The sequence below is a fragment of the Pseudomonas sp. P179 genome, assembly GCF_000478485.2.
Taxonomy (GTDB): Bacteria; Pseudomonadota; Gammaproteobacteria; order Pseudomonadales; family Pseudomonadaceae; genus Pseudomonas; species Pseudomonas aeruginosa.
On the sequence record NZ_KI517354.1, the window covers coordinates 4,436,487 to 4,492,241 of the forward strand.

The following is a 55,755-nucleotide window of genomic DNA, read 5'->3' on the forward strand; positions in this document are numbered from 1 at the left end:
TCTGGCTCTGCACGACGCTGATGCCACTCGCGCCTGAACCGATATTTGCGCCATTCTGGCTTTGCACAACGGTGATGCCACTTGCGCCAGAACCGATATTGGCACCGTTCTGGCTCTGCACGACAGTCACGCCATTGACGCCCGAGCCGATATTGGGGCTGTTCTGGCTCTGCACGACGCTGATGCCACTCGCGCCGGCGCCGATATTGGCGCCATTCTGGCTTTGCACGACGCTGATGCCATTGGCGCCCGAGCCGATATTGGGGCTGTTCTGGCTTTGCACGACGCTGATGCCACTGGCGCCCGAGCCGATGTTGGCGCCGCTCTGGCTCTGCACTGCGGAGGTACCGTTGGCGCCGGCGGCGAGGTCGACGGCCGGCTGCTGCTGAACGATGGTCACGCCGTTGCTATCGGACGCATTGGCCCCGGCTGGGCCCTGCGCTACATGGACCTGGCCGGAACCATCACCGGCAGCGTTTGCCTGGCCGACAGCGGCTACGCTGACCTCGTGCGAGAGAATCCTCCAGGTGCCGGTTGCGCCCTGGTCGGCATGGGTGTCCACCTGCGCGGTTCGCTGTATCTCGACGTTCGCGCCCTGGTTCAGCACCAGGCCGCCATTGCCTCCGCCGATGGCGCTGGCGTCCTGCTTGCCGGCCACCCGCACGGTACCCTGTTCGCCGCCGTCGAGGACGATGCGTCCTTCCGCGCTGCGTAGCGTCCTGGCCTCGAGAGTGCCCTGGTTGTTGACGACGGTCTTGAGCAGGCTGTCGGCGCTGCGGGCGCTCATCAGCACCTGGCCGCCATCGGCGCGGATGAGGCCGCCGTTGTGTGCGAGAGCGTCGACCGAGCCCTTGTCCACCTGCAGGTTGAGCAGGCCGTCGCCGTCGAAATTGAGGTTGATGCCCTGGCCTGCGCCCAGGGCCACGTCGCCGAGTTGCGCCTGGATCACGCCGTCGTTGCTGACCCGGGCGCCCAGCAGGGCGATGCTGCCGCCTTCGCTGGCTTGCAGGCTGCCGGCATTGCTTACGGTTGCGCCGGAGTCGCCGGAGAACTGGTAGTTGCCGGCGAGGAAGTCCCTGTCGGCCAGGTCCAGGGTGGAAGCCACCAGGCCGCCTACGTTGACCTGGGCGGACTTGCCGAAGACCACGCCGTTGGGATTGACCAGGAAGACCTTGCCGTTGGCATCTATCCGCCCCTGGATATCGCTGCCGTTGCGGCCGATCACCCGGTTCAGGGCGACGGCGTCCTGGCCCGGCTGGTGGAAGCTGACCCGCTCATCGGCACGGACGCTGAACTCGTTCCAATTGGTGATCAGCTTGTGGCTCTGCTGGTCGATGACCATATGCCGGCCATCGGTGGATGTCTGGAATCCGGCATCGCCTGAAACGACCGTGGCGCCGCTGGGCAGGGCGAAGGCGGGGGCCTGGCAGAACAGGCCGAGCAGTGACGCTCCGGCGACTACGAGCGCCTTGCCGCGTCCGCTCTTGCTGCGCCGACGGGCACCTTCGCTTGCGACGTTCCAACAGCCTGTGGCCTGGTTCCAGACCAGCGTATAGCTCTTGTTCATGGCTTTTCCTTTCAGTGGGGCCCGCCGGCATGGCGGGCGGGAGCTTGCTCAGAAGTAGCGGGTCGCTTGCAACCACAGCCGGGGAGTGCGCTCGGGCTCGATGTTGTTTTCCTGGCTCAGGGGCCAGGCGGCGGTCAGGCTGACCTGGTGATCCGTTCCGTACCAGGTTGCGCCGCTGCCGACGGCGGCCATGCGGTTGCGATTGCCTTCCGTGGTGTTGGGGTGCTTGAGGAATTTCACCGCGCCCTGGTCGACGAACGAACTCAGCTGCCAGCCCGGAGCCAGGCTGTAGCGCAGCTCCGCACTGGCTTGCCAGCCTTCGTCGCCGTAGCCCTTGTAGCTGCCCAGGGGGAACGCCCGAACGCCGTAGGGGCCGCCCATGTCGAACTGTTCCGCGCTGTCGAGGTTGCCGCCGCTCCACTGGGCGTTGAGTTGGGCGAACAACTGCAGGCGGTCGCCCAGGTGCTGCAGGCGTACGGCGTTGAGCATGATCTTGTCGAAGCTGCCGGCGGTACCGATGGTGTAGCGGTCCAGCAGCCGCTCTTCGCCGGAGTCGATGGCGAGCTGGCCGTGGGCATAGGCCAGCGAGAAGCCGCTCTGTCCACCGCCGAACAAGCGGTCCTGGGCGTTTCCGCTGATGCTGGCGGTCCACAGGCGGATCTCCTTGCGGCTATGCCTCCCGGTACGCTCCTGGTCATCGCGAAGTCGCTTGTTTTCATATTGCAACTGGGTGGACAGGCTTAAGCTGCGGCTACGCAGCAGGGGCTGGCTGACGAACAGACTGTCGGTAATGGCCCGGCCATGGGCGTCCAGGCGCGAGAAATCGCGTACCAGTCGATAGGTCGTCTCGGCGTGGGCCAGTCCGATGCGCGTGCCTCGGGAACCAAGGGGCAGTTGATAGGCTGCACGGTAGTAGCGTTGGTGCCGGTCGCTGCCCAGCAGGCTCAGTCTCGCCTGGTCGCCCAGTCGCAGCGGGCTGTTGAAGTCGAGGGTGGTTCCCAGGCGATATTCCCCCATGTAGCGGCCGCCATAGTTGTCTGCCTCCAGCCTGCCGCCGACCAGCGGGCCGGGGCGGGCCTCGACGCGCAAGTCCGTGGTTCCCTGCGCCTGGCCCGGCAGCAGGGTGCCTTTGGCCTGGAGGCCGGGAATGTCGCTCAGGAGCAGAAGCGCACGCTCCAGCTCCGAGCCCTGGACCGCGGTATCTCGTTCGAGTGCGCTCAAGGGGCGGAGTAGAACGCGGTCCAGCGTTCGGGACGTGTTGTGCAGTTCGATCCTGCCGTAGCGTCCCTCGAGCACTTCGATGCGTACCGTTCCATCCTGGATTTCCTGTGCCGGGAGGAAGGCGCGCGCCAGCACATATCCCTTTTCCTGATAGAAATCGCCGATGCGGGCGGCGGCGGCGTGCAATTGGCTCAGATTGAGTTCCTGGCCCGGCAGGTCGTGCAGGAGCGCCAGCAGGCGTCGATCGTCGAACTGCCTGTTGCCGCTGAGTTGGAAGCGCTTGATCAGCACCGTCGGGCCGCCCTCTTCGGCAGCCCGTGATACGCCGTCCTCGGGGCTGGGGCGCTCGGCGTCCAGTTCCACCGGCGCGGGCAGGTTCAGGCGTCGGCTTTCCACGTCACGCAGCGCCTGCCCCGCATCCGGGGCGGCATTGGCAAGGCAGGACGACAACATGGCCATTCCCATGAGGCCCGTACGGAGCAGCGGTCCGGCCCTGAGGGATGGAACGATCGAAGTGGAACTGCCGGAAGGTTTTGGAGAGGGAGGTGGGAAAGAAAGGCTAGCCTGGTTACGCGGAAAAGCTGGATGCATGGTCAATCGGCCCGGAGCGCGGTTCTTGCAGGGAAAAGAAGCCGATATCCGCAGGCATGTGCAGAACGATCGGTTTCAAGGCGGAGAATCGAGTGGGCGATAGCCTGGGGCGAGGCTGAAACGGCGACAATCGTAGTTTTCTGGCGTTGGCCGGTAGAACTTCTTGGTTTTCGTAGGGGACTGGGAGGACTGCTGTAGGAAAAAACTCCGGTGATAATGGGCTCGGCAGCGGAAGCGGCGGAAACAGTGGGGCGGAAGTAGCGGCTGAGCGCGATTCCGTATCGCGACCGTGGCGGTCATGATCAAAGGGCCTGTCCGACTATCGCCCGCCGTTCGGTCTGGCGGCTGGAGCATGGGCAGGACGCAGCGCTAGAATGCCGTTCTCGGTTTAAGGGCCCTCTCAGGCTGAGCATCAACGGAGTGTGTCTTTCGGTTCTTTTTCGTGGCGTTCACCCATGACCGGCACCAAGCCCACAACGCCCGTAGCCCGCTATTTCCACCAAGAGGCGCAACGGCGCGGCTATGTGCTGGACGCAGCCCAGGGCAATGCCATTCTTCATCTCGATCGATTGGCGGAGCGCTTGCGTCGAGGTCCGTCGCTATTCCGGCAAGCGCCGCGCAGCCTCTACCTGTGGGGGCCGGTCGGGCGCGGCAAGAGCTGGCTGATGGATGGCTTCTTTCGCAGCGCCGATTTGCAGGGCCTGCGCCGGACGCATTTCCATGCGTTCTTTCGCCAGCTTCATGACGGCATGTTCCGCCGCCAGGGGCGGCCCGATGCCCTGGGCGGTGCGCTCGACGAACTGCTAGGAGATTGCCGGCTGCTTTGCTTCGACGAATTCCATGTCCACGACATCGGCGACGCGATGCTGATAACACGCCTGTTCAGGGAGCTGTTCCGCAGGAAGATCACCCTGGTCTGCACCTCCAACTACGCGCCGCGGCAACTGCTGCCCAATCCGCTCTACCACGAACGCTTCCTGCCGGCGATCCGGTTGATCGAGACGCGCATGGAAGTGCTGGAAGTAGCCGGCGCCCGGGACTACCGGACGATTTCGCCGCGGCAGGAGATCGCTTCCGGTTATGCCAGCGGCGGGTATTGCTGGCCAGCCTCATGCGCTTGCCTGGACGAGCTGGGCTTGTCCGCGCCCGAGCCCTCGCAACGCGTGACCCTGCAAAGCGGCGCGAGGACGTTGCAGGCGCGCGCGGTGTGCGGCGACCTGGTGTGGTTCGCCTTCGCCGACCTTTGCGAGGCGCCAACCGCGGTGATGGACTACCTTGCCCTCGGCGAACGCTTCTCTACCTGGGTGCTGGAGGGCGTACCGCCGATGGCGCGCTGTTCGGTCGCCGCCCAGCAGCGCTTCATCAATCTCGTCGACGTCCTTTACGACAATGACCGGCGTTTTTTCCTGAGTGCCGAAAAGGCGCTGCCGGACCTGGTCGAGGGCAGCGACCTGCCTGCGGACATGCAGCGTACCGCCAGTCGGCTGGCGCAGTTGCGCCAGCTTCGCTGTTGAAGGAACGCCCCGCGCCGACGGCAAACGGGGCGTAATGGCTCAGTGCAGCTTGAGGCGTGGCTCGGTGCTGCGCAGGCGGCCGCTAAGCATCAGCATCGCGGTGCGCAGCGGACCGTACAACGCCATCTGGTGCATGCGGTATAGCGATACGTAGAACATCCGCGCCAGCCAGCCTTCGAGCATGACGCTACCCATCAGATTGCCCATCAGGTTGCCGACCGCGCTGAAGCGCGACAGCGAGATCAGCGAACCGTAGTCGCGGTAGTGATATTCGCCCAGCGGCTTGCCTTCGAGACGGGCACGCAGCGATTTCACCAGCAGCGAGGCCTGCTGGTGCGCGGCCTGGGCGCGTGGCGGCACGTTGCGCGGTTGCTCTCCCGGTTGCGCCGGCTGGGGACAGGCGGCGCAGTCGCCGAAGGCGAAGATGTCGTCGTCGCGGGTGGTCTGCAGGGTCGGGCGGACCACCAGTTGGTTGATACGGTTGCTTTCCAGGCCGTCGAGTTCCTTGAGGAAGGCCGGAGCCCGGATGCCCGCCGCCCACACCTTGAGCGTCGCCGGGACGAATTCGCCGTCGCCGGTCCAGAGGCCGTCCGCATCTACCTTGCTCACCGCGGAGCCGGTCATCACCCGTACGCCGAGCTTGCTCAGGGTCTGGTGTACCGGCTGGCTGATACGCTCGGGCAGCGCCGGCAGCACCCGCGGGCCGGCTTCGACCAGGCTGATGTGCAGGTCTTCCGGGCGGATCCGGTCGAGCCCGTAGGCGGCCAGCATCTGCGCGGCGTGGTGCAGTTCCGCAGCCAATTCGACGCCGGTGGCGCCGGCGCCGATGATGGCGATACTCACTGCGTTGTTGTTCGCGTCGTGCCCGGTATGCGCACGCAGGTACTGGCCGAGCAGCTGGCGGTGGAAGCGCTCGGCCTGGGCGCGGGTATCGAGGAAAATGCAGTGTTCCGCAGCGCCCTCGGTGCCGAAGTCGTTGGTGGTGCTGCCGACGGCGATCACCAGGGTGTCGTAGGCGATGTCGCGCTCGGGAACCAGTTCAACGCCATTCTCGTCCACCAGTGCGGCCAGGCGGACCCGCTTGCAGGCGCGATCCAGGCCCTGCATGCGGCCGAGCTGGAATTCGAAGTGGTTCCACTTCGCCTGGGCGACGTAGTTCAGCTCGTCCTCGGAGGAGTTGAGCGAGCCGGCAGCGACTTCGTGCAGCAGGGGTTTCCAGATGTGGGTGAGGTTGGCGTCGACCAGGGTGACCTGGGCCTTGCCGCGTTTACCCAGGGTGCGGCCGAGACGGGTGGCGAGCTCCAGCCCGCCGGCGCCGCCGCCGACGATCACGATGCGATGGGACATGTGGATATCTCATAGTGGGAATTCCGTGAGGCGGTCGTCGGGAGCGTGGCTCGACCGGACGACTCAGGCCAGGTAGCTGAGGAGGCGGCTGAGCAGGCCCAGGCCGATGACCACGGCGAGCAGGACGAACATCAGGAACCACGGGCGGAACGGCGCACGCTCGACCTGGTGCAGCGGCGAGGCGAGGTACTGCTCGACCTTCTGCTGGTCTTCGGGGCTCAGTCGGCTGGACATGGCAGGCCTCCGTTTTCGATGTCGGTCATTCTAGACAGACAGGGGGCTCGATCACCAGCGGATCGTCGAGGCGGATCACTCCGCTGCCGATCACCCGCGCGGTGATGCCGCCCTGTTCGCGCACGCTTTTCAGCGTGCGGTGGTCGATGTGCTTTTCCAGGCGTCCGCAGGGTTGGTACCAGCCAGTGGTTTCCAGCAGCGCGCCGCCGAGGCGGAAGCGACGGTCCTTCAGGCTGAGCAGGTTGATGCCGGCGACGGCGATGTTGCGGCGCATCTCGTTGGGCAACAGCGGCCTGCCCAGCAGGGTACCGAGGGCCTCGATGTGTTCCCACTGCACTAGGGTGACCTGGCGCGGCGGGTGCGGGTGATCGCCCGTCAGTCCCAGGCCGCGCCGTGCCTCCACCGCCTCCAGTTCCTGGATCGGCGCGCGGCTGCCGGAGCGCACGCCGATCCACTTCACCCGCCCTTCGCTCACAGGCCTACCCCGGCGTCGAACAGGATGCTGCGGCCGAGGTTGGCGCGCAGGAATTCGGGGGCGCCGGAGTGAGCGAAGAGCACCCGGGCAAAGGTCGGACCGACCATCGACAGCGAGCGCCAGCCTTGGCGCAGGTATTCGGTGGGCGGCGGGAAGGGCGTATTGAAATCGGGCACCGCGCGCTTCAGGTTGACGAAGGCCAGCAGGTCCAGTTCGCCGTGGTCGATGCCGCGCTCGCTATAGTTGTGCGCCTTCTTGCGCAGGGTTGGCGCCAGCCGTGCCTGCAGCTCGGCGGCGGCGATCCGTTGTGGCCGCTCTTCGCGGCGGATCAGTTGGCGCAGGCTGACGGCCTGGCGGCGACGGGTCAGTTCCTCGCGCCACTCCTCGTTCAGCCGGCGACCTTCATCGAGGACGAAGAACACCTCGAAGCCGGCACCCTTGAACAGGACGTCCGGCGGCTGCTCCCCGGGGGCGGCGAAATCCTCCTGGCGATAGGGCACGTTGAGGGCTTCGAGGAAGCGCTGGCAGACCCAGCGCTCGCGGTCCCATTTACGTGCGTTGGAGAGGAAGTCGTTGGCTTGTTCGGCCTGACGGGTGAGCAGGCGCAGATAATCCGCTTCGTTCATGGGCTCAGCTTAGTCTGCCGGCGGGCCCGCTTTCCAGCCCGCAGGCAGCTCCGGCTGCGACAATCCGTCCCGGAGCGCGCCAGCGGCGAGGCTCGGTGTACACTGCCGTTCCCCTTGGGCCGGAGCCGTTCCGATGCAACTTCGCAGCGTCATCGCCGCCGATCACCCGGCACTCTTCGCGCTGTGGTCGCGAACGCCAGGTATCCGCCTCCGTGCGGAGGACGCCTATCCCTTCTTCCTCGCCTACCTTCAACGCAACCCCGGGCTGAGCCTGCTGGTCGAAACCGAAGGGGAGGTGATCGCCTGCCTGATGGCCGGGCATGACGGTCGCCGTGGTTACCTCCAGCACCTGGTGGTCGATCCCGGTTATCGAGGGCTGGGGCTGGCGCGGCGGATGCTCGACGAAGTGCTGGCGCGTCTGGCGAGGGAGGGGATCGGCAAATCCCATGTCTTCGTCCTGGATGCCGCCGAGGAGGCACAGGCATTCTGGCGAGCCCAGTCGGACTGGGAGCGGCGCAAGGACATCCAGGTATTTTCCACTCGGGAGGGACACGCGTGAAACGATTGCATTGGGTTCTGCTGGGCATGCTGCTGCCCGGCCTGGCGCTGGCCGTGGAGAAGGGCTCCACCCTGGAGCCCTGGACGTTGCAGGACCAGTTCGAAAAGGCGCACTCGCTGGACTACTCCACCCGGGTCCTGCTGGTGGCGCGGGACATGGACGGCTCGAAGCTGGTCAAGGCGGCGCTGGCGGAGCGCCCAAAGGGCTACCTGGAGGCGCGCCACGCGCTGTTCCTGGCGGACATCAGCCGCATGCCGGCGCTGATTTCCCGGCTTTTCGCGGTGCCGGCCATGCGTGACTACAGTTATCCGGTGCTGCTCGATCGCGACGCGGCCATCGCTTCTCGCTATGCCTCGGACGAGGGCAAGGTGCTCTGGGTCAGGCTGGAGCAGCGCCGCGTGTTGGAAATCCGCCAGTTGGATTCGCCGGTGGCCCTGCGCATCGCCCTGGAACAACTGCAGCCGTGATCGCGGCCGAGTTGCTGTCGGCGGAAAGCCTGGAACTGGGCTGGGCCATCTATGCGCCGCTGCTGCTGCTCGCCGCCTGGCGCGCGCCCTGGGTCGAGCTGGTCAGCGATACCCGCCGCCAGCACCTGGTGTTCGGCACCATGCTCGGGCTGTTCCTGCTCTGGCTGGTGCGCCGGGACTTCGAGTCGGGACTGTCCTTCCATTTCATCGGCATGACCGCCGTCACCTTGCTGCTCGACTGGCCGCTGGCGATCGTGGTGGGGCTGGTGGCGCAACTGGGCTTGTGCCTGCTCGGCCGCCAGGATTGGCTGGCGATCGGCGTCAACGGCGTGCTGCTGGTGGCGATCCCCGCGCTGATCGCGGAGCTGGCGGCGTTGTTCGTGGAAAAGCGCCAGCCGCGCAACCTGTTCGTCTACATCTTCTGCTGCGGTTTCTTCCCGGCGGCCCTCACCGCGGTGGTGGTCCTGCTGCTCGGCCTTGGCGTGGTCTGGATCGACGGCCTTTTCCCGATGCCGCCCTGGCTGGAGGACTTCGCTGGTTACCTGTGGCTGATTATGTTCCCCGAGGCCTTCATCAACGGCACGGTGATCACCGGCCTGGTGGTCTACTACCCGGAGTGGCTGGAAACCTTCAATCGCACGCGCTACCTGCAGGCGCCCTGGAAGGACGAAGAGCGCAAGCCCTGATGACCAGTCATTCGCCGGGTCCATGGCGGGCGGCGGCTGACTTGCGTCAGTGTTTCGGACGAAGCTGGCCGCGATCCTGCCGTTTTCCCAGGTGAGGAGCGGAACATGGGTGTCCATGAATGGGCCCGAGAGGGCCTGCGAGAGTTGCTGTCGAAGAGCGACGAGGCGGACCGGGCAATGCGCCTGCGCGCGTTGCTCAGCGCAATCGTCGAACTGAACCGGGCGGAGCGCGATGCTGGCGACCTGGCCAGCGAACTGCAATTTCTTGCGGAGAATCTCGACGACCAGCGCGACTACGCTTTCATGCGTCCCTGAAGGAACGGGCCAGCCGGATTGGCTGGCCCGTTGCGTTCAATGCTCGCGAGGCGGCAGGTCGGCGGAGAAGATGTCGTCTTCCAGGGTGTCGCCGGGGATCGCATGTTCCTCGGCGGCCCAGGCGCCGAGATCGATCAGCTTGCAGCGGTCGGAGCAGAAGGGGCGGTACTTGTTGTCGCTTTTCCATTCGACGGGCGCGCCGCAGGTCGGGCACTCCACGGTCAGGGGCTGGCTCATGCTCGGCCTCCTCGCAAGGTCAGGTAGAAGGCGTGCAGTCGTTCGACTTCACGCTGCAGGTGGGACAGGTCGCCGTCGTTGACCAGCACGTCGTCGGCGTGCTTCAAGCGCTCGTCGCGCCGGGCCTGGGCCTGGAGGATCGAGCGCACCTGCTCCTCGGAGACCTTGTCGCGAAGCATGGTGCGCTGTAGTTGCAGATGTTCCGGGGTATCCACCACCAGCACGCGGTGGGCCATCTGGCGCTGGCCGGACTCCACCAGCAGCGGCGAGACCAGGATGGCATAGGGCGATTCGGCCCTGGCCAGGTACTGGACGATCTCCGCGCCGATCAGCGGGTGCAGCAATTGCTCCAGCCAGCGCCGTTCCTCCGGCGCCTGGAAGATCCGCTCGCGCAAGGCGGCGCGGTCGAGCTGGCCATCGGGCAGGAGGATGCCGTCGCCGAAGCGTTCGACGATCTTCGCCAGGGCCGGACGCCCCGGCTCCACCACCCAGCGGGCGGCATGGTCGGCGTCCACCAGGTGGACGCCGAGGGAAATGAAATGCTCGGCGGCTGCGCTCTTGCCGCTGCCGATACCGCCCGTGAGGCCTAGTATCCAGGGTTGGGTCATTTGAATCCGGCGAATTGCAGATAGGTCCGGGTTATTTGATCACCCCAGAGCAAAGCAATCCACCCGGCAATCGCCAGATAGGGACCGAAAGGGATCGGCGTGCCGCTTTCGGCGTTGCGCAGGCGCAGCATGATCACCCCGAGGATCGCCCCGACCAGCGACGACAGCAGGATGGTCAGCGGCAGGATCTGCCAGCCGCCCCAGGCACCGAGCATGGCCAGCAGCTTGAAGTCGCCGTAGCCCATGCCCTCCTTGCCGGTCACCAGCTTGAACAGCCAGAACACCGACCACAGGCTCAGGTAGCCGAACACCGCGCCGAACAGCGCATCGTCGAGGCTGGCGAAGAGGCCGAAATGGTTGGCGATCAGGCCCAGCCAGAGCAGCGGTAGCACCAGCACGTCCGGCAGCAGTTGGTGATCGGCATCGATCAGGCTCATCGCCAGCAGACCCCAGGTCAGCAGGAGCATCGCGCCCGCCTGCCAGGTGAAGCCGAAATGCCAGGCGACGTAGCCGGAAAGCAGCGCGGTGGCCAGTTCCACCAGGGGGTAGCGTTTGCCGATGGCGGCCTTGCAGGACGAGCACTTGCCGCCCAGCGCCAGGTAGCTGACCAGCGGGATGTTTTCCCAGGGGCGGATCTCGTGGCCGCAGCGCGGGCACGCCGAATTCGGCAGCACCAGGTTGTAGGTCGCCTGCTTGGGTTCCGGCTCCAGCCCGAGCGCTTCGCGGGCCTCGGCCTTCCAGTTGCGCTCCATCATCTTCGGCAGGCGATGCACGACGACGTTGAGGAAGCTGCCGACCAGCAGGCCGAGGAGTATGGCGCACAAGACAAAGGCCAGCGGATGGCTGGCCAGGTAGTCGAGGAGGGGCATCAGTTATCCGACGACGTTGCCGAGTTGGAAGATCGGAAGGTACATGGCCACGATCAGACCGCCAACCAGTACGCCGAGAACGGCCATGATCATCGGTTCCATGAGCGTGGTGAGGTTGTCCACGGCGTTGTCGACTTCCTCTTCGTAGTAGCTGGCGACTTTGCTCAGCATCTCATCGAGCGAACCGGACTCCTCGCCGATGGCGGTCATCTGGATCGCCATGTTGGGAAAGACGCTGGTGGTGCGCATGGAGAAGTTGAGCTGCATGCCGGTGGAAACGTCTTGCTTGATCTTGCTGACCGCGTTCTTGAACACGATATTGCCGGTCGCTCCGGAGACGGAGTCGAGCGCATCGACCAGGGGAACACCTGCGGCGAAGGTCGTGGACAAGGTCCGTGCATAACGGGCGACCGCGGATTTGTAGACGATGCCTCCGAAAATGGGAAGTTTGAGGATCGTTCTGTCGAGTGCGTCGCGGAATTTTTTCGAACGTTTATGCAGTTCCTTGAAGGTAAAGCCAATCGCCCCCACACCAACGATGACGGCAAGCCACCACTCCTGTAGGAACTCGGATAAATTTACGACCATTTGAGTGAATGCAGGCAGCTCTGCGCCAAAACCTTGGAATACGGATTGGAACTGCGGAACGACCTTGATCAGAAGAATGGCGGAGACGATCAAGGCAACGATGATGACGGCGATAGGATAAGTCATCGCCTTCCTGATCTTTGCTTTTAACGATTCCGTTTTTTCCTTGTAGGTCGCGACTCTATCCAGCAAGTTTTCCAAGGCGCCCGATTGCTCGCCGGCATCGACCAGGTTGCAATAGAGTTCGTCGAAGTACTGTGGTTTCTTTCTCAGTGAGTTGGCCAGGCTGTTGCCCGAGGACACTTCCTGCTTGATCTCATCCACCAACTTGCGCATGTTGGGATTGTCGAAGCCTTCGCCGATGATGTCGAACGATTGCAGGAGGGGAACGCCAGCGCCCATCATGGTCGCCATCTGCCGGGTGAACAGGGCGATGTCCATGGGTTTGACTTTCTTGCCTGCGCCCAGCAGGGAGATACCTTTCTTGCGTACCTTGAGCGGATTGATGCCTTGCTTGCGCAGATGGGCCTTCACCAGCATGGGATTCTGCCCGGTCAGTTCGCCCTTGACCTTGGCGCCTTTCTTGTCGGTGCCCTCCCAGATGAAAACGCTGGTTTTTAACGCTTTGTCCGCCATGGATTAATCCTTGGTCACGCGGTTGACTTCCTCCAGGCTGGTGATCCCCTGCATGGCTTTCAGCAGGCCTGAGGTGCGCAGATCGTTGAAGCCTTCTTTGCGGGCTTGCTCGGCGATCTCGATGGAGTTGCCTTCCTCCATGATAATCCGCTGCAGGGCCGGGGTGTTTTTAACTACTTCATAAATACCGACACGGCCCTTGTAACCGTTCTTGCAATGGTCGCAGCCCACCGGCGAATAAAGCTTGAAGGTGCCGATCTTGTCTTCCGGGAAGCCCTCGTGAAGCAGGGTTTCCCTCGGCACCTCGTGTTCTTTCTTGCAGTGCGAACAGAGTTTTCGCGCAAGGCGCTGGGCGATGATCAGGTTCACCGAGGTCGCCAGGTTGAACGCCGGCACGCCCATGTTCAGCAACCGGGTCAGGGTCTCGGCGGCGCTGTTGGTGTGCAGGGTGGACATCACCATATGCCCGGTCTGCGCCGCCTTGATGGCGATCTCGGCGGTCTCCAGGTCGCGGATCTCGCCGACCATGATCACATCCGGGTCCTGGCGCAGGAAGGCGCGCAGCGCCTGGGAGAAGTCCATGCCCTGGCGCGGATTGACGTTGACCTGGTTGATGCCTTCCAGGTTGATCTCCACCGGGTCTTCGGCGGTGGAAATGTTGATGTCGGTGGTATTCAGGATGTTCAGGCCGGTGTATAGCGATACCGTCTTGCCCGAGCCGGTGGGGCCGGTGACCAGGATCATGCCCTGCGGCTGCTTGAGTGCGGCCAGGTAGAGTTCCTTCTGGTCCTCCTCGTAGCCGAGGGCGTCGATGCCCATCTGTGCGCTGGAGGAGTCGAGGATCCGCATCACGATCTTCTCGCCCCACAGGGTCGGCAGGGTGTTGACGCGAAAGTCGATGGACTTGGTCTTCGACACGCGCATCTTGATCCGTCCGTCCTGCGGTTTGCGTCGTTCGGAGATATCCAGGCCGGCCATTACCTTGAGACGAGCAGAGATACGACTGGCCAACTGGATCGGCGGCTTGGCCACTTCGTGGAGCATGCCGTCGGTACGGAAGCGCACCCGGTAGATCTTCTCGTAGGGCTCGAAGTGCAGGTCGGAAGAGCCGCCCTTGATGGCATCCAGCAGCATCTTGTTGACGAAACGTACTACAGGTGCGTCGTCCGCTTCTGCGCTGGCATCCTCTTGGGTGGACTTGTCCGCGCTACCGATATCCAGTCCCTCGAGGTCGACATCGTCGAGGCCTGCGAGACCGTCGGTAGCGCTTTCGAACAGCTTGTCGATGGCCAGGCCAAGCTTGTCGTCTTCGACCAGAATCGCTTCGGTCGTCAGGCCGGTGCTGAACTGGACATCATTGATGGCCTGGTGGTTGGCGGGGTCGGAGATGCCTACGAAGAGCTTGTTGCCGCGCCGCCACAGAGGGATGACCCGGTGTTGGCGGACCAGCTTCTCGCTGATAGCGTCCCGCGGAAAGCTTTCCTTGTCCAGGCTGTTCAGGTCGCAATAAGCGATGCCGAACTGCTCGGCGGACAATTCGGCCAGGGCCAGGCCGCTTACCAGCTTGTTCTGCACCAGGTGTGTCACCAGCGACAGCTTGTTGCGCTGCGCCTGCGCCTGGGCCTGCACGGCGGTCTTTTCGTCGAGTAGATTGGCTTGGACGAGCTGTCGGGACAGGCCGCTCAGTTGGATGCTGTTGTTCATGGGGAAGGAATCGCAGAAGGGCTATTGAGGTGCCTTATAACGCAGATAATAGGCGCTGCCAAATCGAGGAAATCCAGCTGTCAAAAAATGTCACATCCTGTCCGTTTTAAGTTTGACTCTCATCGAGAAAGGAGCCCAGTTTCCTTGATCGTGGCGCGGTTTGATATTTGGCATGGTAAGTGCTTGTTGAGGTTCAGGCGTTAGCCCGGATTTCTCATGAGGCCGGCAGGCGTGGCCGGTGAAGCCTCGGTGTATCAACAACCTGCCTTCCACCGCTAAAAATTGATCGTTTTTTATTCAATTCCCGCGTATGGGGCGCACTGCCCCCTTTCCCCCATTGAGCCGGGCCGGGGGCGCCCGCCTGTTCAGGTCGGCTTGAGGCGGGCAACCAGCCCCGCAAAGAGTTCCTGATGCGGATAGGCCTCGCTGATCAGCACGCGGATGCGCCGGCTGTTGCGAATGATCACCGCACCGATCTTGAGCAGTTTCAAGCGCAGGTTATGGATGCTCATGCGCGCCAATGCGGTGCCCTGGAGATGATCGCGTAGCCGTTCGAACAGCACATAGGCAAAGGCCGACAGCATCAGCCGCCACTGGTTGGTCCACCAGCGTGGGCTGGAGGTGCGGTCGGCGAACAGATCCAACTGTTGGTCCTTGATCCGATTCTCCATGTCGCCACGGCCGCAGTAGTCTTCGTAGTACTGCTGGGCAGCATCCTCGGCAAAGCGGGACACGACGATGAAGCGTGGATTGGCACCCTGCTCGCCATGTTCCAGGCGCGACACGACCAGGCGGCGCCTACGCCAACTACCGGCCTGATAGAGGAAGCGATACACGCCGGACATCTTCTGCCCGGTTTCTTGGTAGGCCTCGGCGACAGCTTGCATGGCCGGCGCCGCCATCCGCTGCAGGCGGGTGTTGCGGGCCAGACCCACCACATAATCCACCTGCTTGCGGTCACACCAGTCGAGCATGCGATGTCGGCAAAAACCGCCGTCACCGCGGAACACGATGCGGGTCTCTGGCCAGAAGCGGCGAATGAACTTGACCAGCAGTGCCAGGATGGCCCAACTGTGTCGGGCGCCATCGATGTTGCTCGGGCGCAAATAGCTCACCAGCAGATGGCGACCACAGAACACATAGAGCGGCAGGAAGCAGTAATGGTCGTAATAGCCATGGAAGAAGCGCCCTTCCTGATCACCATGCACCGGCACATCGGTCGCATCGAAGTCGAGCACGATCTCAGCCGGCGCCTGGTCATGCTGGGCGATGAAGTGCTCCCACAGCAGGCGATGGGCTTGCACCACCGTTTCGCGATCGGCTTGCTGTTCCAGGCGCCCCAGAGTGGATTTGCCGGCCAGCGGTTGCAGGCGGTTGACCGCAGTCTGCAGCGCGTAGTCATGGCGCAGGCCGTCATGATCGTTGAGATCCTCGTAGCCGGCGGCCAGTGCATAGATACGCTGGGCGAGCAGTGTCTGCAGTCCATGCTGGACACGCCCAGGATCACGCCGATCGGGAACGATTTTGGCCAGGCGGCGGGTCAAGCCATGTTGCCGGTCGACCTCGCGCAGCAGCAACAAGCCCGCATCCGAGGTGATGTGACCACCGGTGAAAGAGGCCTCGACGAGGCGGCGAGAGAGGGGTGAAAAGTGGAGTTTTTCTGGTAGCATTTTGTGCGCGGCTGAAGACTTATGGGGCTTTGTTTGGCGACAAGAATCATAAGGCTTTCAGCCGTTTTTGTTTATGCGGTCATGAGAAATCCGGGTTAGGCCTATACATAATCAACGGAGAGATTCATGAAAGCTCAAAAAGGCTTTACCTTGATCGAACTGATGATCGTGGTTGCGATCATCGGTATCCTGGCGGCGATTGCCATTCCCCAGTACCAGAACTATGTGGCGCGTTCGGAAGGTGCTTCGGCGCTGGCGACGATCAACCCACTGAAGACCACTGTTGAAGAGTCGCTGTCGCGTGGAATCGCTGGGGAAAATATTAAAATTGGTTCCCAAGCATCTACTGCAGATACTACCTATGTAGGTGTTGATGCTACCGCAAATAAGCTTGGCACTATTGCTGTGACAATTGGGAACAATGGCGCAGGTACCGTGACTTTCACTTTTGCAGCCGGCAATTCCAGTCCGAAAAACTCCGGTAAAATTATCACCCTGACCCGGACTGATGCAGGGTCGTGGGCTTGTACTTCTACCCAGGACGAAATGTTCATCCCTAAAGGTTGCAAAGCGCCTTAATAATAGGGTGTTGATATCTGCTGGGTTGAGTGATACCTTGCCGCCGCCGCCGGATTAGCTCAGTCGGTAGAGCAGCTCATTCGTAATGAGAAGGTCGGGGGTTCGATTCCTCTATCCGGCACCAGTCGCAATAAAAAGCCCCGCTTCGGCGGGGCTTTTTATTGCCTGCGATTCGTTCAGAGGGTGAGGCGCATGGACAGGTCGACGGCCCTGACGTCCTTGGTCAGGGTGCCGATGGAGATGTAGTCGACGCCGGTCTCGGCGATGTTGCGCAGGGTGCTTTCGTTGATCCCGCCGGAAGCTTCCAGCTTGGCGCGGCCGGCGGTGAGGGCGACGGCGGTGCGCATGTCGTCCAGGCTGAGTTCGTCGAGCATGACGATATCGGCGCCGGCCTCCAGCGCCTGGCGCAGTTCATCGAGGTTCTCCACTTCCACTTCCACCGGCTTGCCGGGTGCTATGCGCCGGGCCTGGGCGATTGCCCGATCGATACCGCCGCAGGCGGCGATGTGGTTTTCCTTGATCAGGAAGGCATCGTAGAGGCCGATGCGATGGTTGTGGCAACCGCCGCAGGTGACCGCGTACTTCTGCGCCAGGCGCAGGCCGGGCAGGGTCTTGCGCGTGTCGAGGAGCTTCACCGCGGTGCCGGCGACCAGGTCGGCGTAGTGCTGGCTGCGGGTGGCGGTACCGGAAAGCAGCTGGAGGAAGTTCAGCGCGCTGCGCTCGCCGGTGAGCAGGGCGCGGGCCGGACCTTTTAGCTGGAACAGCATCTGGTTCGGCTCGACTCGCTGGCCGTCCTCCACCTGCCAGGTCACCAGCACTCGGGGATCGACCTGGCGGAAGACCTCGTCGACCCAGGCGCGGCCCGCGATCGTCGCGTGCTCGCGGGTAATCACCCGGGCCTCGGCCTCGCGCTGTGGATCGATCAACTGAGCGGTAAGGTCGCCGCCGCCGACGTCTTCCGCCAGGGCGGTGCGGACGTTGGCCTGGATTTCGCCTTGGAGGTCGGCAAGGGTGAGGTTAGGCATGGCGGGCTCCTGTACGAGATCGGGCGATTATACGGAGCGCAGCGGACGGCGTCTGTGCCTGCCTGGGCGCCGGTCGGGACGGCCGCCATTCATCGGCCTTCGCTTGTGTGAAGAGAGTCATGTCTATAGGAAAACCCTCTATCTAGATTTGAAAGTATCTCTATAATGAATGTAGATACTTGTTTTTGACGCCTGGAAATTGACGTTACGGACGACGCCAATCGATCCTCTGTGCCCGATTTTTGCCATTCCATGCGCGGCCGCGAGGGTGGCAGGAGAGTCCCGATGCAGAACGATGCCAATGTGGTGCACCTGACCAGGGTCGCTTCCGAGCCGTCGCCGAACGCCGGAGCGGGGCGCCTGCCGGTCATCCTCGTGCAGGTGCGCGACAAGGCGGCGTTGCAGCTGAAACAGGCGTTGCAGGCGTTGTTCGACAACGCCGACGACACCCTCTTCGAAATGGCCGACCGAGCCACCAGCAACCTCGAACAGAACGCTTTCTTCGAAGCCATGCGCGACCTGCGCCTCAAGCGCAAGAGTATCGAGCGGGTCTACCTGCAGAAGGTCTTCGAGGAGTTCTCGGCGCTCAACCAGGTACAGTCCGGCAAATCCGTGCCGACCCTGGATACCGTGTCCTTCGACAGCCTCAGCCTGGTACAGAACGAGGAACTGGAGGAGTCCGTCGCGGTGGACGCGATGGTGGCGCGGGTGATGAGCCGCGATGCCACCGCGCTGGCCCACCTGAGCACCCGCCTGAACACCCTGGTCGGCCGGAAGGTCGACGAGAAGAGCAATCCCCTCGCTCCGCGTCCGCTGACCGCGGCTTTCCTCGATGCCTGCCAGGGGCTCGGCGTCGAGATCAAGGTCAAGCTGATCATTCTCAAGCTGTTCGAGAAGTACGTCCTGGCCCATTGCGACCAGTTGTACGCCGAGGCCAACCAGATCCTGGTCGCTGCGGGCGTGCTGCCGGAACTCAAATCCGCGCTGCCGCGGCGTCAGCCCGCTGTCCGTCCCGAAGCGGTACGCGATGCCGGGACCCTGCAGGCACAGGCTGCGCTGCTCGACGGCGGTCAGCAGGAAGTCTTCGGCGCGCTGCAGGAACTGCTGGCGCAGGTCCGCGACAATCCTTCCTTCTACCGTCGCGAAACGCCTGAGAATGCCGCGCCGATTTCCAGCAACGACCTGATGCGCCTGCTTTCCCACCTGCAACAGCACTTGCCGGGCCCTGGCGCCGCGGAGTTCGACGTCCGCGACGGGGTCGACCAACTGCTCCAGCGGGTCAGCCACAAGAGCGGCCGTTCTCGGGTGGTCGGCCAGGTGGACGATGACGTCATCAACCTGGTGTCGATGCTGTTCGAATTCATTCTCGATGACCGCACCCTGCCTGATTCGCTGAAGGCCCTGATCGGTCGGATGCAGATCCCGATGCTCAAGGTGGCCCTGCTCGACAAGACCTTCTTCAGCCGCGGTAGCCATCCGGCGCGTCGCCTGCTCAACGAGATCGCATCCGCGTCGCTGGGCTGGGCCGAACACAATGATGCCCGGCGCGACAGCCTGTACCAGAAGATCGAACAGGTCGTGATGCGGCTGTTGAACGACTTCGTCGACGACCCGGCGATCTTCGCCGAGTTGCTGGAGGACTTCATTGCCTTCACCGGCGACGAGCGCCGCCGCAGCGAGCTCCTCGAGCAGCGCACCCGCGACGCCGAGGAAGGCCGCGCCAAGGCCGAACTGGCTCGGCAGGACGTGGAGCAGGTGCTGAACCAGCGACTGCTCGGCAAGGTCCTGCCGGAGGTGGTGGTGCGCCTGCTGCGGGATGCCTGGAGCAAGGTGATGCTGCTGATCTGCCTCAAGCATGGCAAGGCTTCGGCCGAGTGGCGGGAGGCCCTGGATACCATGGACGAGTTGATCTGGAGCGTCGGCCCGCATGACGATCCGCTGTCCCGCCAACAGTTGCTGGAGCGTGTGCCTGGCCTGCTCAAGGCGCTGCGTGAGGGATTGGCCAGCGCAGCCTTCGATCCGTTTTCCACCGGAGAATTCTTCAGCCAGCTGGAAACCCTGCATGTCCAGGGTCTGCAGCGCGACAAGCGCGGCGAGGCGGCTGTCGCGGACAGCCCCCTGCTCGACGAAGCGAGCCCGGGCACGGCCGCGGAAAAGCCCCGGGCGCCGGTCATGCTGCGGGTGGTCGAGGAAATCGTCCTGACCTCGCCGGACGCCGCCCCGGCGCCTGTCGAGAGCGAAGTGCGCCTGCCGGACAACGACGAGGCACTGCTGCGGGTCGATGCGCTGCGTGTCGGCAGTTGGGTGGAGATCCAGGAGGACGCCGAGCACAAGCTGCGCTGCAAGCTGGCGGCAGTGATCCGGCCCACCGGTCGCTACATCTTCGTCAATCGCACCGGGATGAAGGTCCTGGAAAAGACCCGCATGGGCCTGGCGGTGGAGTTTCGCCGGCAGGCGGTACGCCTGCTGGACGATGCCTTGCTGTTCGACCGGGCCCTGGAGTCGGTGATCGGCAACCTGCGGCGCCTCAAGGGCGCCTAGCCGCTTCTCGAGGACCCGGCGGATGCCGGACCTTTTCTTTCTTGCGGGTAATACCTTTCCTCGACGCATGTCGAAGCGGCCGATCCAGAGCCCGCCTGATCGTCATTCCGGCGCCGCTGGATTAGAGTGGGGGCTCGTTCAGGAGCCCGTATGCATTTCGATTCCGTTACCGGCTGGGTCCTTGGCGTCCGCCACTGCCCTTCACCGAATTTCAACCTGCGTCCGCAAGGGGACGCGGTGTCGCTGCTGGTCATCCACAATATCAGCCTGCCGCCGGGACAGTTCGGCACCGGCAAGGTCCAGGCGTTCTTCCAGAATCGCCTGGACCCGAACGAACATCCCTATTTCGAGGAGATCCGCCACCTGACGGTTTCCGCGCATTTCCTCATCGAACGCGACGGCGCCATCACCCAGTTCGTCTCCTGTCACGACCGCGCCTGGCATGCCGGGGTTTCCTGCTTCGACGGTCGCGAGGCGTGCAACGACTTCTCCCTTGGCATCGAACTGGAGGGGACCGACACGGAACCGTACACGGACGCGCAGTACACTGCCCTGGCCGGGCTGACGCGGCTGTTGCGCGCGGCCTTCCCGGCGATCACCCCGGAACGCATCCAGGGCCACTGCGATATCGCCCCGGAGCGCAAGACCGATCCCGGCGAGGCTTTCGACTGGTCGCGCTACCGCGCCGGATTGACCTATTCCAAGGAGGAAACATGACGTTCCTGGTGTTGCTGCTGGCCCTTGCGCTGGAGAAGTTCTCCGGCTGGCGCCGGCGTATCCAGCGCGATGGCGCCTGGCTCGCCTGGCTGGGCCTGGTCGAGGACCTGCCCTCGGTGTCCCGCCGCTCCTGGCTGGGGCTGCTGCTCGCGGTAGTCCTGCCGTTGCTGCCGCTGGCCCTGTTGCTGACATTGCTGCAGCCGTTGGCCTATGGCTGGCTGAGCCTTCCGCTGCATCTTCTGGTGGTGGTCTACAGTCTCGGCCGCGGCGACGTCATGGCCGACCTCGGGCCGTTCCGCGACGCCTGGCGGCGCGAGGAGGCCCAGGCTGCCTTCCATGTCGCCGAACGCGATCTGGGGATCCTGGGCGGCAGCGAGAGCGAACTGATCGGCCGGGTGCACGGCCATCTGCTCTGGCAGGGCTACCAGAGCTTCTTCGCGGTGATCTTCTGGTATGCCTTGCTCGGCCCGGTGGCGGCCCTGGCCTATCGCCTGCTGGCACTGGCGCTGGAGCACGCCCGCCAGCCGGCGTTGCGCGAACAGGCGGCGCGCGTCCGGCATATCCTCGACTGGTTGCCGGTGCGTGCGCTGGTGCTGAGCTTCGCCCTGGTCGGCAACTTCCTCGCGGTTATCCGCGTGTTGCTGCACTGGCTGCTGGCCTGGGACATCTCGGCGGCCGCGCTGCTGGGCAAGGCCGGACGGGTCGCCAGCGATGTCGAAGCGGTCGAACTGGGTGCCGCCGGCGTCGCCAGCCTGGATGCGCTCTGGCAATTGCTGGTGCGCGCGGCCGTGCTCTGGTATGCCGTGTTCGCCTTCTGCGCGCTGTTCCTCTGAGCGTAGCGACGGGGAATCCGCCTGCGATTCCCCGTTAACCTTAAGTTACAGAACACCAGGCCGATATCGGGTACACAGGTGAACGTGTCCGCATGATTTCGAAAGGCCATTACCGAGCGGACTCCGTGCGTCAATGTCGTCACGCGGCGGCATCTCTCAGAACGATAAGAACAATCAGGAGACGTCTGGGTGAAGACCGTACTCTATCCCGCCATCGCGCTGATGAACCGGCTCAGCTTCGGCATGAAGTTCGGCCTGATCAGCGTGCTGTTCTTCCTGCCGCTGCTGATCACCAGCTTCTATCTGGTGCGCGATGCCTATCGCCAGTTCAGTGACACCCGGATCGAACTGCAGAGCTTGACGCTGCTGGGTAGCGGACTTCAGATCCGGCGTGGCCTGGAGTCCCTCAACGATCTGTTGCAGATCAATGCGGTCATCGGCCAGTCCGGCAAGGCCGGCGATCTGGAAGCGCGCATCGCGGACGTCCAGAAGGGGCTGCGCGGGCGGCTCGAGGCGCTGGCGCCGCTCAGCGAGGATGGTGCGGCGGTAGCCGAATTCGAGGCCCAGCGCGACCGGTTGCTCAACGGCTTGCAGGCCGTGGAGGCCGAAGGGTCCCTGCAGGGCAAGGGCGCACGGGCGGAGAAGCTGCTCGGTAGCGCACAGGTATTCATCAAGTTGCTCATCGCCCAGGCCGGGCTCAGCCAGGACAGCCAGCGCCAGGTGCGCCAGCTCAGCGAGCTGGTCGGCTCGATAACGCCGGAGGTGACGGCGGCCATCAGCAAGGGGCGCGCCATCGGCGCCTACTCCCTGGGCCAGGGTTTCCTCAATTCGTCCTCCAGCGCGCGGCTCGACGAACTGCTGCTGGAGTTCGAGAAACTGCATGGCGAGTATGGCCTGAAGCTGCAGGAGTCCCTGGCCGGCAGCCCACAGCTGCTCGAGGAGGCCGCCCAGGCCAGTCGCGAGACCCTGAAGAGCCTGGGGCAGTTGTTCGAGGACCGGGTGATCGTGGCCGAGACGCTGGATACCCCGTGGACGCAGTTCTACGATCAGGTCAGCGCGGCGATGGACAAGACCTACCAGCTCGACGACGCCGTTCTCGGCTATCTCGATACCCAGTTGCAAAAGCGCCTGCAACAGGTGCGCACGCAGATGCTGTTGCTAGTCGCCGCGCTGGCCGTGGTTTTCGCCGCGATCCTATACCTCTACGGCGGTTTCTACGTTTCCACCCGCGCCACCCTGAAGGATCTCGGGCGAATGATGGAGCGCGTCGCCGGCGGCGACATGACGGTCAGCTTCCAGGCCCGCAGCCGTGACGAGCTGGGCGAGCTGGGACAATCGTTCAACGAATCGGTGGCGAAGATCCACGACCTGATCGAGCGGGTCAGCCAGACCGTCGGCGAGGTCGAGCGGCAGACCCTGCGCGTCGAGTCGGTGTCGGCCGAAAGCAACCAGGCGGTAGCCGGGCAACGCAGCCAGATCGAGCAGGTGGCCACGGCGATGAACCAGATGGCCGCTACCGCCCAGGAAGTGGCGCGCAGCGCGGCGATGGCGGTGAGCAGCGCGAACAGCGTGAACCAGGAAACCCTCAGCGGGCGCAGCCTGGTCGAGTCGCAGGTGGGTAGCATCCAGCGCCTGGCCGGCGAGATCGACCAGTCGGTGGCGGCGATCAATCGCCTGGCCAGTGACAGCGCCTCGATCAGCCAGGTGCTGGATGTGATCAAGGGCATCGCCGAACAGACCAACCTGCTGGCGCTCAATGCGGCGATCGAGGCCGCTCGTGCCGGGGAGCAGGGGCGCGGTTTCGCGGTGGTGGCCGACGAGGTGCGCACGCTGGCCAAGCGCACCCAGCAGTCCACCGCCGAGATCGAACAGATGATCCTGCGCCTGCAGGGCGGCGTCGATGCGGCGGTGAAGGCGATGGCCAGCAGCCACCATACCGCCGATGGCACGGTCAACGAGTCGGCGCAGGTGCAGCAGGCACTGGAGAATATCCTCGGCGCGGTGGGCATGATCGTCGACCAGAACCAGCAGATCGCCGCCGCCGCCGAGCAACAGACCGCCGTGGCCCACGATATCGACCAGAACATCGTCGAGATCAACCAGGCCGGCGAGCGCACCGCGGAAGGCGCCAGCCAGACCGAACGGGCCAGCCGCGAACTGGGCGCCCAGGTGACCCAGCTGAAACGCCTGATCGGCGCGTTCCGGGTGTAGGCGCAAGGCCTGCGCGGGACGTTTTTCATCCATCCGATTGAACGCTGGGCGGACGGGGACATTCCACTGTCATGCACATGGGGTAAAGGCTGAGCAGGTCAATCCGGCGGTGCGACAGGCGGAGGCGAAATCGCGGCATTTTTTTATTGATCTCGCGTCCCCTTGGTCCTAAAGTTCGCGCCCGAACGTCCATGCTGGAAACGATCCATCCGGCTCAAGTACTGACGACGAGAGATCGCCTTGTGGCAAGGCGACGTCCGCTGCTCAAGCGGCCAGGTCGTCGCGCGGGACACGCGCGCGACCTACCAGGATGAACAGGCGGTGGCTGCCGGCAGGCAGGTGATACTCGGCGACATGCCTTGGGAAGTAGGCGAACCAAAGTGGGGAAACGGATTAGACGTTCAGCTTCACCCCTACGAATCCATGTGTTTTGCCATTGGGAGTCCCAACCATGTCCATCAAGGTCGAGGATTATTTCGCCCCTGAAACCTTCCAGCGCATGAAGGCCTTCGCCGACAAGCAGGAAACCCCCTTTGTAGTCATCGACAAGCAGACCATCGCCGATGCCTACGACCAACTGACCGACTGCTTCCCCTTCGCCAGGATCTACTACGCGGTGAAGGCCAATCCCGCTACCGAAATCACCGAGCTGCTGCGCGACAAGGGTTCGAACTTCGATATCGCCTCGATCTACGAACTGGACAAGGTGATGAAGACCGGCGTCGGTCCGGAGCGCATCAGCTACGGCAACACCATCAAGAAATCCAAGGACATCCGCTACTTCTACGAGAAGGGCGTGCGCCTGTTCGCCACCGACTCCGAAGCCGACCTGCGCAACATCGCCAAGGCCGCTCCCGGCGCCAAGGTCTACGTGCGTATCCTCACCGAGGGCTCGACTACCGCAGACTGGCCGTTGTCGCGCAAGTTCGGCTGCCAGACCGACATGGCCATGGACCTGCTGATCCTGGCCCGCCAGCTGGGCCTGGAGCCCTACGGCATTTCCTTCCACGTCGGTTCGCAGCAGCGCGACATCTCGGTGTGGGACGCGGCGATCGCCAAGGTCAAGGTGATCTTCGAGCGCCTGAAGGAAGAAGACGGCATCGTCCTGAAGATGATCAACATGGGCGGCGGCTTCCCGGCCAACTACATCACCAAGACCAACGACCTGGAAACCTATGCGGAGGAGATCATCCGCTTCCTCAAGGAGGACTTCGGCGACGACCTGCCGGAAATCATCCTCGAGCCGGGCCGTTCGCTGATCGCCAATGCCGGCATCCTGGTCAGCGAAGTGGTGCTGGTCGCCCGCAAGTCGCGGACCGCCGTGGAGCGCTGGGTCTATGCCGACGTCGGCAAGTTCTCCGGACTGATCGAAACCATGGACGAGTCGATCAAGTTCCCGATCTGGACCGAGAAGCAGGGCGAGATGGAAGAGGTGGTGATCGCCGGCCCGACCTGCGACAGCGCCGACATCATGTACGAGCACTACAAGTATGGCCTGCCGCTGAACCTGGCGAGCGGCGACCGCCTTTACTGGCTGTCTACCGGCGCCTACACCACCAGCTACAGTGCGGTGGAGTTCAACGGCTTCCCGCCGCTGAAGGCGTTCTACCTCTAGCGCAGTCGCCTCTGCTACGAAGAGCCCCGCCTCGGCGGGGCCTTTTCATGTCGCTCTGGAAGCCTCGCGGCGCTCGTGTCAGCCTTGTTCGACAACCCATGACAAGGACGCCGACATGACAGGCAATGGTGTTTCCCTGGTGACCCTCGGGGTCGCCGATCTGGCCCGCTCCTCTCTCTACTACCAGGCGCTGGGCTGGCAGCCCTCTTCGGACGGCAACGAGCAGGTGGTATTTCTCAAGGGCCGCAACCTGGTCCTCGGCCTCTACGGACGCAGCGCCCTCGCCGAGGATGCGCAGGTGGAAGATCGTCCGACCGGCTTCGCGGCTATCACCCTGGCCTGCAACTGCGCCTCGCGGGATGAGGTGGACCGTCTGTTCTCCGCAGCTACGGCGGCCGGCGGGCAGGCGACCAAGATGCCGCAGGAAGTGTTCTGGGGTGGCTACTCCGGATATGTCGCCGACCCGGATGGACACCTTTGGGAAATTGCCTACAACCCGTTCTGGCCGTTCGACGAGCAGGGCAACCTGGTCTTGCCCTGAGGGCGCTACGGATGGAAAAACGCCCCGTTCGGCGGGGCGCATTCCTTGGTGGCGGTCAGCCTTCGTCCGGCTGACGGGACGGTGCGCGCGGCGTCGTTGGCGCGGGTCGTCCGGCCTGGGCTACCTGCTGCCCGGCGTCGGCCTTGTCCAGCGGCAGCTTGTCGAAGTCGCGCAAGCCATTGTGGGCATAGGGGTTGCCGATCCAGCGGACTTCATGCTGGAAGTCGTTGCTCACCAGGCTCTTGGTCGGATCGAAGAGGTCATAGTTGAGGCCGGCGAGGTCGGACCAGGTATGGATCAGGTCTTCGCTGCTGTAGCGTCGGTCGACCAGGGCCTGCAGGTCGCGCGGATGGGTCTGCTGCCAGCTGGGCGAAGTCCAGACCAGGAAGGGCACGGTGTACATGCCGCGGGTCGGGTCGCCTTCGTTGCGGCCGAGACGGTCGTGCGGGGCTTCGTCGAAGACTTCCTCGCCATGGTCCGAGAGGTAGACCAGGAAACCGTTCGGATCGCTGTTGGCGAAGCCCTTGATCAGGCTGGAGACCACGTAGTCGTTGTACAGCACGGCGTTGTCGTAGCTGTTGTAGACCTCCACCTGGTCATCGCTGAGGGCCGCCGGGGCGCCCTGGCGGTCGACGAAGCGAGCGTAGTCGGCGGGATAGCGGTACTTGTAGTTCATGTGGGTGCCGAGCAGATGGACCACGATGAATTTCTTCGGCGCCGGGTCGTCCAGCACCTTGGCGAAGGGCGCCAGCACCGCGCCGTCCAGCTGGCTGGCGTTCTGGCTGCGCTGGTTGTTCAGGTAGAACTGCGCATCGGTCTGCTGGGCGAAGGTCGTCAGCATGGTGTTGCGCTTGGTCATGGTCTGCTGGTTGGTGATCCAGAAGGTTTTGTAGCCGGCCTGCTTCATCAGGTTCATCAGCGACGGATCGGTGAGGAAGCGGTCGGGATGCTCCTGGTCAGCGAACGTCAGCACCTGCTGCAGCACCTCGATGGTGTATGGCCGCGACGCCACCACGTTGTTGAATACCGTGAGGTTCCGGTTCGCGGCCTTCAGTGCGTCCAACTGCGGGGTCGTTTCGCGTGGATAGCCGTAGAGGCTCATGTGCTTGCGCGACGTGGATTCGCCGATCACCAGGACCAGCGTGCGCGGCGTATCGCCATTGGCATCGACGAGGTTCTTCAGCGGCGGTAGGGCCGCGTTCTTTTGCAAGAGCGCCTGCATGCTGCCCAGTTGCTGGCGGTATTGCTGGTAGCCGATCAGCAATTGCCAGGGCACCGCCGGTTCCATGCGCGCCTGGACCTTGTCCAGGGCTTCGTCGAAGGGCCGGCCCTGGCTGACCAGTTGCTTGTAGAACGGATAACCGATGGTCGCGACGATCAGCAGCACCGCCACCGGCAGGGCGCTGAAGCGCGGCAGGTAGACCGGGCGCAGGCGGCGCCAGAGGAGGATGGCGACCAGGCTGTAGAGCACCAGGCCGAGGGTCATCCAGGGGTTGAAGTACTGGCTGAAATATTCGCTGGCCTCGGCGGTGTTCGACTCGAACATCACGAAGATCACGCTTTGCGAGAATTCCTGGTGATAGATGCCGAAATAGCTCAGGCCGACCAGCGAGGCGGCCCACAGCACCAGCCCGATGACGGCGGCCAGCGGCTTGGTCCAGCGCGGGAACAGCAACACCGGCGCAAGCCAGATGGTGCTCAGCACCATGGCGTTGCGGAAACCGGAGAAACCGCTGTTGCCGGAGGTCAGCAGGAGCAGTTGGGTGATGCCGGAGAAGAACCAGAAGAACAGGAACAGCCAGCCCAGGCCGGCCCAGTCGATGCGATTGCGCGTAACGCTTGGTGGAGTGGGGGACACGATAGCCTCGTACGATGGACCGGAGGCGCGATCGTCGCTCGCCTCGATGAAGCGGCGAGGGTAGGGAAAGGCTTGTCAAAAAAGTGTTATGTGGGTGTGAACAAAGGGTTGGGCGTTGTTCGTCAGACGGGCAGTCGTGCGTACCCGTGACGTTCGAGCGCCTGTTCCAGAGCCTCTCGATCGGTGTCGTCGCCCAACTGCGCCGCGCGTCGGTAGTAGGCCAGCGCCAGGCTGCGGAACGGCGGGTGGGCCGACTGCTCCAGGCCATGGCGGGCACTGCGCAGGAAGTTCAGGTTGCCGCCTTCGAGGGCACGCCGGAGCCAGGTTTCGGCTTCGGCATGGCGGCCCGAGGCGCTGAGCATCGCGGCGTGGCTGAACTGGCCGCGAAAATCGCCGCCCTCGGCGGAACGTCGATACCAGTGCGCAGCTTGCGCCAGGTCGCGAGCGACCACCAGGCCTTCTTCGTGGTAGCGCCCCACCAGGTTCATCGATTTCGCGTGGCCCTGCTCGGCCGCTTGCCGATACAGCGCATAGGCGCGCGGCTGGTCCTGGGACACGCCGCGGCCGGTGGCGTGGAGATTGGCCAGGTTGTAGCGGGCCCAGTCAAGGCCGGCCTGGGCGGCGATCCGATAGTGGACGGCTGCCGCGGCTGGATCCGCCGGGCCGCCCCAGCCATGTTCAAGACAGCGAGCGAGCATATTGCGCGCCATTGCGTGGCCGCGTTCGGCGGCGATCGTGAACCAGGTCCGCGCCAGGGTCGGGTCGCGCTGGATGCCTTGGCCGTCCAGAAGGATCTGTCCGAGGAGGGCCTGGGCTTCCGTCAGGCCCTCGCGCGCAGCGCCAAGGATGGCCTGGGCAACCTCGCCCGGGGTACCGGCCAGTTGTGCGGCGAAACCTTCGGCGTCCAGCGCGTCGTGACGAAGCAGCAGGTGGCGCATGTTCAGAGTTCCGACCAGCGCCGCAGGAGATTGTGGTAGGTACCGGTGAGGCGGATCAGCGAGGGATGGTCGGGGACGTCGCGGGTGAGTCGCTGGATCGACTGGTCCATTTCGAATAGCAGGGTGCGCTGGCTGTCTTCGCGGACCAGGCTCTGGGTCCAGAAGAACGAGGCGTAGCGCGCGCCGCGGGTGACCGGATTGACCTTGTGCAGGCTGGTGCCGGGGTAGAGCACCAGATCGCCGGCGGGCAGCTTCACCTGTTGCAGGCCGTAGGTGTCCTGGATCACCAGTTCGCCGCCGTCATAGTCCTCCGGGTCGCTGAAGAAGAGGGTCGAGGACAGGTCGGTACGGACCCGCTCGCGGCCGCCATGGACGTCGCGCACGGCGTTGTCGATGTGGAAGTCGAACGAGCCCCCGCCGGTATAGCAGTTGAATAGCGGCGGGAAGACCTTGAGCGGCAGGGCGGCGGACATGAACAGGGGATGGTTCCACAGGCGCTGCAGCATGGCTTCGCCGATCTCCCGGGCCAGCGGGTGGTCCTGCGGCAGTTGCAGGTTGTGCTTGGCCTTGGCCGATTGGTAGCCGGCGGTCGCCTTGCCGTCGGCCCATTCCGCCTGCTCCAGGGCTGCGCGGATCCGGGAGACTTCCTCGGCGGTGAAGATGGCGGGAATATGCAGCAACATGGCGCTGTCCATGAAGGCGAAATGATTGCCAATGATATTGATTTGCATTGGCCATGTAAAACCGCCAAATGTTCCAGACGAGCGAGATGGGAAAAAATGTAATGAGAAAATTGTAAAGAATGTAAATTCCTGTCGAATGCGAATCCGTAATAATTGATAACAATTCTGATCTGCAATAAATTCCGCGACCTTCACAGCTCCCGGGGAGGGGTTTCGAATGTCGCGTCAGTCCACGGATACCGCCGTTTCTTCGCAACGTCTGCTGGCTTCGGCCATCGGTGTGGCCATCACCGCCATCGCCGCACCGCAGGCAGCCCACGCCGACGAGGCCGGGCAGAAAAAGACCGACAAGGACCGCGTACTGTCGCTGGATGCGGCCACCATCGTCGGCGAGCAGCAGGACGAAACCACCTACAACGTCGACCGCTCGGCGTCGAAGAAGTACACCGCGCCGCTCTTGGATACGCCGAAGACCGTCACCGTGATCCCGCAGCAGGTGATCAAGGACACTGGCGCCCTGACCCTGGCCGACGCACTGCGCACCACCCCGGGTATCACCTTCGGCGCGGGCGAGGGCGGCAACCCCGCAGGCGACCGGCCATTCATCCGTGGCTTCAACGCCGAGAGCGATACGTTCCTCGACGGTATGCGCGACGTCGCCTCGCAAACCCGCGAGGTGTTCAACGTCGAGCAGATCGAGGTCAGCAAGGGCCCGGGCTCGGCCTACACCGGCGCCGGCTCCACCGGTGGCAGCCTGAACCTGATCAGCAAGACCGCCAAGCAGGACAACTTCACCGACGCCGGCTTCACCTGGGGCTCAGACCAGACTCGCCGCACTACTCTCGACGTGAACCGGATGATTGGCGACAACGCCGCCTTCCGCCTCAACCTGATGAAGCACGATGCCCACGTCGCAGGGCGCGACGAAGTCAGCGTCAGCCGCTGGGGCGTGGCTCCGACCGTTACCTTCGGCTTCGACACGCCGACCCGCGCCACCCTGTCCTATTACCATCTCAGCACCGATGACATGCCGGACTACGGCCTGCCGCTGACCAACGTCAACCGCAGCAAAGCCAATCCGAGCAAGCCGGCCTCGGTGGATCGCGATAACTTCTATGGCCTGAAGGACCGCGACTACCGCAAGAGCACCACCGACAGCGGCACCTTCCGCATCGAGCATGACCTGAACGACAACCTGACCCTGTCGAATAGCACCCGCCTGGTGCGCACGACGCTCGACTACATCGTCAGCAACCCCGACGACAGCCGTGGCAACGTTGCCAACGGCTACGTCTACCGTTCGGCGAAAAGCCGCAATTCGACCTCGAAGGGCTGGGTCAACCAGACCGACCTGAAGGCCAACTTCGAAACCGGCTTCATCAAGCACACCCTGGTGACCGGCCTGGAGTTCAGCTACGAGGACGTGCACAACCGTCCGTACGCCATTACTTCCGGTGGCGGCGCCGGCAACACCTGCAATGCACGATTGCTCGCCAGTGGCGACTGCACCAGCCTGAATCGCCCGACTCCGGGCGACAACTGGACCGGCAGCATCACCGACGGCCTGGCCTATACCGATACCGACACCAAGACCAGCGCGGCTTATGTGTTCGATACCCTGAAGCTAAGCGAACAATGGGAGCTGAATCTCGGCCTGCGCTACGACGACTTCGATACCAAGTCCAGCGGCTACCAGACGGCTGGCCGCAACGGTCCCGCCGGCTACTTCAAGCGCGAGAACAACAGCCACTTCTGGAACTACCAGACCGGTCTGGTCTACAAACCGGCGCCCAACGGCAGCATCTACCTGGCCTGGTCGACCTCGAGCAACCCCACCGGCGAGACCGGCGGCGAGGGCCAGGCGGACATCAGCGTAGGCAACAACGGGTTGGATCCGGAGCGTAACCGCAACCTCGAACTGGGTACCAAGTGGGCCTTCTTCGACGATGCTCTGTCGCTGAACGCCGCGCTTTTCCGCACCGACAAGACCAATGCCCGGGTCGCTTCGCCGGATGTTTCCACTCTTCAGGTACTGGACGGCGAGCAGCGGGTGCAGGGCGTCGAGCTGGGCTTCAATGGCAAGCTGACCGAGAAGTGGAAGGTCTTCGGCGGCTACACCTACCTCGACAGCGAAATCCGCAAGTCGACGGTGAAGAGCGACGAAGGCAATAAGATGCCGCAGACCGCGCAGAACAACTTCACTCTGTGGACCACCTACGATCTGTTGCAGAACTTCACTATCGGCGGTGGTACCACCTATGTGGACAAGCAGTACGGCAACACTGCGAACTCTACCTATATCCCGTCCTACTGGCGCTATGACGCCATGGCCAGCTACAAGGTGAGCAAGAACGTCGACCTGCAACTGAACGTGCAGAACCTGACCGACAAGCGCTACTTCGACCAGGTCTACAGCACGCACATGGCCCACGTCGCTCCGGGCCGCACGGCATTGCTCGGGGTGAACTTCCACTTCTGACTGCCGCTCTCGCTCCCCACGAAAGCCCCATTCCCCCTGCGGGATGGGGCTTTCCCGCATCCAGGTGGGTAAATAGAGCGTAAAGAACGTTAATTCGGCTTTATCGCAACTGATTATCAAATAGAATTGCCCGCCGACGTCCTCGTGTCGTCTGGCCGGCGCTTGGCGTCGGCGTAGTCCCGTTGTTGCCGCGCGGCGGCCGTGAAGGTGATCCTGTGAAGAAAGTCTGGTTCCAGTTGCATTGGTTCTTCGGTATCAGCGCCGGCCTGGTGCTGGCGCTGATGGGCGTCACCGGAGCGACCCTGTCGTTCCAGGACGAGCTGATGCGCGCGCTCAACCCTGACGTGCTGGTGGTGCAGAAGCGCCCCGAGGGTGTGCTGCCGCTGGACGAACTGGTGCGCCGTATCGAAGGCGCCGAGCCGGGGCGGAAAGTGGCCTTCGTCTGGGTCGAGATGGACAGCGACAAGGCCGGGCGGATCTTCTATACCCCGCCGCCGGGGCAGCGCCGCGGCGAGTCGCGCTGGATCGATCCCTACACCGGGGCTTTCGTCGGCGAGCCACGCGGCGAGGGTTTCTTCAACCTGATGATGCAACTGCACCGGTTCCTCGCCATGGGCGAGTACGGCAAGCAGGTCACCGCCGCCTGCACCCTGATCCTGATCTTCTTCTGCCTGTCCGGTCTCTACCTGCGCTGGCCGCGCAAGGTTTTCGACTGGCGCGCCTGGCTGACCCTCGACTGGTCGCGCAAGGGGCGCAGTTTCAACTGGGACCTGCATGCCGTGGCCGGCACCTGGTGCCTGGCGCTCTACCTGCTGGCTGCGCTGACCGGCCTGTACTGGTCCTACGAGTGGTACCGCAACGGCCTGTTCAAACTGCTCGACGACGCGCCCGCCGGCCAGCAGGCGCAGCGCGGCAAGCCGGGCGGACGTGGCGAGCGCCCGGCCGATGCGGCTCCGCTGGTGGTCGACTACGCGGCGGTATGGAACAGCATCCGCCAGGCCGGCGGCGACCGCTTGCAGGCCTACAACCTGCGCCTGCCGCCGGCGGGCGGCCAGCCGGCGACAGTGTTCTATCGCCTGACCGACGCGCCGCACGAGCGTGCCTTCAACACCCTGACCCTGGACCCGGCCAACGGCCAGGTGAAAAGCGACCAGCGCTATAGCGACCGTTCTTTCGGCAGCCAGTTGCTGGCCAGCGTCTATGCATTGCACGTAGGCAGCTATTTCGGCATGGCCGGACGCCTCCTGATGATGCTCGCCAGCCTGGCGATGCCGCTGTTCTTCATCACCGGCTGGCTGCTCTACCTCGACCGCCGGCGCAAGAAACGCGCGGTACGGGCGAGCCGCGCCGACCTGGGCGGCAGCGCCGGCGCCAGCGGCGAGCCCTGGTTGATCGGCTACGCCAGCCAGAGCGGTTTTGCCGAGCAACTGGCCTGGCAGAGCGCCGGCCAGTTGCAGGCGGCCGGGTTGCCGGTGCGGGTCGAATCGCTGGCGCGCCTGGATGCCGGGCAACTCGCCGAGGCGCGCAAGGCGCTGTTCGTGGTCAGCACCTTCGGCGACGGTGAGGCGCCGGACAGCGCCCGCGGCTTCGAACGCAAGGTGCTTGGCCAGGCCGCCAGCCTCGATGGCCTGAGCTACGCCCTGCTGGCCTTGGGAGATCGCCAGTACGAGCAGTTCTGCGGCTTCGCCCGGCGCATGCAGGGCTGGTTGCAGGGGCAGGGCGCGCGGAGCCTGTTCGCCCCGGTGGAGGTCGATGATGGCGACGCCGCGGCCCTGCGCCAATGGCAGGAAAGCCTGGCCGAGGTGACCGGCGGTGCCGCCCCGGCGGCCTGGGAAGCGCCGGCCTTCGAGGTCTGGTCGCTGGCGCGGCGGGAGTGCCTGAATCCTGGCAGCCAGGGCGAGTCGACCTGGCTGCTGGACCTGCGTGCGCCGACCGACAGCGCCATCCAATGGCGCGCCGGCGATCTGCTGGAGATCGTCCCGCACCAGGCGCCCGTGCGTATCCGCGAATGGCTGCAGCGGCATAACCTGGACGGCCAGGCGCGGGTGGCGGTCGAGGGCGTCGAGCAGAGCCTGGAGCAGGCCCTGGCTGGGCGCCTGCTGCCGGACTCTTTCGAACACCTGGTCGGCTTGCACCCGCAGGCGCTGCTGGATGCGCTGATTCCGCTTTCCGTGCGCCAGTACTCCATCGCGTCGCTGCAGAGCGATGGCGATCTGCAACTGATCGTCCGCCAGGAGCAGCATGCCGACGGCAGCCTGGGCATCTGCTCCGGCTGGCTCACCGAGTACCTGCCGCTCGGCGCCGCGCTGACCCTGCGCCTGCGCCGCAACGCGGGCTTCCACCTGCCGGAGGATGACGTGCCGCTGATTCTCATCGGCAACGGCACCGGGCTCGCCGGCCTGCGCAGCCTGTTGCGCGCCAGCATTGCCGCCGGGCGCAAGCGCAACTGGCTGCTGTTCGGCGAACGCAATTTCGCCCACGACTACTACTGTCGTGCGGAGCTGGAGCAAGCCCTGGCCAGGGGCGAGCTGCAACGCCTGGACCTGGCCTTCTCCCGCGACCAGGCGGAGAAGATCTATGTCCAGGACCGCCTGCATGAAGCGGCGGATGAACTGCGGCGCTGGATCGACGAGGGCGCGGCCTTGTACGTCTGCGGCAGCCTGCAGGGCATGGCCGGCGGTGTCGACCGGGTGCTGCGCGAAGTGCTCGGTGAGGAGGCCTTGCAACGCCTGGCCGACGAAGGACGTTACCGACGCGACGTGTACTGAACGGATGAATGAAAAAGGCTCCCAAGGGAGCCTTTTCGTTGCCAACTGCTGGGACTGCCGGGCTTTGCGGGGTGTAGGGCGAATAACCGCAGAGCGGTTATCCGCCATTTCGGCTGGGTGTCGGCGGATGACGCCGTTGGCGTCATGCGCCCTACGGAGCTATCGGGACTTCGCGTTGTCCGTGGCGTAGGGCGAATAACCGCAGAGCGGTTATCCGCCATTTCGGCGAGGTATCGGCGGATGACGCCGTTGGTGTCATGTACCCCACGGAGCTATCGGGGCCTTGCGTCGCCGGGCCTCAGATCCACAGGATGAAAGCCAGTACCAGGGCGAAGAAGCCCCATTTCTGTAGGTAGTAGAGCTTGCGGTTGCGCTTCTTCAAACGTTTGCCCTGCAGGCGGATCTTGTAGAGGCTGTCGAAGATCCGATTGAGTCCGCCGGTCCGGTCGCCTGCGTTGTTCGGGGCGGCCGCGGCAGCCATCACGTTGCGGCTGAACCAGCGGTTGAAGGCGGTGGCCCAGCCCTGGGTCAGCGGCCGCTCGATGTCGCAGAAGAGAATGATGCGGTTGTGTTCGGTGGCGTTTTCCGCGTAGTGGATGAAGGTTTCATCGAACACCACCGCCTCGCCGTCGCGCCAGTGGTAGCGCTCGCCGTCCACCTCGATGAAGCAGGCCGGGTCGTTGGGGGTGAACAGTCCCAGGTGGAAGCGCAGCGAGCCTGCGTAGGGATCGCGGTGTCGCACCAGCTTCGAGCCCGGCGGCAGTTCGGCGAACATCGCCGCCTTGACCGAGGGAATCTGCCGCAACAGGGCGGTGGTCTGCGGGCAGAGTTGTCCGGCGGAGGGATGGGCCTCGTCGTACCATTTCAGGTAGAAGCGCTTCCAGCCGCTCTTGAAGAACGAGTTGAAACCGATATCGTCGTACTGTTCGGAACGCTTGATGTTGCCGGCGTCGTGCAGGTGCAGCGCCTCGCTGCGGATGGCTTGCCAGTTGTCGACCAGAACCTGCAGTTCGGGGAAGGTCTGCGGTGCCAGGTAAGGGCGGTTCGGTACCTTCGAGAACAGGTACATCAGGCAGTTGATCGGAGCGAGGAAGCTGGAGTGGTCGCTCAATTGGCGCGACAGCTTGTGGCGTACCCGGCCGCGAAAATGGACATAGAGGATGCTCAGCGCATAGGCCGCCAGGATGAGAACTTTCATGAATGCAAGGTCGTCGGTGCAAAAGAGGAGAATTTACTCCTGTTCTCAGTGCCTGAGTATGCTACCTGACGCTAATTCGCCAGCACTGCGCTCATTTTTCCGTAATCCTGGCCTCGAAAGGAACGCACAATGAACGACACCGGCCGGCGTATCCTGCTCAACTGCGACATGGGCGAAAGCTTTGGCGCCTGGCGCATGGGCGACGATGTCCACAGCATGCCGCTGGTTGACCAGGCCAACCTGGCTTGCGGCTTCCACGCTGGCGATCCGCTCACCATGCGGCGCGCGGTGGAGCTGGCGGTACGCCATGGCGTGAGCATCGGCGCGCACCCTGCCTATCCCGACCTGAGCGGCTTCGGCCGGCGCTCGCTGGCCTGCTCTGCCGAAGAGGTGCATGCCATGGTGCTGTACCAGATCGGCGCGCTGGACGCTTTCTGCCGTTCCCTCGGTACCCAGGTGGCCTACGTCAAGCCGCATGGCGCGCTGTACAACGACCTGGTCGGCGACGATGAGCTGCTGCGCGCCGTGCTCGACGCCTGCGCCGCCTATCGCAAGGGCCTGCCGCTGATGGTGCTGGCCCTGGCCGACAACGGCCGCGAGCTGGAACTGGCCGACGAGGCCGACGTGTCGCTGCTGTTCGAGGCCTTCGCCGATCGCGCCTACCTGCCGGACGGTCGGCTGGCGCCGCGGCGGCTTGGCGGCGCGGTGCATCACGATCCGCAGCGGATCATCGAACAGGCCCTGGCCATCGCCCGCGGCGAAGCCTTCCCCGACTACGACGGCAACCCGCTGCGCCTGACCGCCGACAGTCTTTGCGTGCATGGCGACAACCCGCAGTCGCTGGCGGTCCTCCGGCGCCTGCGCGCGGCCCTGGACAGCCTGTGATCCGCATCGAACCCGCTGGTGCCGAAGCCCTGCTGCTGACGCTCGCCGAAGAGCCCGAAGTGGACCTGTCTGTGCGCCTGGCCAAGCTGGCCAGACGTCTGCGCGAGGGGCTCGGCGAAGGCGTCAGGGATCTGGTGCCGGGCTGGACCACCCTGATGCTGCATTACGACCCCTACCGCATCGCTCCGCAGGTACTGGAAGAACGCCTGGGTCCGCTGCTGGCGGAGTGGCATGCCTGGCGCCCCGCCGAGGATGCCGGGCGCCTGCACGAGATTCCCGTCTGGTACGCCGGCGAGGACCTCGCGACGGTAGCGGTTGCCTGCGGATTGACTGGCGAAGGGGTGATCGAACTGCACAGCGCGGCCGAATACCGGGTCGGCGCGATCGGTTTCGCTCCGGGATTCGCCTACCTCGGCGGCCTCGATCCGCGCCTGGTCCTGCCGCGGCGGGCCACCCCGCGGGCGCGCGTACCGGCCGGCAGCCTGGCCATTGCCGAGGCGCAGACGGCGATCTATCCGCAGGCCTCGCCCGGCGGCTGGCACCTGCTGGGACGCAGTCCGTGGCGTCCCTTCGATCCGGCCGCCACTCCTCCGTGCCCACTGGCGCTGGGCGACCGGGTGCGCTTCGTCGCCATCGGGCGCGAGGCTTTCCTCGACCTGGGCGGGCGCGAATGAATGGTTTGCGGGTCGTCAAGGCGGGTCCGCAGAGCCTGCTGCAGGACGACGGCCGGCGCGGCTGGCAGCACCTCGGCGTATCCCCGGGCGGCCCTCTGGACCGCCAGGCGGCAGCCTGGGCCAATCGTCTGCTCGGTAATCCCTGGGGGACGCCATTGCTGGAAATCGCTTTCGGCGGCTTGGTGCTGGAGTGCAGGGTGGAGGCGACCTGGCTGGCGTTGACCGGAGCGCGCCTGGCGCTGACGGTGGACGGTCGCGAATGCCTGCCCTGGAGTCGCTTCCGGGTCCGCCGCGGGCAACGCATCGAACTGGGCTTCGCCGAGGCCGGGCAGCGTGCCTACCTGGCCTGCGCCGGCGGTTTCCGGGCGAGGCCGGTACTGGGCAGCGTCGCCTGCCAGGTTCGCGACGGGCTCGGCGGTTTACAGGGCGATGGCCGGATCCTGGCGGAGGGCGATTGCCTGCCGTGTGCCGAAGCGGGAGCGGCGTGTCCGTGGGATGCCAGCGTGCCCTGGCGTTTCCAGCCGGACTACCGGCAGCAGCGGCCCTTGCGCGTGCTGCTCGGCGGCGATGCGGCGGCCTTCGACGCAGCCAGCCGGCAAGCCTTCTTCGCCAGCGCCTGGCGAATCAGCCCGCGGTCCGATCGCATGGGTGTCCGCCTGGCCGGCGAGCCACTGCGCGGGGCGCCGCGCGCCTGGTCGCAGGGCGTGGTGGAGGGCGCTATCCAGGTTCCGCCCGATGGCCAACCCATCGTGCTGATGGCCGACCGCCAGAGCATGGGCGGCTATCCGCTGCTGGGCTTCGTCCATCCACTGGACCTCTCGCGCCTGGCGCAAAGCCCCGCGCATAGCGAGGTAACCTTCGTCGAGAGCGACCTGGCGACGCAGCAGGCCGATCTGCTGCGCTTCTACCGCTTCTTCCGCGGCTGAGCGCTCAGCCGGCCAGGTGGCCGAGCGGCAGCGGCGAGGGCGCCTTGACCGTCTTGATCGCGAAGTTGCTGCGAATGTCGCTGACCCCGGGCAGGCGCAGCAGGGTCTCGCTGAGCAGGCGTTCGTAGGCGCGCAGGTCGGGGACCACCACTTGCAGGAGGAAGTCCGACTCGCCGGAGACGAGGTGCACCGAGATCACCTCCGGGAGATCGACCACCGCACGGTGGAAGGCCTCGGCCTGCTCCTGGCGGTGGCGCTCCACCTTGATCCCGACGAACACCGTGAGGCCGAGGCCGACCTCGTCGCGGTCGATGCTGGCCTGGTAGCCGCGAATCACCCCGGCCTCTTCCAGCAGGCGCACGCGGCGCAGGCATGGGGACGGGGAGAGGCCGATCTCCTCGGCCAGTTGGACGTTGCTCAGGCGGCCGTCGCGCTGGAGGGCGGCGAGTATGCGGTGGTCATAGGCGTCGAGTTTCATCTTGGCATATTCGGATGGATAGTCTTCGGAGAGTGGAATTTACTGCCAAATAGAATGGGTTGGCTGGTGGAAAACGCAAGCACCTGCCCTGCCTTGCGGGCATAGAATCGTTATCCGGGTCACCTTCCTGGAGCCGATACGATGGACACGAGCGCTTTCCTGATTGCCCTGGCGGTGGTTTACCTGGTCCCCGGACCGGACATGCTCCTGCTGTTCCAGACCGGCGCCCGGCAGGGCCGTCGCGCGGCGCTGGTCACCGCCCTCGGCCTGGCCCTGGCTCGGGCCTGCCATGTGCTGATGGCCGCGACCGGGCTGGCGCTGCTGTTCCGTACCGCTCCCTGGACCTTCGACCTGGTGCGTCTGCTCGGCGCCGTCTACCTCGCCTGGCTTGGCCTGCAGATGCTGCGCGGTGGCGGACTGGCCTTGCCGACCAGCGACGCGGGCTCCGCGCCGGTGGTCCCTCACGCCGACCGCCGGGCCTTGCTGCGCGGACTCCTGACCAACCTGCTGAACCCCAAGGCCCTGCTGTTCTGTTCGGTGCTGCTGCCGCAGTTCGTCAGTCCCGAGGCCGGTTCGCTGGCCGTCCAGTTCGCCGCGCTCGGTACGGTCCTGGTTCTGGTTGGCCTGGCCTTCGACTGCGCCTATGCGCTGGCCGGTGGCCGCCTGGGCCGCTGGCTGGCGTCCCGGCCGCGGGCACAGCGCCTGCAGCAGTGGGGCTTCGGTGGGTTGTTGATAGGGTTCGGGGTAAGGCTGGCGCTGCTGCGCCAGCTCTGAAGGGCTGCGGGGCGGCGAGCGCCCCGTGGCGCTCAGCCGAGGAATTGCTCGGCGTGGTGGCAGGCCACCTGGCGCTGGTCGAGCAGGCGCAGCTCGGGCACCTCGCTGCGGCAGCGCTCGGTGGCGTAGGGGCAGCGCTTGTGGAAGGCGCAACCCTCCGGCGGGTTCAGCGGGTTCGGCAGTTCGCCCTGGATGCGGATCTTCGGCTTCGTCGGGTCCGGGTGGATCGCCGGGGTCGCCGAGAGCAGCGCACGGGTATAGGGATGCAGCGGGTTCTCGTAGAGCTTGTCCGCTGGCCCCATCTCCGCCGGTCGGCCGAGGTACATCACCAGGACGTCGTCGGCGACGTGGCGGACCACCGCCAGGTTGTGCGAGATGAACACGTAGGCGGTGCGGAACTGCTGCTGCAGGTCCATGAACAGGTTCAGTACCTGGGCCTGGATCGACACGTCGAGGGCCGAGGTCGGCTCGTCCGCCACCAGCACCTTGGGTTGCAGCATCATCGCCCGGGCCAGGGCGATGCGCTGGCGCTGGCCGCCGGAGAACATGTGCGGGTAGCGCTGGTAATGCTCCGGCCGCAGGCCGACCTGGCGCATCATCTGCTGGACCTTTTCGCGGCGTTCCTCGCGCGACAGCGCGGTGTTGATCAGCAGCGGCTCGGCCAACTGGTCGCCGATCTTCTGTCGCGGATTGAGCGAGGCGTAGGGGTTCTGGAAGACCATCTGCACGTCGCGGCGCAACTGCCGGCGCTGGTCCTTGCTGGCGCCCTTGACCTCCTGCCCGGCGATTTTCAGCGAGCCGGAGGTGGGTTCCTCGATCAGGGTCAGGGCGCGCGCCAGGGTCGACTTGCCGCAGCCGGACTCGCCGACCACGGCGAGGGTCTTGCCGGCTTCCAGTTCGAACGATACGCCGTTCAGCGCGCGCACCTGGGCGTGGCCCTTGAACAGGCCGCGGGAGACTTCGTAGTGACGGGTCAGATCACGGGCGGTCAGAACGGTTTCCATCAGGCCACCTCGTTCAGCAGGTTCAACGGATAGAAGCAGCGCACCGCGCCGCGCTCGTGCGTCTCCAAGGCCGGCCGCTCCTGGCGGCAATGCTCCTGAGCATAGGGACAGCGTGGCGACAGCAGGCAACCGCGCGGGCGGTCGTAGCGCCCCGGAACGATGCCGGGCAGGGTGGCCAGACGGGCTTCGCCGGCACAGTGCTCGGGGATCGCCTTGATCAGCGCCTCGGTGTAGGGATGGGTCGGGCGGTCGAACAGCGCCGGCACGCCGCCGATCTCCACCGCTTCGCCGGCGTACATCACGCAGACGCGCTGGGCGGTCTCGGCGACCACGGCGAGATCGTGGGTGATCAGGATCAGCGCCATGTCCTGGTCGCGCTGCAGGTTCAGCAGCAGCTCCATGATCTGCGCCTGGATGGTCACGTCGAGGGCGGTGGTCGGCTCGTCGGCGATCAGCAGCTTGGGCTCGGCGGCGATGGCCATGGCGATCGCCACGCGCTGGCTCATGCCGCCGGAGAGTTGGTGCGGGTAGGCGTCGAGGCGGCTGGCGGCGGCCGGGATCTCGACCCGTTCGAGCAGTTCCAGGGCGCGCTGGCGCAGGGCCTTGCCGCGCAGGCCGAGATGCAGGCGAAGAACCTCCTCGATCTGGTAGCCGACGGTGTAGCTGGGGTTGAGCGCGGTCATCGGGTCCTGGAAGACCATCGCCATGTCCTTGCCGACGATACGCCGGCGCTGGCGGCCCTTGAGGGTGAGCATGTCGTGGCCGTCGAAGCGCAGGTGATCGGCGGACACCCAGCCGGGCGCGTCGATCAGGCCCATCAGGGCCATCATGGTCACCGACTTGCCGGAGCCGGACTCGCCGACGATGGCCAGCACCTCGCCCTTGTCGACGCTCAGGTCGAGGCCGTCGACCACGGGCACGGCGGTGGTGTCGCCGAAGCGTACGCTGAGGTTCTTGATATCGAGGAGGCTCATGCGGCGGTCTCCTGTGGCGCGGATACGGATGCGCTGTTCATGGTTGTGCTCCTCATGCCGCGTTCTTCAGTTTCGGATCGAGGGCGTCGCGCAGGCCGTCGCCCATCAGGTTGATCGCCAGTACGCTGAGCAGGATGGTCAGGCCGGGCAGGCTGACCACCCACCAGGCGCGCTCGATGTAGTCGCGGGCGGAGGCGAGCATGGTGCCCCACTCGGGGGTCGGCGGTTGCACGCCGAGGCCGAGGAAGCCGAGGGCGGCGGCGTCGAGGATCGCCGAAGAGAAGCTCAGGGTGGCCTGGACGATCAGCGGCGCCATGCAGTTCGGCAGTACGCAGACGAACATCAGGCGCAGGGTGCCGGCGCCGGCCAGGCGCGAGGCGGTGACGTAGTCGCGGTTTAGCTCGGTCATCACCGCGGCGCGGGTCAGGCGCACGTAGGCCGGCAGCGAGACGATGGCGATGGCGATCACGGTGTTGATCAGGCCTGGGCCGAGGATCGCCACGATGGCCACCGCCAGCAGCAGCGACGGCAGCGCCAGCATGATGTCCATCAGGCGCATGATCAGCGGCCCGGCACGGTTCGGCGAGAAGCCGGCGAGCAGGCCGAGGAGGATGCCGGGGACCAGCGAGATCACCACCGAGGACAGGCCGATCAGCAGCGACAGGCGGGCGCCGTGGATCAGCCGCGAGAGCAGGTCGCGGCCCAGTTCGTCGGTGCCGAGCAGGAAACGCGCCTGGCCGCCCTCCAGCCAGGACGGCGGGGTCAGCAGGAAGTCGCGGAATTGTTCGCTCGGATCGTAGGGCGCGACCCAGGGGGCGAACAGCGCGCAGAACACGATCAGCAGCATGAACAGCAGGCCGCCGACGGCACCTTTGTTCCGGGTAAAGGCTTGCCAGAATTCCTTCAGCGGGGACGGGTAGACCAGGCTCGGGTCGCTGGCGGGAGCGTTGTGCATGGCGTTCATCGGCTCGCTCCTCAGCGTTGGTGGCGAATGCGTGGGTTGGCCAGGCCGTAGAGGATGTCCACGACGAAATTGACCAGGATGACCAGGGTGGCGACCAGCAGGATGCCGTTCTGCACCACCGGGTAGTCGCGAGCGCTGATGGCGTCGATCAGCCACTTGCCGATGCCCGGCCAGGAGAAGATGGTCTCGGTCAGCACCGCGCCGGCGAGCAGGGTGCCGACCTGCAGGCCTAACACCGTCAGCACCGGGATCAGCGCGTTGCGCAGGGCGTGCACGAAGACCACCCGGGCCGGCGACAAGCCCTTGGCGCGGGCGGTGCGCACGTAGTCCTCGCGCAGGACCTCGAGCATCGCCGAGCGGGTCATGCGGGCGATCACCGCCAGCGGGATGGTGCCCAGCACGATGGCCGGCAGGATCAGGTGGCGCACGGCGTCGAGGAACGCGCCTTCCTCGTCGGAGAGCAGGGTGTCGATGAGCATGAAGCCGGTCTTCGGCTCCACCTCATACAGCACGCCGATACGGTCAGAAACAGGAGTCCAGCCTAATGAAACGGAAAAGAGCATGATCAAGAGCAGGCCCCACCAAAAAATCGGCATTGAGTAGCCCGCTAGAGATATTGTCATTACTCCGTGGTCAAAAATCGAACCTCGCTTGAGTGCGGCTACCACTCCTGCTAGGAGGCCGAGTGTGCCGGCAAAAAGCATTGCTGCGAATGAAAGTTCCAGGGTGGCTGAAAATAGCGTGAGAAACTCATTCCAGACAGGCTCATGTGTGCGTATGGATTTTCCAAGGTTGCCCTGGGCGAGGTTGCCGACATAGTCCAGGTACTGCTGGTACAGCGGCTTGTCCAGGCCCAGGCGGTGCAGGGCCTCGGCGTGCATCTGCGGGTCGACGCGGCGCTCGCCCATCATCACTTCCACCGGGTCGCCGGGAATCAGGCGGATCAGCGCGAAGGTGAGCAGGGTCACGCCGAAGAAGGTGGGGATCAGCAGCCCCAGTCGTCGAGCAATGAAACTAAGCATGGTGGCGGGTAACTCCTCATCGCGGACCGTGCGCCCCGCTGGCGGCGGGGCTGTGGTCCTTGTTCTTCTACGGCTTCACCGAGGTGGTGGCGAAGTTGTTGTTGCTCAACGGATTGATCACGTAGCCCTGCACCGTGTTCCGCCGGACGTTGAACAGCTTCGGGTAGGCCAGCGGTATCCATGGGGCCTGTTCGTGGAATACCACCTGGGCCTGCTCGTACAGTTTCGCCCGCTCGGCCGGATCGCTCACCTCGCGGGCCTTGCGCATCAGCGCCTCGAAGTCCTTGTCGCACCAGCGCGCCTGGTTTTCACCCGACTCGGCGGCGGCGCAGCTCAGGTTCGGGCTGAGGAAGTTGTCCGGGTCGCCGTTGTCGCCGGCCCAGCCAAGCAGCGACAGGTCGTGCTCGCCGGCCTTCGAACGCTTGAGCAGCTCGCCCCATTCCAGGGAACGGATGGTCAGCTGGATGCCGGCCTTGGCCAGGTCTGCTTGCAGCATCTGTGCCGCCAGGGCGGGGTTGGGGATGGTAGGCGAGGTGCCGTTGCGAATGAACAGGGTGATCCTGAGATTTTCCGCACCGGCTTCCTTGAGCAGCGCCCTGGCGCGTTCGGGATCGTGCGGCCAGTCCTGGATCGAATGGTTGTAGCCGAGCAGGGTCGGGGGATAGGGACCGACCGCCGGACTGGCCGCGCCGGGGCCGAACACCGCGTCGAGCATGGCCTTCTTGTCCAGCGCGAGGTTGATCGCCTGGCGCACGCGCGGGTCGTCGAGCGGCTTGTGTTGGGTGTTGATGGCAATGTAGGTGGTCAGCAGGGCATCGATCTCGTCCACCGCCAGGTTCGGGTCCTGCTTCAGGCGCGGCACGTCCTCCGGTTTCGGGTACAGCGAGACCTGGCACTCGCCGGCACGGACCTTCTGCATGCGCACGTTGGGATCGAGGGTAATGGCGAACACCAGGTTGTCGATCGGCGGCTTGCCGGCGTAGTAGTCCGGGTTCGCCGTGTAGCGGACCTGGGCGTCCTTGGCGTAGCGCTTGAAGACGAACGGCCCGGTGCCGATCGGCTGGTTGTTCAGCTGGCCCAGCTTGCCGGCGGCGAGCAACTGGTCGCCGTACTCGGCGGAATAGATGGACGCGAAGGGCATCGCCATATCGCGCAGGAACGGCGCTTCGGGACGGTTGAGGACGAAGCGCACGGTGAGCTCGTCGACCTTTTCCACCGACTTGATCAGCTCGCCCATGCCCATCGCGTCGAAGTAGGCGTAGCCGCGCAGCGCCGAGGCATGCCAGGGATGCTTCGGATCGAGGGCGCGCTGGAAGGTCCACAGCACATCATCGGCATTCAGGCTCCGGGTCGGCTTGAAGTAGTCGGTGGTATGGAATTTCACGCCGGGGCGCAGGTGGAAGGTATAGCTCAGTCCGTCGGCGCTGACGTCCCAGCGCTCGGCCAGCCCCGGGATCACCTCGGTGGTGCCGGGGCGGAAGGCGAGCAGGCGGTTGAACACGGTTTCCGCGGAGGCGTCGGCGGTCACCGCGCCGGTGTACTGGACGATATCGAAGCCTTCCGGGCTGGCCTCGGTGCAGACCACCAGGTTCTTCGCCTGGGCCGCGCCGGCGGCGCATAGCGCCAGGGCCAGGGGCAGGTGTCGGAGCAACGGATGGAGCATGGGGTCCTCCTCGTGGGCCCCGTCGCCGGGGCCGCCGGTTGTCGCAGGTTTACAGCAGGTTGAAGGGGAAGGTGCTGACCAGGCGCAGTTCGTTGACGCTGCCGTCGATCTGGTTCTGGCTGGCCTTGTGCATCATGTAGGTGAGCTTGAAGGTGCTGTCCTTGATCGGGCCGTTCTGCACCTTGTAGGCCGCCATCAGGCCCAGTTCGTGGTGTTTCTCGCCGTCCTGGGCGCGCACCTCGGCATAGTTGCCGTAGGCGCCGTTGCGGTCGCCGTCGTAGTGGGTGCCGTCGATGTCCCAGCCCTTCACGTACCACACCCCGGTGCTCAGGCCGGGGACCCCGTAGTAGCTCCAGTCGGTCTCGTAGCGGATCTGCGCGGATTTCTCGTTGGGGCTGTTGTAGTCGGCGAGCATCGAGTTGGCGAGGAAGATCGCCGAGGTCTCGTGCACGTAGTCGAAGTATTCGTTGCCGTCGACCTGCTGGTAGGCCAGGGTCAGGGCGTGGGCGCGATGGCCGAGGGTGAAGGCCAGGCTCCAGGTGTCGTTGTCGATGTAGCCGGCTTCGCGCGCGCCGGTGTCGCCGGTGTGGTAGCCGTTGAAGGCGGTGCGCAGGGCGATGCCGTTCTCGAGGTCGCCGATGTCGTGGGTGACCCCGAGGTAGTACTGGTTCCAGACGTCCTGGAAGTGCGAGCCGTAGAGCGATATCTCCAGTCCGTCGAGCGGCTTGTAGTTGCCGCCGAGGTAGTTCAGGCGGTCGCCCTTGACCTGGCGGGTGCCGTACTCGGTGGTCATGTCCTCGTCGCCGGAGCCGGTCCGCGGGCTGACCTTGCGGAAGCTGCCGGCCTGCAGGCTGAGGTTGTCCAGCTCCTCGCTGGTCACGGCGAAGCCGGTGAAGCTGGAGGGCAGGGCGCGGTTGTCGATGTAGCTGAACACCGGAGTGTTGACCAGGAAGCGACCGGCCTTGAATTCGGTGTTGGAGGCGCGCAGGCGGATGTTGGCGACGCCCAGCTTGGACCACTCGCCGAGCGCCTCTCCGTCGCTGTTCGCCAGGGTCCGGTTGCCGCCGCCGCCGATGCGGCCCTTGCCGCGCTCCAGGGCGATCTCGTTGAATGCCGCGACGTCGAAACCGAAGCCGACGGTGCCCTGGGTGTAGCCCGAGCTGTACTTGAGAACGGTGCCCTGGACCCAGGCGTTGCGCTGGTGGATGCGCTGGGAGCCGCCGCCGGCCTTGGGAATGCGGAAGGTGAAGCTGTCCTTCATGTTTTCCCGCGAGTAGAAGTTGCGGGTGGTCAGGGTCAGGCTCTGGCCTTCGACCAGCCCGGTGGCGCCGGCCTGGCCCTTGATCGGCTTCGCCACGCTGGGAATGCTCTGCACTTCGGCGGCGTAGCTCGGGTTGTCCGGGGCCGGCGGGTTTTCCTGCTCGTCGGCCGCCCAGCCCGGCGCGCTCGCAGCCAGCAAGGCCAGTCCCAGCGTAGCGCTGGTCACACGTTGGTTTCTCATCACCTGATTGCTCCCTTTATTGTTGTCGTTGGCACCTGTTTCACCACCAGGTTTGCGCCGGTTTCGCCTGCGCCGGGGCGCGGCGGTCGAAGACGGCGCGGCGAGCGTTCCTGGCGGAACGCGCGTAGCGCCGTTCTGGAACACGGGCAGGAAAAGCAAAAAAATGAAGTACGAAGTCGTGCCGTTCTTCTGCGCCCCGGTCGTTTCACGACCGGGGCGGCGTCGGCATCAGGGCTGGTTGGCTACGCCATAGAAGGCGTTCCGCGAGAAGGGACTGATCTTGAAGCCGTGGACCGACTTGCTCATCGGCTGGTAGACGGTGGAGTGGGCGATCGGGGTGATCGGCACCTGCTCCTTGAGGATGTGCTGGGCCTGCTTGTACAGCTCGCTGCGCTTGTCCTGGTCGGAGACCCGCTTGGCAGCCTTGACCAGCTTGTCGTAGGCCGCGTCGCACCATTTCGATACGTTGTTGCCGTTGATCGAGTCGCAGCCGTAGAGGGTCGCCAGCCAGTTGTCCGGATCGCCGTTGTCGCCGGTCCAGCCGAACAGCATGGCGTCGTGCTCGCCGGCGTGGGCGCGCTTGATGTACTCGCCCCATTCGTAGCTGACGATCCTGGCCTTGATGCCGATCTTCGCCCAGTCGGCCTGGATCATCTCGGCCATCAGCTTGGCGTTGGGGTTGTAGGGACGCTGCACCGGCATCGCCCACAGGGTGATCTCGGTGCCCTCGGCGACGCCGGCCTTCTTCAGCAGTTCCCGGGCCTTGGCCGGATCGAACGGGGCGTCCTTGATGGTTTCATCATAGGACCACTGGGTCGGCGGCATGCCGTTCACCGCCAGTTGCCCGGCACCCTGGTAGACGGCGTCGATGATGGCCTGCTTGTTCACCGCCATGTCTAGCGCCTGGCGTACTTCGAGCTGGTCGAACGGCTTGTGGGTGACGTTGTAGGCGATGTAGCCGAGGTTGAAGCCTGGCTGCGAGGGCACCTTCAGGTTCGCCGCTTCCTGCAGGGCCTTGAGATCGGCGGGGCGTGGGTTGAGGGTGATCTGGCACTCGCCGGCCTTGAGCTTCTGCGCGCGCACCGCGGCGTCGGTGTTGATCGAGAAGATCAGGTTGTCGATCTTCACGTCTTCGGGTTTCCAGTAGTCCTTGTTGCCCTTGAAGCGGATCTGCGCATCCTTCTGGTAGCGGCTCAGGATGAAAGGCCCGGTGCCGATCGGCTTCTGGTTGATCTGCTGTGGCTTGCCGGCCTCGAGCAACTGCCCGGCGTACTCGGCGGACTGGATCGAGGCGACGTCCATCGCCAGGTTCTGGATGAAGGCGGCGTCGACCTCGTTGAGGGTGAACTTCACCCTGTGCTCGTCGAGCTTCTCGACCCTGGCGATGTTCTTGTCCAGGCCCATGTCGGTGAAGTAGGGAAACTCGGTGGGGTAGGCCTTGCGGAACGGATGATTCTTGTCGAGCATGCGCTGGAAGGTGAACAGCACATCGTCGGCGTTGAATTCGCGGGTCGGCTTGAAGTAGTCGGTGCTGTGGAACTTCACACCCTTGCGCAGGTGGAAGGTGTAGGTCTTGCCGTCGTCGCCGATGTCCCAGCTTTCCGCCAGGGCCGGGATCGCCCGGGTGCCGCCGCGCTCGAACTGGACGAGGCGGTTGAACAGGGTGACCGAGGTCGCGTCGTAGTCGGTGCCGGTGGTGTACTGGGCGGGATCGAAGCCGGCCGGGCTGCCCTCCGAGCAGAACACCAGGTTGCTGGCGGCGTGGGAGAACGGGGAGCCGAGGATCAGACCGGCTGCCAGCCAGGCCCGAAGGGGAAGGATCTTACGCATGCAAACCTCATTTTTTCTTTTTCTAAGGGCATCGTCTGAGGATCGGCCTTATGGGCCATGGCAACTCTCGCCTTTCCATGGATGGCGGGTGACAGCCATGGACCCTGTGCGGCGACAGCGATCGTCCGTTTGTTGTTGGTCGACGATTCGCTGATGCCGAAATTAAGTCATGCTGAAATTGTGGTCAACGAAAATTAAGCACGACTAACATTTCTCTTGCGAAAACGTTTGCCTGACAGGATGGGAAGGTGCGCTACGGACTGGCTCAGGGCGTCGGATGGTCGTCGAACAGGCCCATGGTGGTGATGGTCAGGACTTCCGCCACATCGCTGCCGACGTTGGCCAGGCAATGGGTCTTGGTCGCGTCGAAGTGCACCGAGTCGCCGGCGCCGAGGGGGTACTGGCGCCCCTCGATGGTGTAGACGATCTGCCCGGACAGGACGTAGGAGAACTCGGCGCCCTCATGGGAGATCAGCTCCGACTGGTAGCCCACCGGCATGTTCATCTTGACCGCATTGATCAGGTTGCCGGGGAAGGAGCTGGACAGGCGTTCGTAGGCCAGCGGCTGGCCCTCGATGGTGTAGCGTACCCGCTCGCCTTCGTGGGAGTCGGGCTGGGGTTGTGCCGGTTGGTCGAACAGGGCATTGAGCGGGATATTCAGCGACTTGGCGATGTTGGCCAGGGAAGAGATCGATACACCGGTGAGGTTGCGCTCCGCCTGGGAGAGGAAGCTCGCGGTGAGACCGGATTCGCTGGCGACTTGGTGCAGGGTCTTCTTGGCGGCGCGGCGATAGCGACGCAGGCGTTCGCCGATGCGGTCTACGGTCATTGGGGAGACTCTTGTTGAAAGGCGCAGTATACCCAGCGCGGGGCGTCAATAAAGTCTGACAGATGAACTACCCGAACCCCTATTTTTAAGTGTGACTGAAAATTTGTTTTGACCTGAATTTAAGCTCGACTTAAATTTCAGCCCGGTCCAGACGAGGAGAACAACAAATGACCGTGGGTGTTGGCGGGAGTACCCCTGCGCAGGCGCTGGAGCGTCTGCGGAACATGATGGACGGCGCGCAGCCGATCGGCCTGGCGTCTTACCGTGCGCGAATCGCCGCGGCCCAGGCGTGGATGGGCGAGCATGGCATCGCCGCGGCGTACCTGCATGCAGGCAGCAACCTGCGTTACTTCAGCGGCGTGCAATGGCACCCCAGTGAACGCCTGGTGGGTGCTCTACTGCCCGCCGAGGGCGCCCTCGAATACCTTGCGCCGGCCTTCGAGGAAGGTACGGTGCGCGACTTCCAGGTGGTCGATGGCGCCATCCACACCTGGGAGGAACACCAGGATCCCTATCGCCTGCTGCTCGATCGCCTGGAGGCGCTCGGCGTGGGCGAGCGCAGCACGGTCGCACTGTGTCCGAGCCTGCCGTTCGGCATGTTCGAGCGCTTGCGCCAACAGGCGCCGGGCAGGAACTTCGTCAGCGCCGCGCCGCTGATCGACCAGGGACGGATGCGCAAGTCGGCCGAGGAGCTGGCGCTGATGCAGCGGGCCAAGGACATGACCCTGGAAGTGCAGAAGGCCGCGGCGAGCATTCTCCGCGAAGGCATCAGCACCACCGAAGTCGCCGAGTTCATCCACCAGGCGCACCGCAAGGTGGGCGCGCCCGGTTCGACCTTCTGCATCGTCCTGTTCGGTGCCGCCAGTGCCTTCCCGCATGGGGTGAAGCATGCGCAGGTGCTGAAGGATGGCGACATGGTGCTGATCGATACCGGCTGCCAGGTCCACGGCTACCAGTCGGATATCACCCGCAGCTATGTGTTCGGCACGCCTAGCGCACGCCAGCGCGAATTCTGGGGGATGGAGCGCGACGCCCAACTGGCGGCCTTCGAGGCCGCGCGTCTGGGCCAGCCCTGCGAGGCGGTGGACGCCGCCGCGCGGCGTTCGCTGGAGGCCAACGGCCTGGGGCCGGACTACCGCCTGCCTGGCCTGCCGCACCGCACCGGGCATGGCATCGGCATGGACGTCCACGAAGGCCCGTACCTGGTGCGTGGCGATCGCACGCCGCTGGATGTCGGCATGTGCTTCAGCAACGAACCGATGATCTGCGTGCCCGGCGAGTTCGGCATTCGCCTGGAGGATCACTTCTACATGACGAAGGAAGGACCGCGCTGGTTCACCCAACCGAGCCCGTCCATCGACGATCCCTTCGGCCTCGGCGGCTGATCCGGCCGAACGATAACGCCGCACGCGGGAAGGCAAGGACCAGGGCTTCCCGCGTGCGGCGCAGCGATCAGTCCAGCTTCACCCGCGAAAAGTCCCGCGCCGACATCGGGCTCATGCGGTAGCCGCTGACGTTCTTGCGTTGCGCGTCGAACATCAAAGGATGCGCCAGCGGCAACCAGGGCATCTGCTCGTGGAAGATCCGCTGCGCTTCCTTGTACAGCGCTACCCGTTGGCTCTCGTCGTTGCTCATGCGCGCCTTGCGGATGGCTTCGTCGAAGCCCTTGTCGCACCAGCGCGCGCGATTTTCCCCGGACTCCACCGAGGCGCAGCCGAGGTTGTGGGTGAGGAAGTTGTCCGGGTCGCCGTTATCGCCGATCCAGCTGTAGAGCATCATGTCGTGTTCGCCGGCCTTGGTGCGCTTGACCATCTCGCCCCACTCGAACTGGCGGATGTTCACCCGGATGCCGATGGCGGCCAGGTCGGACTGGATCAGTTGCGCCACTCGCGCCGGGTTGCCGCCGGGGCCGCTGCCGGTGCTGATGTAGAGGTTCAGGGGTGTGTCCGGGGTGACGCCGGCTTCCTTCAACAGGGCCTTGGCCCGTTCGGGGTCGTAGGGCCAGTCGCGGATGCTGTCGTCGTAGCCGAGCAGCATCGGCGGGTAGGGGCCGATGGCCGGACGGGCCTGATCGCCGAAGACGATCTTCAGGTAGGACGGCTTATTGAAGCCCATGGCGATCGCCCGGCGCACGCGCGGGTCGTCGAACGGTTCGTGCCGGGTGTTGATCGCGGCGTGTGAGGTGATCATCGCCGCTTCTTCCAGCACCGTCAGTTGCGGGTCCTGGCGTAACGCGGCGACGTCTTCGGGCTTGGGCGTCAGGGCGATCTGGCATTCGTTGCGGCGCAGGCGCTGCACGCGCACGTTGGGGTCGAGGGTGATCGCCAGCACCAGGTGGTCGATGGCCGGCTTGCCCTTCCAGTAGTCGGGGTTGGCTGCGTAGCGCACCTGGGCATCCTTGCGGTAGCGGGTGAAGACGAACGGGCCGGTGCCGATCGGCTTGCTGTTGAGTTCGTCGCCCTTGCCCCTGGCGATCAACTGGCCGGCATATTCGGCGGAGAGGATCGAGCCGAACGGCATGGCCAGGTCGGCGAGGAACGGCGCCTCCGGGTGCTTGAGGACGAAGCGCACCTGATGTTCGTCGATCTTCTCGATGCGCTCGATGATGTCGCGCAGTTGCATGGCGTCGGCGTAGGGGTAGCCGCTGGGCGAAAGGTCGTGGGCGGGGTGCTGCGGATCGAGCATGCGCTGGAAGCTGAACAGCACGTCGTCGGCGTCGAATTCGCGGGTTGGCTTGAAGTAGTCGGTGCTGTGGAATTTCACGCCCTGGCGCAGGCGGAAGGTGTAGACGAGGCCGTCAGCGGAGACGTCCCAGCTTTCCGCCAGGGCCGGGATCACCGTGGCGCTGCCCGGAGCGAACGCGGCCAGCGCGTTGTACAGCGGATGGGCTGAGGCGTCGAAGGTGTAGCCGGAGGTATAGCGGGCCGGATCGAACCCTTCCGGCGCCGCTTCGGTGCACACCGCCAGGGTCTTCGGCTGGGCCTGGATGGCGGCGCTGGCGGCGAAGGCGAGCAGCAGCAGGCTGTAGCGCAGGGCAGAGCGTGGTCGCATGGATGACTCCTCTGGAGCGGGACGGCCGGGTCGGCCGCCCCGGGGAGAGGCGCCGCCTCGCTCGTGGCGGGGCGGCGCGGCTGGCAGGCGAAGCTACTTGCCGACGCTGACCTCGTAGAACGAGTTCAGGCCGAAGGGGCTGATCCTGAAGTCGTGTACCGTCTTGCGCATCGGCTGGTACACGGTGGAGTGGGCGATCGGGGTGATCGGCACCTGTTCCTTGAGGATGTGCTGGGCCTGCTTGTACAGCTCGGTGCGCTTGCCCTGGTCGGTGGTGCGCTTGGCATCCTTGACCAGCTTGTCGTAGCCGGCGTCGCACCATTTGGAGAAGTTGTTGCCGTCCACCGCGTCGCAGCCGTAGAGGGTGCCGAGCCAGTTGTCCGGGTCGCCGTTGTCGCCGCTCCAGCCGATCAGCATGGCGTCATGCTCGCCGCCCTTGGCGCGCTTGATGTATTCGCCCCATTCGTAGGTGACGATCTTCGCCTTGATACCGATCTTCGCCCAATCGTTCTGCAGCATTTCCGCCATCAGCTTGGCGTTGGGGTTGTAGGGGCGTTGTACCGGCATGGCCCACAGGGTGATCTCGGTGCCTTCGGCGACGCCGGCCTTCTTCAGCAGCTCCCTGGCCTTGGCCGGATCGTAGGGCGCGTCCTTGATGGTCTCGTCGTAGGACCACTGGGTCGGTGGCATGCCGTTGCTCGCCAACTGGCCGGCGCCCTGGTAGACGGCGTCGATGATGGCCTTCTTGTTCACCGCCATGTCCAGCGCCTGGCGTACTTCCAGCTTGTCGAACGGCTTGTGGGTGACGTTGTAGGCGATGTAGCCGAGGTTGAAGCCGGCCTGCGACGGCAGGTTCAGGTTCGGGTCCTTCTTCAGCGCGTCGAGGTCGGCGGGGCGCGGGTTGAGGGTGATCTGGCACTCGCCGGCCTTGAGCTTCTGCGCGCGCACCGAGGCGTCGGTGTTGATGGCGAAGATCAGGTTGTCGACCTTCACCTCGTCCGGCTTCCAGTAGTCCTTGTTGCCCTTGAAGCGGATCTGCGCATCCTTCTGGTAGCGGCTGAACACGAACGGGCCGGTGCCGATCGGCTTCTGGTTGATGTCGCTGGCCTTGCCCTGCTTGAGCAGTTGCGCGGCGTATTCGGCGGACTGGATCGATGGGAAGGGCATCGCCAGGTTCTGGATGAAGGCCGCGTCGACCTCGTTGAGGGTGAACTTCACCGTATGCTCGTCGAGCTTCTCGACCCTGGCGATGTTCTTGTCCAGGCCCATGTCGGTGAAGTAGGGAAACTCGGTGGGGTAGGCCTTGCGGAACGGATGATCCTTGTCGAGCATGCGTTCGAAGGTGAACAGCACGTCGTCGGCATTGAATTCGCGGGTCGGCTTGAAGTAGTCGGTACTGTGGAACTTCACGCCCTTGCGCAGGTGGAAGGTATAGGTCTTGCCGTCGTCGCTGACGTCCCAGCTTTCCGCGAGGCCGGGAAGGACCTTGGTGCCGCCGCGCTCGAACTGGGTCAGGCGGTTGAAGACGGTTTCCGCCGCGGCGTCGAAATCGGTACCGGTGGTGTACTGGGCGGGATCGAAGCCGGCCGGGCTGCCTTCCGAGCAGAAGATCAGGTTGCTGGCGAAGGCCTGGGGAACGGCGGCGACCAGCGCTGCGCCGAGCAGCGAGGGAATGATCGCGGAGCGGATGACGGCGTTTCTACGCATGGAGTGACCTCTGGTTATTTTGATTGTCTGCGAGGGACAGCCTCGTGAGCTGTCTTGCGCGAAGCTATGCAGGGCATGTGCCGGCCGCAAGCGTCGAGGTCGGTTCAGTGTAGATGTTGTTATCCGTTTGAAAGGGAATGTCGCATTTTCGAATTTGCGCAAACGCGACGCAGGCCGCGTTTGCTGCGCGAGAGACAGTGGAAACGCAAGAGGCAGCCCGGAGGCTGCCTCTTGTGGTGCGCGCCGACCGGATCAGGGCATCTGCACCTCGATCACACCGTCGGCGTTGACCGTGACCTGGCTGGTCCCGGCCTCGATCTCCGGTGCCTGGGCGCCACCGAAGCTGGCGTCGGCCTTCATCGCCGCCATCCGCATCACCGGGTACGGGCGCGGTGCGCCGGCGCTGTTCACGCTCAGGCTGACCAGCTTGTAGCCCTTGCCGCCGAGCGCCTCGGTGAGCAACTGGGCGCGCTCCTTGAACGCGTCCACGGCGCCTTTCATCAATTGGTCCTCGTTCTTCTTGCGGGTCGCATCGGCGATGCTGAAGTCCATGCCGCCCATCTTCAGCTTGCCCAGCAGGTCGGCGGAAAGCTGGCCGAGGGCGGCGAAGTCGGAGCTTTCCAGGCGCAGCTCGGCGCGCTCGCGCCAGCCGGTGATCTTCTGGCCCTTGTCGTCGTAGACCGGATAGCTGTTGCGACTGCCCAGGCTGATGGTCACGCCCTTGACCTTGCGCGCGTCGGCGACGGCGGCGTTGAGGACGCTGGTGGTCTCGGCGGCGAGCTTGGCCGGATCGCTGCCCTGGTTTTCGCTGTAGAGGGTGACCTGCATCAGGTCGTGGGCCACCTGCTGGCTGACTTCGGCGTGCAGCGAGACCTGGTTGTAGCGCGGCGCTTCCTCGGCGACGGCCGAGAGGCTGGCGGCGCAGAGGGTGACGGCGGCGGCCAGGCGGGAAATCGCAGACATTGGGCAACTCCTTGTACTAAGGCTGAATTCACACTGTAGAGCATCGTTCCGGCAGGCGTGGCAAACACGCCTATACGCCAGTCTTGGACCATGAGACGAAGGCTTTTCCCGGAACGGGTTAGGCGATTTCGGAAAAAACGTGAAATTTACTGATCTGAGCCCTGACAGCGCTCGGCGAAACAGGGCAGGATGGCGACCTGCGAGGTTTCTGAGTCACTTTGCCGCAGAGTTGCCGACAGCGTCTTGGCTATACTCGCGCTTATTCCGGAAGAAAACATGCGCGCACCGGTTTTCCTGCTCTCCGCCAGTCGCCAGAACCTTGGCCGTCTGCTCCTCATCCGTATTCTCGTGCTGGCCGCGCAGGCCGGCTCGGTGGGTTTCGCCTGGCTCTCCGACCTGTTGCCGCTGCCGTGGCTGGCGCTCGGCCTGACCCTTGGCCTGTCCGCCTGCCTGATTCTGTTCACCGCGCTGCGCCTGCGCGCGCCGTGGCCGGTGACCGACCAGGAGTACGCGGTACAACTGGCCTGCGACCTGATCATCCACAGCACCTTGCTGTATTACTCGGGCGGCTCGACCAACCCCTTCGTCTCCTATTACCTGGTACCGCTGA

General features: G+C 64.7%; 48 protein-coding genes, 1 tRNA gene and 2 pseudogenes (1 of these 51 cut by a window edge). 22 read left to right on the top strand and 29 right to left on the bottom strand.

Going from position 1 to position 55,755, the window contains the following annotated elements; all coding sequences use genetic code 11:
- Both tpsA4 and HMPREF1224_RS32775 read right to left on the bottom strand, forming a co-directional pair.
- A pseudogene (gene tpsA4 / locus HMPREF1224_RS0112340) lies at positions 1-1,567 on the bottom strand (two-partner secretion system exoprotein TpsA4); the annotation flags it as partial.
- Positions 1,568-1,615: 48 nt separating this feature from the next.
- Positions 1,616-3,253, bottom strand: a complete 1,638-nt coding sequence (locus HMPREF1224_RS32775; RefSeq protein WP_019395746.1) for a ShlB/FhaC/HecB family hemolysin secretion/activation protein — start codon at positions 3,251-3,253, stop codon at positions 1,616-1,618.
- 548 nt (positions 3,254-3,801) lie between these two features.
- Here HMPREF1224_RS32775 and zapE point away from each other — a divergent pair.
- Positions 3,802-4,893, top strand: coding sequence for a cell division protein ZapE (zapE, locus tag HMPREF1224_RS32780; RefSeq protein ID WP_074198732.1), 1,092 nt, complete (start codon positions 3,802-3,804; stop codon positions 4,891-4,893).
- Positions 4,894-4,932: 39 nt separating this feature from the next.
- Here zapE and HMPREF1224_RS32785 read toward each other — a convergent pair whose 3' ends face one another.
- The 4 genes from HMPREF1224_RS32785 to HMPREF1224_RS32800 form a co-directional block, all read right to left on the bottom strand.
- Positions 4,933-6,240 (bottom strand): NAD(P)/FAD-dependent oxidoreductase, encoded by a 1,308-nt coding sequence (locus HMPREF1224_RS32785; RefSeq protein WP_010793790.1) that lies wholly within the window; start codon positions 6,238-6,240, stop codon positions 4,933-4,935.
- Positions 6,241-6,303: 63 nt separating this feature from the next.
- The gene (locus HMPREF1224_RS32790) at positions 6,304-6,474 is read right to left on the bottom strand and encodes a DUF3094 family protein (protein ID WP_003094672.1); all 171 of its coding nucleotides are present in this window, start codon (positions 6,472-6,474) and stop codon (positions 6,304-6,306) included.
- A 25-nt stretch (positions 6,475-6,499) separates the two neighbouring features.
- Positions 6,500-6,949 (bottom strand): MOSC domain-containing protein, encoded by a 450-nt coding sequence (locus HMPREF1224_RS32795; protein WP_003094670.1) that lies wholly within the window; start codon positions 6,947-6,949, stop codon positions 6,500-6,502.
- Positions 6,946-7,575, bottom strand: coding sequence for a DUF1780 domain-containing protein (locus HMPREF1224_RS32800; RefSeq protein ID WP_003094668.1), 630 nt, complete (start codon positions 7,573-7,575; stop codon positions 6,946-6,948). Before HMPREF1224_RS32800 ends, HMPREF1224_RS32795 begins: the two co-directional genes overlap by 4 nt.
- 133 nt (positions 7,576-7,708) lie before the next feature.
- Between HMPREF1224_RS32800 and HMPREF1224_RS32805 the strand changes: the two genes are divergently transcribed.
- From HMPREF1224_RS32805 to HMPREF1224_RS32820, 4 genes are all read left to right on the top strand, one after another.
- A complete protein-coding gene (locus tag HMPREF1224_RS32805; protein WP_003103865.1) occupies positions 7,709-8,134 on the top strand; it encodes a GNAT family N-acetyltransferase in 426 nt (141 codons plus the stop codon).
- The gene (locus tag HMPREF1224_RS32810; RefSeq protein ID WP_010793791.1) at positions 8,131-8,601 is read left to right on the top strand and encodes a hypothetical protein; all 471 of its coding nucleotides are present in this window, start codon (positions 8,131-8,133) and stop codon (positions 8,599-8,601) included. Before HMPREF1224_RS32805 ends, HMPREF1224_RS32810 begins: the two co-directional genes overlap by 4 nt.
- The gene (locus tag HMPREF1224_RS32815; protein ID WP_003094662.1) at positions 8,598-9,287 is read left to right on the top strand and encodes an energy-coupling factor ABC transporter permease; all 690 of its coding nucleotides are present in this window, start codon (positions 8,598-8,600) and stop codon (positions 9,285-9,287) included. Before HMPREF1224_RS32810 ends, HMPREF1224_RS32815 begins: the two co-directional genes overlap by 4 nt.
- 105 nt (positions 9,288-9,392) lie before the next feature.
- Entirely contained in the window at positions 9,393-9,602 is a 210-nt protein-coding gene (locus tag HMPREF1224_RS32820) for a hypothetical protein (RefSeq protein ID WP_003094660.1), read from the top strand.
- Positions 9,603-9,638: 36 nt separating this feature from the next.
- Here HMPREF1224_RS32820 and yacG read toward each other — a convergent pair whose 3' ends face one another.
- The 6 genes from yacG to HMPREF1224_RS32850 all read right to left on the bottom strand — a co-directional run bounded on the left by yacG (position 9,639) and on the right by HMPREF1224_RS32850 (position 15,914).
- A complete protein-coding gene (yacG, locus tag HMPREF1224_RS32825) occupies positions 9,639-9,839 on the bottom strand; it encodes a DNA gyrase inhibitor YacG (protein WP_003094656.1) in 201 nt (66 codons plus the stop codon).
- The gene (gene coaE, locus HMPREF1224_RS32830; protein WP_010793792.1) at positions 9,836-10,447 is read right to left on the bottom strand and encodes a dephospho-CoA kinase; all 612 of its coding nucleotides are present in this window, start codon (positions 10,445-10,447) and stop codon (positions 9,836-9,838) included. The genes yacG and coaE overlap by 4 nt, the downstream gene beginning before the upstream one ends.
- A complete protein-coding gene (pilD, locus tag HMPREF1224_RS32835) occupies positions 10,444-11,316 on the bottom strand; it encodes a type IV prepilin peptidase/methyltransferase PilD (protein WP_003125204.1) in 873 nt (290 codons plus the stop codon). Before pilD ends, coaE begins: the two co-directional genes overlap by 4 nt.
- A gap of 3 nt (positions 11,317-11,319) precedes the next feature.
- Positions 11,320-12,540: a type 4a pilus biogenesis protein PilC gene (gene pilC / locus HMPREF1224_RS32840; RefSeq protein WP_009315898.1), complete on the bottom strand. Its 1,221-nt coding sequence runs from the start codon at positions 12,538-12,540 to the stop codon at positions 11,320-11,322.
- Positions 12,541-12,543: 3 nt separating this feature from the next.
- Positions 12,544-14,244 carry a type IV-A pilus assembly ATPase PilB gene (gene pilB, locus HMPREF1224_RS32845; protein ID WP_010793793.1) on the bottom strand — a complete coding sequence of 567 codons (1,701 nt, stop codon included), beginning with the start codon at positions 14,242-14,244 and terminating at the stop codon, positions 12,544-12,546.
- A gap of 365 nt (positions 14,245-14,609) precedes the next feature.
- A complete protein-coding gene (locus HMPREF1224_RS32850) occupies positions 14,610-15,914 on the bottom strand; it encodes an IS1380-like element ISPa33 family transposase (protein WP_010793081.1) in 1,305 nt (434 codons plus the stop codon).
- A gap of 126 nt (positions 15,915-16,040) precedes the next feature.
- On the opposite strand from HMPREF1224_RS32850, the gene HMPREF1224_RS0112345 reads away from it, so the two are divergent.
- Entirely contained in the window at positions 16,041-16,493 is a 453-nt protein-coding gene (locus tag HMPREF1224_RS0112345; RefSeq protein WP_024928732.1) for a pilin, read from the top strand.
- A gap of 48 nt (positions 16,494-16,541) precedes the next feature.
- A tRNA-Thr gene (locus tag HMPREF1224_RS32855) sits at positions 16,542-16,617 on the top strand.
- A gap of 52 nt (positions 16,618-16,669) precedes the next feature.
- Here the strand turns inward: HMPREF1224_RS32855 and nadC are convergent.
- The gene (gene nadC, locus HMPREF1224_RS32860) at positions 16,670-17,518 is read right to left on the bottom strand and encodes a carboxylating nicotinate-nucleotide diphosphorylase (protein ID WP_003161760.1); all 849 of its coding nucleotides are present in this window, start codon (positions 17,516-17,518) and stop codon (positions 16,670-16,672) included.
- A gap of 285 nt (positions 17,519-17,803) precedes the next feature.
- Between nadC and HMPREF1224_RS32865 the strand changes: the two genes are divergently transcribed.
- The 7 genes and pseudogenes from HMPREF1224_RS32865 (at position 17,804) to HMPREF1224_RS32890 (ending at position 25,976) form a co-directional block, all read left to right on the top strand.
- Entirely contained in the window at positions 17,804-20,059 is a 2,256-nt protein-coding gene (locus HMPREF1224_RS32865; RefSeq protein WP_003104913.1) for a DUF1631 domain-containing protein, read from the top strand.
- A 150-nt stretch (positions 20,060-20,209) separates the two neighbouring features.
- Positions 20,210-20,776, top strand: coding sequence for a 1,6-anhydro-N-acetylmuramyl-L-alanine amidase AmpD (ampD, locus tag HMPREF1224_RS32870; RefSeq protein ID WP_003116245.1), 567 nt, complete (start codon positions 20,210-20,212; stop codon positions 20,774-20,776).
- Complete coding sequence (gene ampE, locus HMPREF1224_RS32875; RefSeq protein ID WP_003104909.1) at positions 20,773-21,609, top strand: regulatory signaling modulator protein AmpE; 837 nt, start codon at positions 20,773-20,775, stop codon at positions 21,607-21,609. The genes ampD and ampE overlap by 4 nt, the downstream gene beginning before the upstream one ends.
- Before the next feature lie 1,149 nt (positions 21,610-22,758).
- A pseudogene (locus HMPREF1224_RS46220) lies at positions 22,759-22,962 on the top strand (HAMP domain-containing protein); the annotation flags it as partial.
- A 153-nt stretch (positions 22,963-23,115) separates the two neighbouring features.
- Positions 23,116-23,820 carry a methyl-accepting chemotaxis protein gene (locus tag HMPREF1224_RS46225; protein ID WP_369810743.1) on the top strand — a complete coding sequence of 235 codons (705 nt, stop codon included), beginning with the start codon at positions 23,116-23,118 and terminating at the stop codon, positions 23,818-23,820.
- A 451-nt stretch (positions 23,821-24,271) separates the two neighbouring features.
- Positions 24,272-25,435 (top strand): type III PLP-dependent enzyme, encoded by a 1,164-nt coding sequence (locus HMPREF1224_RS32885; protein WP_003094617.1) that lies wholly within the window; start codon positions 24,272-24,274, stop codon positions 25,433-25,435.
- Positions 25,436-25,550: 115 nt separating this feature from the next.
- On the top strand, positions 25,551-25,976 hold the full coding sequence (locus HMPREF1224_RS32890) for a VOC family protein (RefSeq protein ID WP_003094613.1): 426 nt from the start codon (positions 25,551-25,553) through the stop codon (positions 25,974-25,976).
- A gap of 55 nt (positions 25,977-26,031) precedes the next feature.
- Here HMPREF1224_RS32890 and HMPREF1224_RS32895 read toward each other — a convergent pair whose 3' ends face one another.
- The 3 genes from HMPREF1224_RS32895 to HMPREF1224_RS32905 all read right to left on the bottom strand — a co-directional run bounded on the left by HMPREF1224_RS32895 (position 26,032) and on the right by HMPREF1224_RS32905 (position 29,455).
- On the bottom strand, positions 26,032-27,834 hold the full coding sequence (locus HMPREF1224_RS32895) for a phosphoethanolamine transferase CptA (RefSeq protein WP_003116243.1): 1,803 nt from the start codon (positions 27,832-27,834) through the stop codon (positions 26,032-26,034).
- Between the two features lie 122 nt (positions 27,835-27,956).
- A complete protein-coding gene (locus HMPREF1224_RS32900; protein WP_003116242.1) occupies positions 27,957-28,772 on the bottom strand; it encodes a tetratricopeptide repeat protein in 816 nt (271 codons plus the stop codon).
- Positions 28,773-28,774: 2 nt separating this feature from the next.
- On the bottom strand, positions 28,775-29,455 hold the full coding sequence (locus tag HMPREF1224_RS32905; protein WP_003112849.1) for a Fe2+-dependent dioxygenase: 681 nt from the start codon (positions 29,453-29,455) through the stop codon (positions 28,775-28,777).
- Positions 29,456-29,672: 217 nt separating this feature from the next.
- On the opposite strand from HMPREF1224_RS32905, the gene piuA reads away from it, so the two are divergent.
- Complete coding sequence (gene piuA, locus HMPREF1224_RS32910; protein ID WP_003116241.1) at positions 29,673-31,934, top strand: TonB-dependent siderophore receptor PiuA; 2,262 nt, start codon at positions 29,673-29,675, stop codon at positions 31,932-31,934.
- A 215-nt stretch (positions 31,935-32,149) separates the two neighbouring features.
- Positions 32,150-34,702 (top strand): PepSY domain-containing protein, encoded by a 2,553-nt coding sequence (locus tag HMPREF1224_RS32915; protein ID WP_003116240.1) that lies wholly within the window; start codon positions 32,150-32,152, stop codon positions 34,700-34,702.
- A gap of 298 nt (positions 34,703-35,000) precedes the next feature.
- On the opposite strand, the gene lpxO is transcribed toward HMPREF1224_RS32915, so the two are convergent.
- Positions 35,001-35,900: a lipid A hydroxylase LpxO gene (gene lpxO, locus HMPREF1224_RS32920; protein WP_003094463.1), complete on the bottom strand. Its 900-nt coding sequence runs from the start codon at positions 35,898-35,900 to the stop codon at positions 35,001-35,003.
- Positions 35,901-36,029: 129 nt separating this feature from the next.
- Between lpxO and HMPREF1224_RS32925 the strand changes: the two genes are divergently transcribed.
- Genes HMPREF1224_RS32925 through HMPREF1224_RS32935 form a run of 3 tightly spaced genes read left to right on the top strand, consistent with a single transcriptional unit; the run spans position 36,030 to position 38,385 of the window.
- Positions 36,030-36,785, top strand: coding sequence for a 5-oxoprolinase subunit PxpA (locus HMPREF1224_RS32925; protein ID WP_003116238.1), 756 nt, complete (start codon positions 36,030-36,032; stop codon positions 36,783-36,785).
- Complete coding sequence (pxpB, locus tag HMPREF1224_RS32930; RefSeq protein WP_010793795.1) at positions 36,782-37,459, top strand: 5-oxoprolinase subunit PxpB; 678 nt, start codon at positions 36,782-36,784, stop codon at positions 37,457-37,459. The genes HMPREF1224_RS32925 and pxpB overlap by 4 nt, the downstream gene beginning before the upstream one ends.
- Entirely contained in the window at positions 37,456-38,385 is a 930-nt protein-coding gene (locus HMPREF1224_RS32935) for a 5-oxoprolinase subunit C family protein (protein WP_003116236.1), read from the top strand. Before pxpB ends, HMPREF1224_RS32935 begins: the two co-directional genes overlap by 4 nt.
- 4 nt (positions 38,386-38,389) lie before the next feature.
- Here HMPREF1224_RS32935 and HMPREF1224_RS32940 read toward each other — a convergent pair whose 3' ends face one another.
- Complete coding sequence (locus HMPREF1224_RS32940) at positions 38,390-38,863, bottom strand: Lrp/AsnC family transcriptional regulator (RefSeq protein WP_003094456.1); 474 nt, start codon at positions 38,861-38,863, stop codon at positions 38,390-38,392.
- 141 nt (positions 38,864-39,004) lie between these two features.
- Between HMPREF1224_RS32940 and HMPREF1224_RS32945 the strand changes: the two genes are divergently transcribed.
- Positions 39,005-39,637 (top strand): LysE family translocator, encoded by a 633-nt coding sequence (locus HMPREF1224_RS32945; protein WP_003112856.1) that lies wholly within the window; start codon positions 39,005-39,007, stop codon positions 39,635-39,637.
- Between the two features lie 32 nt (positions 39,638-39,669).
- Here HMPREF1224_RS32945 and HMPREF1224_RS32950 read toward each other — a convergent pair whose 3' ends face one another.
- The 8 genes from HMPREF1224_RS32950 to psdR form a co-directional block, all read right to left on the bottom strand.
- Positions 39,670-40,641, bottom strand: a complete 972-nt coding sequence (locus HMPREF1224_RS32950) for a peptide ABC transporter ATP-binding protein (protein WP_003094452.1) — start codon at positions 40,639-40,641, stop codon at positions 39,670-39,672.
- Positions 40,641-41,615 (bottom strand): ABC transporter ATP-binding protein, encoded by a 975-nt coding sequence (locus tag HMPREF1224_RS32955; protein WP_003112857.1) that lies wholly within the window; start codon positions 41,613-41,615, stop codon positions 40,641-40,643. The genes HMPREF1224_RS32950 and HMPREF1224_RS32955 overlap by 1 nt, the downstream gene beginning before the upstream one ends.
- 52 nt (positions 41,616-41,667) lie before the next feature.
- Positions 41,668-42,579, bottom strand: coding sequence for an ABC transporter permease subunit (locus tag HMPREF1224_RS32960; RefSeq protein WP_003112858.1), 912 nt, complete (start codon positions 42,577-42,579; stop codon positions 41,668-41,670).
- Between the two features lie 11 nt (positions 42,580-42,590).
- Positions 42,591-43,601, bottom strand: coding sequence for an ABC transporter permease subunit (locus HMPREF1224_RS32965; RefSeq protein WP_003110329.1), 1,011 nt, complete (start codon positions 43,599-43,601; stop codon positions 42,591-42,593).
- A gap of 67 nt (positions 43,602-43,668) precedes the next feature.
- Entirely contained in the window at positions 43,669-45,264 is a 1,596-nt protein-coding gene (locus HMPREF1224_RS32970) for an ABC transporter substrate-binding protein (RefSeq protein ID WP_003112859.1), read from the bottom strand.
- A 49-nt stretch (positions 45,265-45,313) separates the two neighbouring features.
- Positions 45,314-46,768 (bottom strand): OprD family outer membrane porin, encoded by a 1,455-nt coding sequence (locus HMPREF1224_RS32975; protein WP_010895675.1) that lies wholly within the window; start codon positions 46,766-46,768, stop codon positions 45,314-45,316.
- 225 nt (positions 46,769-46,993) lie between these two features.
- Positions 46,994-48,595 (bottom strand): ABC transporter substrate-binding protein, encoded by a 1,602-nt coding sequence (locus HMPREF1224_RS32980; protein WP_003112861.1) that lies wholly within the window; start codon positions 48,593-48,595, stop codon positions 46,994-46,996.
- A 265-nt stretch (positions 48,596-48,860) separates the two neighbouring features.
- Positions 48,861-49,424 (bottom strand): transcriptional regulator PsdR, encoded by a 564-nt coding sequence (psdR, locus tag HMPREF1224_RS32985; protein WP_003094433.1) that lies wholly within the window; start codon positions 49,422-49,424, stop codon positions 48,861-48,863.
- 167 nt (positions 49,425-49,591) lie between these two features.
- Here psdR and mdpA point away from each other — a divergent pair, with 167 nt between their 5' ends.
- A complete protein-coding gene (gene mdpA / locus HMPREF1224_RS32990) occupies positions 49,592-50,809 on the top strand; it encodes a metallopeptidase MdpA (RefSeq protein ID WP_003107426.1) in 1,218 nt (405 codons plus the stop codon).
- A gap of 67 nt (positions 50,810-50,876) precedes the next feature.
- On the opposite strand, the gene HMPREF1224_RS32995 is transcribed toward mdpA, so the two are convergent.
- From HMPREF1224_RS32995 to HMPREF1224_RS33005, 3 genes are all read right to left on the bottom strand, one after another.
- Positions 50,877-52,475, bottom strand: a complete 1,599-nt coding sequence (locus tag HMPREF1224_RS32995) for an ABC transporter substrate-binding protein (RefSeq protein WP_003123313.1) — start codon at positions 52,473-52,475, stop codon at positions 50,877-50,879.
- Positions 52,476-52,568: 93 nt separating this feature from the next.
- A complete protein-coding gene (locus HMPREF1224_RS33000; RefSeq protein ID WP_003112863.1) occupies positions 52,569-54,182 on the bottom strand; it encodes an ABC transporter substrate-binding protein in 1,614 nt (537 codons plus the stop codon).
- Positions 54,183-54,434: 252 nt separating this feature from the next.
- The gene (locus HMPREF1224_RS33005) at positions 54,435-55,145 is read right to left on the bottom strand and encodes an SIMPL domain-containing protein (RefSeq protein ID WP_003094423.1); all 711 of its coding nucleotides are present in this window, start codon (positions 55,143-55,145) and stop codon (positions 54,435-54,437) included.
- A 276-nt stretch (positions 55,146-55,421) separates the two neighbouring features.
- Here HMPREF1224_RS33005 and HMPREF1224_RS33010 point away from each other — a divergent pair, with 276 nt between their 5' ends.
- On the top strand, positions 55,422-55,755 hold the start of the coding sequence (locus HMPREF1224_RS33010) for an ATP-binding protein (RefSeq protein WP_003094421.1). 935 nt of this gene lie beyond the right edge of the window; 334 of the gene's 1,269 nt are visible here — the first part of the coding sequence; the start codon lies at positions 55,422-55,424; its stop codon lies beyond the right edge, outside the window.

Bases quoted from the DNA above. Each gene is read 5' to 3' on its own strand.
- HMPREF1224_RS32775 (WP_019395746.1), bottom strand. From the start codon at position 3,253: ATGGGAATGGCCATGTTGTCGTCCTGCCTTGCCAATGCCGCCCCGGAT.
- HMPREF1224_RS32785 (WP_010793790.1), bottom strand. From the start codon at position 6,240: ATGTCCCATCGCATCGTGATCGTCGGCGGCGGCGCCGGCGGGCTGGAG.
- HMPREF1224_RS32790 (WP_003094672.1), bottom strand. From the start codon at position 6,474: ATGTCCAGCCGACTGAGCCCCGAAGACCAGCAGAAGGTCGAGCAGTAC.
- HMPREF1224_RS32800 (WP_003094668.1), bottom strand. From the start codon at position 7,575: ATGAACGAAGCGGATTATCTGCGCCTGCTCACCCGTCAGGCCGAACAA.
- HMPREF1224_RS32805 (WP_003103865.1), top strand. From the start codon at position 7,709: ATGCAACTTCGCAGCGTCATCGCCGCCGATCACCCGGCACTCTTCGCG.
- HMPREF1224_RS32820 (WP_003094660.1), top strand. From the start codon at position 9,393: ATGGGTGTCCATGAATGGGCCCGAGAGGGCCTGCGAGAGTTGCTGTCG.
- yacG (WP_003094656.1), bottom strand. From the start codon at position 9,839: ATGAGCCAGCCCCTGACCGTGGAGTGCCCGACCTGCGGCGCGCCCGTC.
- coaE (WP_010793792.1), bottom strand. From the start codon at position 10,447: ATGACCCAACCCTGGATACTAGGCCTCACGGGCGGTATCGGCAGCGGC.
- pilD (WP_003125204.1), bottom strand. From the start codon at position 11,316: ATGCCCCTCCTCGACTACCTGGCCAGCCATCCGCTGGCCTTTGTCTTG.
- pilC (WP_009315898.1), bottom strand. From the start codon at position 12,540: ATGGCGGACAAAGCGTTAAAAACCAGCGTTTTCATCTGGGAGGGCACC.
- pilB (WP_010793793.1), bottom strand. From the start codon at position 14,244: ATGAACAACAGCATCCAACTGAGCGGCCTGTCCCGACAGCTCGTCCAA.
- HMPREF1224_RS32850 (WP_010793081.1), bottom strand. From the start codon at position 15,914: ATGCTACCAGAAAAACTCCACTTTTCACCCCTCTCTCGCCGCCTCGTC.
- HMPREF1224_RS0112345 (WP_024928732.1), top strand. From the start codon at position 16,041: ATGAAAGCTCAAAAAGGCTTTACCTTGATCGAACTGATGATCGTGGTT.
- nadC (WP_003161760.1), bottom strand. From the start codon at position 17,518: ATGCCTAACCTCACCCTTGCCGACCTCCAAGGCGAAATCCAGGCCAAC.
- HMPREF1224_RS32865 (WP_003104913.1), top strand. From the start codon at position 17,804: ATGCAGAACGATGCCAATGTGGTGCACCTGACCAGGGTCGCTTCCGAG.
- ampD (WP_003116245.1), top strand. From the start codon at position 20,210: ATGCATTTCGATTCCGTTACCGGCTGGGTCCTTGGCGTCCGCCACTGC.
- ampE (WP_003104909.1), top strand. From the start codon at position 20,773: ATGACGTTCCTGGTGTTGCTGCTGGCCCTTGCGCTGGAGAAGTTCTCC.
- HMPREF1224_RS46225 (WP_369810743.1), top strand. From the start codon at position 23,116: ATGGCCGCTACCGCCCAGGAAGTGGCGCGCAGCGCGGCGATGGCGGTG.
- HMPREF1224_RS32885 (WP_003094617.1), top strand. From the start codon at position 24,272: ATGTCCATCAAGGTCGAGGATTATTTCGCCCCTGAAACCTTCCAGCGC.
- HMPREF1224_RS32890 (WP_003094613.1), top strand. From the start codon at position 25,551: ATGACAGGCAATGGTGTTTCCCTGGTGACCCTCGGGGTCGCCGATCTG.
- HMPREF1224_RS32900 (WP_003116242.1), bottom strand. From the start codon at position 28,772: ATGCGCCACCTGCTGCTTCGTCACGACGCGCTGGACGCCGAAGGTTTC.
- HMPREF1224_RS32905 (WP_003112849.1), bottom strand. From the start codon at position 29,455: ATGTTGCTGCATATTCCCGCCATCTTCACCGCCGAGGAAGTCTCCCGG.
- piuA (WP_003116241.1), top strand. From the start codon at position 29,673: ATGTCGCGTCAGTCCACGGATACCGCCGTTTCTTCGCAACGTCTGCTG.
- lpxO (WP_003094463.1), bottom strand. From the start codon at position 35,900: ATGAAAGTTCTCATCCTGGCGGCCTATGCGCTGAGCATCCTCTATGTC.
- HMPREF1224_RS32925 (WP_003116238.1), top strand. From the start codon at position 36,030: ATGAACGACACCGGCCGGCGTATCCTGCTCAACTGCGACATGGGCGAA.
- HMPREF1224_RS32935 (WP_003116236.1), top strand. From the start codon at position 37,456: ATGAATGGTTTGCGGGTCGTCAAGGCGGGTCCGCAGAGCCTGCTGCAG.
- HMPREF1224_RS32940 (WP_003094456.1), bottom strand. From the start codon at position 38,863: ATGAAACTCGACGCCTATGACCACCGCATACTCGCCGCCCTCCAGCGC.
- HMPREF1224_RS32945 (WP_003112856.1), top strand. From the start codon at position 39,005: ATGGACACGAGCGCTTTCCTGATTGCCCTGGCGGTGGTTTACCTGGTC.
- HMPREF1224_RS32950 (WP_003094452.1), bottom strand. From the start codon at position 40,641: ATGGAAACCGTTCTGACCGCCCGTGATCTGACCCGTCACTACGAAGTC.
- HMPREF1224_RS32955 (WP_003112857.1), bottom strand. From the start codon at position 41,615: ATGAGCCTCCTCGATATCAAGAACCTCAGCGTACGCTTCGGCGACACC.
- HMPREF1224_RS32960 (WP_003112858.1), bottom strand. From the start codon at position 42,579: ATGAACGCCATGCACAACGCTCCCGCCAGCGACCCGAGCCTGGTCTAC.
- HMPREF1224_RS32965 (WP_003110329.1), bottom strand. From the start codon at position 43,601: ATGCTTAGTTTCATTGCTCGACGACTGGGGCTGCTGATCCCCACCTTC.
- HMPREF1224_RS32970 (WP_003112859.1), bottom strand. From the start codon at position 45,264: ATGCTCCATCCGTTGCTCCGACACCTGCCCCTGGCCCTGGCGCTATGC.
- HMPREF1224_RS32980 (WP_003112861.1), bottom strand. From the start codon at position 48,595: ATGCGTAAGATCCTTCCCCTTCGGGCCTGGCTGGCAGCCGGTCTGATC.
- psdR (WP_003094433.1), bottom strand. From the start codon at position 49,424: ATGACCGTAGACCGCATCGGCGAACGCCTGCGTCGCTATCGCCGCGCC.
- mdpA (WP_003107426.1), top strand. From the start codon at position 49,592: ATGACCGTGGGTGTTGGCGGGAGTACCCCTGCGCAGGCGCTGGAGCGT.
- HMPREF1224_RS32995 (WP_003123313.1), bottom strand. From the start codon at position 52,475: ATGCGACCACGCTCTGCCCTGCGCTACAGCCTGCTGCTGCTCGCCTTC.
- HMPREF1224_RS33000 (WP_003112863.1), bottom strand. From the start codon at position 54,182: ATGCGTAGAAACGCCGTCATCCGCTCCGCGATCATTCCCTCGCTGCTC.
- HMPREF1224_RS33005 (WP_003094423.1), bottom strand. From the start codon at position 55,145: ATGTCTGCGATTTCCCGCCTGGCCGCCGCCGTCACCCTCTGCGCCGCC.